This is a genomic window from Devosia sp. Z11_6 (genome assembly GCF_058133665.1).
Genome location: NZ_JBYUNQ010000006.1, coordinates 56,767 through 112,161, shown reverse-complemented (window position 1 = coordinate 112,161; position 55,395 = coordinate 56,767). Strand labels below are relative to the sequence as shown.

Genomic DNA, 55,395 nt, shown 5'->3' with positions numbered 1-55,395 from the left:
CGCGGTCACTGGATTCCGGCGCAACTCAAACGGCATCGAACAACGTCAAAAGCGCCCCACGCCAGTACTCACCTAAAGCAGCTCGTAGCTCGGCATCAAAATCGATTTGAGCCAGTGGGTGCCTCTCAAGGCCGGCGTTGCCTTTTATGCGCTCAGGCATATCCAAGGTTTGCCAAAGCCCACGTGTCAATGCGTAAGTCCGGATGAGCAGATGGAGTCCGTGCCCGGCTGAAACAGAAAGGGTGACATCGACCGCTTGTCCCGCACTTTCCAAAGCCTGAGCAAAGGAGTCTTTGAACCGCCAGAATTCATCTGCTGGCAGATTTGCTTCAAGCTGGCCGTAGCCAAGTGAATCAAGACGTAAAAAATATGGGTGTGTGTCTAGAAATTTAGCAAACCTGTCGATGAACCCGGCGATAACGACGGCATTGTCTGTAGAAGGCCGGGTAAAGCTCGCCTCGACGCTGGCAAAAAGCGCGTCCCACTCACGCGAAAGAAGGGCCGTGAATATCTGCTCTTTGGTTTCGAAGTACAGATACACGGTTCCTTTCGCTAAACCGGCTGTGGCTGCAATGGCGGCAACTGCTGGCAGACGGCGCGTGTCTTGGAGAAACAAGGTTAAGGCGGCACCGAGTATATCATCACGACGCGCTTCCTTATCTTCCCTGGCATGCGCGTGTTTGACCATCAATCTAGCCCCTAAGTGCCCGCGACATGATCCGCATCTGAGCCGGTTTCGTCAGAAAACGGGATCCAGCAGCCACAAGCTTGTTCAATGAACCGGCCACAACCGTTTGACGACCGGCGAAAAGCGCCTTCAACCCTACCGCCGCAGCCATCCTGGGTGAAGTCATCGTACGCTTCATGGACTGGCTCGTTTCCTGTCCCGATGCGGTTAGAAAGCCCGTATCCATAAGCCCCGGTGATAATACCGTGGCGACCACATTGTATGGTGACAATTCGGCATGGAGTGCTTCACCAAAATGGCGCACATATGCCTTGGTGGCAGCATAAGCGGCATAGGTGGGGCACGGCATAAAGGAAGTAAGGCTCGCCACTAAAAGGATATGACCGCTACCGCGATTGACCATCTCGACAGCGATGGCATGGGTGAGCGTTGTAAGGCTTGCGATGTTTAACTGGAGCATTCGATCAACAGCCTGAGCAGGTTGATCAATGAAGTTGCCATGCAAGCCTTGGCCTGCGTTGTTGATCAAGACATCAATGTCGATCCCGCTTGATCTGATTGTCTTGATCAGATCGGCGGCACCATTCTCTCGGCTCAGGTCTGAGTGTTCAATCCTAATCTGTACGCCATGTTTTTGTAAGTCGGATGCGACTGCTTGGAGCCGATCGATGCTACGAGCTACAAGGATCAAATTATATCCTCGCTCGGCCAGTAGAGAAGCAAATTCTGCGCCCATGCCTCCGGAGGCTCCAGTTACCAATGCCCACTTGCCAACCGATTCCATATTAGGTTTCCAACTTCTGACCGACAGTCATTTATTATGACCGATAGTCATATTCAAGCGGCTTCATCTCAAAAATGCGGTGGTGCACGATGCTTGCGATTGCTTTCTGAGGTTTCGCTGGCAGTATGAGCCCGCTCAGGGCGTTTCAGGTCTGAAGGTGATACTGGTGCCCTGCGCCTCGGGGTAGACTGCAGTCGGTCGATTTTCGGAGCCGTGCACAGGAAAGCGGACGTGAGGCGAGCGCAGTTGGGACGATCGACATGCCAAAGGCGTTGGGCGAAGCGGCTGCGATGCCAAAAAGCAGCTCTCGCTCACAGATGACGCTGTCGCGGCTTCACGTCACCATGCTGTTGCGGTGATCGCGATCTTTGGAGCGCGCGTTCGGAAGTGAGTGGCGCCCGCCTTCCCTTGAGGGTACCCAGGACGTGCTCGAGGGCGTAGCGTCTGGCCGACGCTGGGATGCGCGACCCACTTACCTGGAAAGAATATTGCCGCTGAACATCCCACCTTTGTACACGGGTTCAGCAGTGTCCGTCGTGAGCAGGACAAGTTCACTGCGCTCAACGGTGACAATGTTCTGTGTCGTGCTGGCAAGTACGACGGCGTCGCCGGCGCTCAATCGAGCTTCATCGACCCTGATGCTGCCGGCAAACACATAGAGCAGTCGAAAAAATGCTCTGGCTGGAACAGATGGAAAATCCAGCGCGCTGCCGGCGGGGAAAGCTCCATCGTCCACCCAGGTCGAACTGCGGATTACCAGCGGGTCGCTGTCGAGCGGTCCGGCGATGCGGCGCCAGGCTTGTTCCGAGACGGGGCTGGGAAACTCGTGAAATTGCACTTGGGGCTTCAGCGCTGCCGCACTGGGCCGCAAGAAGATCTGCAGCGCCCTTAGGGGGCGCCCGCAGGATCAACCAGTTCCTCGTGCTCATAGCGCTGACCGGCGCTCATCAGCATCAGCCGGCTTGGGGAAATTACCTCTTCTTTCCCGACAGTGTCCTTGTGCATAACCCGGCCGCTACGCAGATAGGTGAGGATTTCGTCGTCCTGGTGAGGGTGCATTCCCACCAGCGTCCCGGGAGAAATGGACGCATCGTCTATGCGGCCAATTGAGCCAATCCCGCTATCGGTTGCTCCAGCGGCCAGACCGGGAAACAGGATTTCGATGGAAAACCCGTCCACCTTGTGCCGGCGCTTGGATGCACGCTTGATGATACGAGTTGTGGGAGATTGGACAGGCCGATGGCCATCAATGCTGTTCATGACTTCCTCTGATGGCTCCACTGGCGCTGTGCGCTAGTGGAGCAATGGTGTTGGTGATGTCGGTTTAGTTGGCGAGCTCAAGACGAGGATAGTCGGTGTAACCGCGGGCGCCCTCGCCGTAGAAAGTCGTTGGGTCGGGAGTGTTGAAGGGCCCTCCGACGCGCAGGCGCTCCACCAGGTCGGGATTGGCGAGGAAAGGCACTCCGAAGGCAACAAGGTCCGCGTGTCCCGCGGACAGGACTGCATCGCCTTTGGCCCTGTTGAAGCCACCATTGATGATCACCGTGCGCCCGAACATGGGACGGAATGTTTCGGCAACATTCCCGATCTCAACAGGCCCCGCGTCATAGGCGGCCTTGTTTGGCTCGGTGAGATGAAGATATCCCACGCCGAGGCGATAAAGTTCGCGCACGGCATAGCCGAAGGTTTGGCGCTTGTTGCTGTCGTGCATGCCATAGAGCACGGAAGACGGAGAGAGCCGAACGCCCACTCGGTCGGCTGACCAGGCGGCAATCATGGCTTCGGCCGTTTCCAGCAGGAGCCGGGCACGATTGGCGACGGACCCGCCCCAGCTGTCGTTGCGGTGGTTAGAGCCGTCCTGCAGGAATTGATCCTGCAGATAGCCATTGGCGCCATGCAGTTCGACACCGTCAAAACCGGCCTCGCGAGCATTGCGCGTGGCCTGGGCAAAGTCCTCGATGATGGACGGCAACTCGGCGGCACCCAGTTCGCGTGGCTGGGGAAAATCGACCCTGCCACGTGGCAAGAAGAAATTGCCAGATGCAGCGACCGGGGAAGGCCCGACCGGGAGTTCGCCATTGCGAATCTCTGGGTGGGAGACGCGGCCTGCATGCCAGATCTGGTTGTAGATCCGGCCTCCCGCAGCGTGAACCGCATCGGTGACTTTACGCCAGCCGGCGATCTGGTCGTCGCGATGGATCCCAGGAGCCCGAATGATCCCATGTGCTTGATCGGAGACCTGCGTGCATTCGGTGATGTTCAGTCCGGCACTGGCGCGCTGAACATAATAGTCGATCATCACCTCAGTGGGGACGCCGTTTTCCATGGCGCGGGTCCGGGTCATGGGCGCCATGACGATGCGGTTAGGCAGGCGCAGTCCGTTGAAGTCATAGGGCGTGAAGAGTTCGGTCATCGTTGTGGTCCTTGGTTTCAGGTCAGAGCATGGTGTTGCCGCCGTCCACGACGATGGACTGGCCGGTCACGAAATCGCTGTCGGGCGACGCGAGGAAGAAGACGGTGCCGACGAGGTCTTCCGGGACCTCCTCGCGCTTGAGGGAGCGAAGATTGATCTGGGCTTCTTGGATGGAGACGGGCAGCGTTGCCCGCGCTTTGGCGGTCATGGTGAGGCCGGGAGCAACAACATTGGCGGTGATGCCCTCATGCCCGAACTCGCGAGCCAGCGACCTGGTCATGCCGATAATGCCGGCCTTGGCGGCGACATAGTGCACCTGGCCAGGGACACCGCCGTAGAACGAGCCTGAGCCGATATTGACCAGGCGGCCCCAGCCCCGACTGATCATGAAGGGAAGGAGCGCACGAGTGAGGAGAGCGGGAGCAACCAGGTTTACGTCGAGGACGCGGCGCCAATCCTCCCCGGTGATCTCTCCGAATGGTTGGACCGGGAACCAGCCCGCATTGTTGACGAGGACATCCACGCGACCGGTGGTCGCCCCGATGTGGCTCACGATCCTGGATATGCCGTCCTCGCTTGCGAGGTCGGCCGCAATCTTATGCAGGCGCCCGTCAGTGCCGAGCAGGTCTAGGCCTTCTTGCGTGAGGCCTGTCGCCACGGCCGTGTCGTCGTTGTCCAGAAAGCGGCGCACGAAGTGGGTGCCCATGCCGCCGGCGGCGCCGGTGATCACTACAGTTCTGTTGGTCTTCATGTTTCATCTCGCGATTGTGGAGACGGCCCACTGAAGCGCACCCTGGTTGATGTGCCGCCTCTGGCACACACGCCGCCAACATTGGCCACGACAGCTGGTCTATTCCGTCCCTTGTGAGAGGAAGATGGCTTTAAACGCGGCAGTGCAGTAGACAGTGCTTTCGACAAGCACTGTTGCGTTTACGGGACAATCCATGATCGACTTGAACCAGCTGCAAATCTTTGAGCGCGTCGCTGCCCGATCGAGCTTTTCGGCTGCGGCCCGGGAACTAAGCTTGCCGCGCTCAAATGTCAGCCGGGCTGTCGCGAGCTTGGAGGAGGCCCTTGGAACGCGGCTGATGCACCGCACTACGCGGGACGTGGCGCTAACGCCGGCGGGAGCGGCGCTGTTCAGGCGGGCGGAGGCCATCATGTCCGATCTTCGCCAAGCGCTGGGCTATATCGATGAGCTTCGAGGGGTGCCTTCTGGCCCATTACGCATCAGTGCGGGCATCAGCTTGGGGATCAATGTGTTGTCGGAGCACTTGCCGCGATTTGCTGAGCGCTATCCTGAGATAGAGATCGAGCTTCGTCTGGAAAGCAGCCGGGTGGACCTTCTCGCGGCAGGGATCGACGTCGCGCTGCGCTTTGGCGAGCTATCGGACTCCAGTTTCGTTTCGCGCAAGCTTGGCGCGATCCCTCGCGAGATCTGCGTTTCACCAGATTACCTGGCTGGCCGGATCGGTCCGGAGCGGCCCGAGGACCTTTCCGCCCACAGGATTGTCGACATGCCTTCCACGGACGGACGGCCCCGCCGCTGGCGGCTGCAGAACACTAGGGAAGAACGCGTCGTCGATCTGAAGCCAACCATTGCCGTGGATGACGCCTTGACCATCCATCGGCTGGTGCGTAACGGCGCCGGCATCGGCGTCATCTCGCGCTATCTTTGCGAAGAGGATTTGACCGCGGGGCGACTGATCAGGCTCTTGCCCGAGTGGACGGTGCCGCCCATCCCCTTGTCGCTGATCTATCCCAGCAAGCGGGAACTCGCCCCAACAGTGCGCGCCTTTGCAGATTTCCTCGGCGAAATAACCCCGCTGACACCTTGGGCCGTGAAGAGCATGGAAACCGATTGGCTGAGCTAGGTTAAGCGTTCACGCGTAGGGCCTTGATTGAAAGCAGGTTGACGGTGTGAAGAAATAGCACCGGCCCGGAGACAGGACAGCCGCTGTCAGCCCGCCTGCTGGCGCTGCGCCGGGCGGGAGTTGAGCTCGGCAAGATAGTCGCGGAGCATGGAAGCGCGCCTGGGCCGGAAACTCGTGCCGGCCAGGCGGACTTCTATCATGCGATCGGCGCGAAACATGCGAAAGGCTGTACGCAGGCAACACCAGGCCAGCACTGTCAGGCTCCTGTCCGTATACATGACTGCAAGGGGCAGAATGGTGCGCTCGGTTACCACATTGCCTTTGTCGGCATAGCCAATGGTGAGTGCATTCTCCTTCCAGCAGGCTTCCCTGATCAGGTGCAGTCCGGCCGGGGAGGAAAAGCGGGCATCGGGCCGATAGACCTGAGAAATAGCATGGAACAAATGCTGCTCGCCTTCGTCCGGTAGCGTCGCGGCAATCTTGGCAATTACTGAGATTGCGGCCTTTGCCAGCGCCGGGTCGCCCATATGCCTGACCTCGGCCAGTCCCAGGGCCAGCGCTTCGATTTCGGTGCGGTTGAAGGTCTGGGGTGACAGCGAATAGTCCTCGATGAGCCGATAGCCATAGCCACGCTCGCCCTCAATCCGAGCCCCAGCAGCCCGCAGGCTGTCGATGTCGCGGTAAAGGGAGCGCAGTGAGATGCCGGTCTCCTCCGCCAGCCGTGCTGCCGTGATCAGCGCGGGCATGACGCGCATCGCCTAGAGTAGCCGAAAAAGTCTGTCCGCAGGGGCCATGATCCAACTGCCGGAAATTGGCGGCTTGCTGCAGGCCGATGCCGATGCGATTGTGCGCCGAGCGATCGATGCGGGCATCAACTTCATCGGCACCGCCAATGTCTATGGTGGTGGCGGCGGCTCAGAACAGATAACCGACAGGCTCTCAAGAATCTGGGCATTGCCCGGAAAGACATTGTCATCGCCACCAAGGCGGAAGGTATGATGGGACCCGGCGTCAATGATGGCGGCGCGTCGCGCTACCACATCATGGACAAGGTCAAAGCAAGCCTGAAGCGCTTAGGCACGGACCATATCGACGTCTACCAGCTGCATGGTCTCGATCCGGCAACACCGGTCGAGGAAATGGTGCGGGCCCTTGATGATCTCGTGCGGCAGGGACATGTGCGCTACGTAGGTGTGTCGAACTGGGCAGCCAGACAGGCCGTGGAGGCGCTCGGGGTTGCCGATCGCCTCAATGCCTCACGCTTCCAGTCGGTTCAATCCTACTACTCGCTGGTTGGACGGGATCTGGAACGCGAAATCGCACCCATGCTTAAGGCCAAGCGATTGACCCAGAACTCAGCCCCCTGCCCATATAGCGCCTCGGCAAGAGGAAGAAAGCCGGACATAGGCCAGAGATCTTCAGCGCTGCGAGAGCAAGTTGACGATATCTGCGTAATAAGGCTTTGGCTGAAGGTGGCTCCCTAGACGTTCCGACCAAAAGTGACCTGACACTTCTCACCCCCGCCAGTCGAACTGCCGGAATAGGCACGGTGCTGAACAGCGGCTTGACCCCATTCGAAGGTCAGAGCACATGCGCCGGCATGCCGAGAGCTGCAACACCTTTCACGGCCCCCAGGTCTGATCTGGTATCTGATCAAGGCCGCTGAGATTCGCCGGTTCGGTGTCATGCCGGCATCGATACGGACATACTCGCCTGAGATTCCAGCTTGGAGTCGCCGAGCTGCTCGATAAACATTCGCACGACGGGAGACTGTTGCCGGTCCCAGCGCGTGACCAGCATATTGGGCTCTGAGCGTGTGCGCAGGGTCACCGGCAGCACCCGGACCGCCGCCGACTGCGAAAAGAAATTACCGACGTCGGTGGATAGCAGGGCTACCATCTGATGGCTGTGCCGCATCAGGGACATTGTAGCAAACGCCGAGGTGGTTTCCACCAGATTGGTCGGGAATTGCAGCCCGTACTCATTGAACTCGCGCTCCAGTAGCCGGCGCATCGGCATATTGGCCGAGCAGACGATCCACGGATAGTCTGCGACATCCTCGAGGGTCACGGCGCTCAGCTTGGCGCAGGGATGTTGCAAAAGCCTGCGGTGGCTGCGCATCTCGCCCTTTATGCACGTCTGGCAAAGAGAAGCGGATCCGAAGGTGGGAGAACGAAGCGGTGCTCGATGCCATGGAGCGCCGCTTTGAAGTGATGCCCGACGCGATGGCGGTCCGCCGCTGTACTGTCGAGCACGTCTTCGGCAACGTCAAGGGATGGACGGCGCCACTCACTTCCGAACTCGCGTGCTGAAGGCCTGGCTGCGCTATCTGGGGTTCCTTGCCTTCACCGGCGCCCCCTCCAGGATCGGGCTTTCAAGCGGTGCGAACTACGCAGTAACCATTCGCGAGGACGCCGGAGCGCACGTTTTTGAGAGCGGGTTCCATTCGGAGCGGGGAAGGCTAGGCTTGAGGGGTTAGGCAGCTGCCGGGCGCCTCCTGCGCCCGCTCAACGGGAGTGTCCCGGGGTGAAGCGACGACCGGTTTATATCGGATCGAACAAGGCGCGCACGGGCCAGCCGTCGGGGCGCGCTATGGCCACACGCCCCCTTCCCCAGGCAGCTGATCCTGCCGCCCAAGAACCTAGTTTCTCCCACCGCGCGCGCCAGCACCTGCACCGGACCTACAACCAGCATCAAGGCAAGGTGCTGGTGCTGTCCTCGGTGCTCCTCGCCCTCTTGCTGGTGGGGCTCTACGACGTGTTGCGTCCGCCCGGCCAGAACCTGAGCCAGGGCGACATCAACGACGCCGTGAACTTCGCCCTCGACGAGCGCGGACGCCCCCCGTCAATCGCATCCCAGGCTTATGCTACCATTATTCCTTCGGTGGTGCGGGTCACTGGCTATGACCCGGCTGCCGGTGAAGAACCCGCGGCTCGCGCCCAGGCCGGGGAGCCGCCGGCAGCCGAACTGCCCCAATCGGGGGAGATCGAAGAAGATTTCCATGAAGAGTTCACCGCCGTCGGCAGCGGCGTCGTCATCGACGACCAGGGCACTATCCTGACCAATCTGCATGTTGTGCGCGCCGCCAAGCGGCTGCGGGTGTCGTTCTTTGATGGCACCGAAGCCGACGCCACGATCGTCGGCGCCCGACCCGAACTCGACCTTGCCATCATCCGCCCCAGCGTGCTGCCCGATGACCTGCTCCCGGCAACGCTCGGCTCGAGCAGCAGTCTGCGCCCGGGGGACGATGTTGTGGCTGTCGGCTTTCCTTTCGGCATCGGCCCCTCCGCCTCGGCCGGCGTGGTGTCGGGCCTGTTGCGCGTGCTCGAGCGGGAAGGCGAAAGCACCATGCGCAACCTGATCCAGTTCGATGCAGCCGCTAATCCCGGCAATTCGGGCGGCCCGCTGGTCAATGCCGATGGCGAGGTCGTCGGCATCGTCACCGCCATCCTCAATCCCTCGGGGCTGCGCACTTTTGCCGGTATCGCCTTTGCCGCCACCATCGAGGAAGCCGGGGGCGCCGTCGAAGAGTCACCGCTTTAGCCAGGAACGGAAGCAGCCATGGACGATCCAATCGAGACCCCGACGCCCGCCGCCTCCTTGATGGAGCAGGTGCTCTATGAAGTCAAAAAGGTCGTGGTCGGGCAGGACCATTTCCTTGAGCGCGTGTTGATCGCCCTTCTGGCCAAGGGCCACCTCCTGGTCGAGGGGGTTCCGGGCCTCGCCAAGACACTGACCGTCAACACCCTGGCCCATGCGATCCAGGGGCAGTTCAAGCGCATACAGTTCACGCCCGACCTGGTGCCCGCCGATCTTGTCGGCACCCGCATCTACAACAACAAGGATGGCGAGTTCACCACGTCCCTCGGGCCGGTGTTCTGCAATCTGCTGCTCGCGGACGAAATCAACCGGGCCCCGGCCAAGGTACAAAGTGCCCTCCTCGAAGTGATGCAGGAACGGCAGGTCACCATTGCCGGCCAAAGCCACCGGGTGCCCGAGCCCTTCGTCGTGATGGCGACGCAAAACCCCATCGAAACGGAAGGAACCTACCCGCTGCCCGAAGCGCAGGTGGACCGCTTCATGATGAAGGTGCTGGTCGGCTATCCCTCCGAGGAAGAAGAATTCGTGATCGTCTCGCGCGTAACCGGGGTGATGCAGACCGTGGCTAAAGTGGCGACCACCGAGCAACTCATTGCCCTTCAGGCGCGGGCGCGGCAGCTTTACGTCGATCCGACGCTGATCCAGTTCGTGGTGCGGCTGGTTGCAGCCACCCGCAACCCCGAACTGGTCGGGCTCAAGGACCTGCAGCGCCTGATCACCTATGGCGCGAGCCCGCGGGCCAGCATCAACATGATCGAAGCCGGGCGAGCGCTCGCCTTCCTGAGGGGCCGCGAGTATGTCTTGCCCCAGGATGTGATCGACGTGGCGGCCGATGTCATGCGCCACCGCATTGTCCTGTCCTACGAGGCGCTCTCGGAATCCATCGGTCCCGACGGGATCATCAACCAGATCCTTCGGGCCGTCCCGGCTCCCGAACAACCCCTGCAAACCCATGCCCGCCTCGCCTCGGCAAGCTGAAGCGCTGCTCCAGCGCGTGGAATGGACCGTGGTGCGCCAGCTCGATGGCGCATTGCAGGGCAATTACCGCACGCTGTTCCGCGGCGCTGGCCTCGATTTCGCGGACTTACGCGAATACCAGGCTCACGACGATGTCCGCCACATCGATTGGAACGTCACCGCGCGCACCCAGGTGCCCCATGTGCGCATCTTTCACGAGGATCGCGAGGTGACCGCCTGGTTCCTGCTCGATCTCAGCCCCTCGGTCGATTTCGGCTCCGCCGACACCAACAAGCGGCAGGTGCTGACCGAATTCACCGCCGCGCTCGCACGAATATTCGTGCATCACGGCAACAAGGTGGGCGCCATTCTGTTTGATGGCGTCGACGAGCTCATCGTTCCCGCCCGCGGCGGCCGCCGCCATCTGCTGCATCTGATCGACAAGGTGCTCAGCCATCCCCGGCGCCTGCGCGCACCGCAGACCGATCTTGGTGGCTTTTTTCACCGCGCCGGCTCGGCGCTCAAGCGCCGGTCCATCGTCTTTGCCGTATCTGACTTTGTGTCCCTTCCCGGCTGGCAATCCTCTCTTGGCGCGCTCGCGCGCCGCCACGAAGCCGTTGCCGTGCGGCTGGTCGATCCCCTCGAGCAGGCACTCCCAGATCTGGGCCTGCTGGCCATCGAAGACGCCGAAACGGGCGAGCAGTTGCTTGTCGATACCGGTGACCGGGCCTTCAGGGATCGGTTCAGCGCGCTGGCCGGGCAATGGGAAGAAGAGATCGTCGCCGGCTTCACCCAGGCTGGCGTCGATGCGCTTGAACTCTCGACGGCCGACGATCTGGCCGACGCCATCCTCAGATTCGTCACCATGCGCAGGATCAGCGCGAGTGGCGCCATAGCAGGAGCAACGGCATGACCTTTCTCTGGCCCGATATGCTCTGGTTGTTGCTGCTCCTGCCGTTGCTGGTGGGCGCCTATGTCTGGATCCTGCGCCGCCGCAAGAAAACGGCGCTGCGCTATGCCAATCTGCCGCTCATCCGGCAGGCGCTCGGCAAGGGGCCCGGCTGGCGCCGCCATGTGCCGCCGGCGCTGTTGCTGCTTGCCGTTGGCGTGCTGGTGCTGGCCGTGGCGCGCCCGGCGGCGGTGGTCACCCTGCCCAGTTCCCGCTCCACGGTGATCCTGGCGATCGACACCTCCGGCTCCATGCGCGCCACTGATATGTCGCCCTCGCGCATTGCTGCCGCGCAGGAAGCGGCCAAGGCCTTCATCACCAGCCAGCCCATGGATGTGGAGATCGGCATCGTGGCCTTTGCCGCTTCTGCTGTCCTGATGCAGGCCCCCACGCTTGATCGGGAACTGCTCACGACCGCCGTTGATGGCTTTGACCTGCGGCGCGGCACCGCCGTGGGCGCGGGCGTGATCACGGCGCTTTCCACCATCTTTCCCGACCGCTCCTTTGAGATCGAAGGCTATGACCCACGTGATCAACTGGGGATGCGTAGCGGTGGCGGTGCGCCCCAGACCGGCCGTTCGCTGGACAACGCCGAGCCGGAGCCCGAGCAGGCAGAACATGTGCCGGTGGAACCGGGCTCCTACGAGAACGCGGTCATCATTCTGCTGACGGACGGGGCAACGACCACCGGCCCCGATCCCATGGCTGCGGGAAAACTGGCCGCCGATCACGGGGTACGGGTTTATACGGTGGGCTTCGGTTCGACCGGTGGCGAAGTCGTCGATTTCGGCGGCCGCTTCATGCGCGCCATGCTCGACGCACCAACCCTGCAGGCCATCGCCGCTACCACGGAAGGTGAGTATTTCGAGGCACAGTCCGCCGAGGCGTTGTCGGAGGTTTACGGAACGCTGGCGACCCGCCTGATCGAAGAAAAAAAGCTCACCGAAATCGCCTTCCTCTTCGCCGGCCTCGGCGCCCTCCTCACCCTCGCCGCCGCTGGCTTGTCCATGCTCTGGCTTGGGCGCGTAGCCTGATCTTTGGCGCGAGCTCTGCGGGCAAAGCTTGGGGTCCCGAGTGTGTGGTTACTTTCTGCTTCATGCATTCCCCGGTTCGATAGCTGTTTTGCTGGCAGATCTGCAGTAGCGACGCCCCGCCTGTTGAAATTAAGGAAGCCGGAGTGGCGTGTTGCGAATCCAGGTAGCGGAACGGCAGTTTGTCACGGGACGATCCTGAGTACTGCCACACCGCTGTCTGCCCCAAATGCGCCATCGGCACGACCGTGCACAGCGTGACTGCTTTCCAGCGTGCCGCAACCAACATCGGACGGACCGCTACGCGCCCCAGACCCGCCGTTGCGAATATCTGCGCCGCTTCTCAAAAGCGACATCGTGATGGTGACGGTCGCGCGTCGTGGTCAGCAGCAGCCAGACTGATCGTGAAACCAGTGCTCGATTTCAGCTCCGATGGTCGGCCAAGCCGATCGGAGGCCCTCAAATCGTTGCGTTTCGCTGCGGTAGCGGGCACTAGCGGGGGAGAGCTAGAAGATGCCGACGGCCAGTTGTGCCCAGACGGCAAGAAGAGCAATGAGCGCTAAGCTTGTGCCCATTAATCGTGCGCGGACAGTTTGAACCGCTCTGAAAAGAACTTCGATTGCAGCCCAAGCTGCCGCCAATAGGCCCGCTGCTGCAAAGAAATCCTCGGCGCCCCAGTTCACTTCGCCAGACACTTGCGTGGCTACGGCCGGGAGCAAGAGCACCGCGAAGGCAGTGCACGCAAATGCCACCCGCCACTTTCAGGTGACACCAGTCCGATGGGATAAGCGATCCATTGCGAGCCTCCACCAGCAGGCATCTGACATGGACTTCAGGCAAGCTATGGTAGCAAGCTAAGCGGACCGGTAGCAATCAGGAATCGAAGATGGCCTGGACGACCGAATGAGGGGCATTGAAGCCAGGGGCGGACTGCCCCTCGGTAGGTTCGGCGGGTAGAGGCCACAATGAAAAAGCGGGACATGCAAGCACGTCCCGCCAAGCGCTCTCTCAGAAGCGATCGTCGCGCATCTCGTACCACATGGCATTGAGGATGGCGAAAGAGCAGGCGAGCCCTACCCCGAGGATCCAGGCGAAGTACCACATTGAACTGAACTCCTAGTAAGCGTTGGGATTGCGGCCAAGGCTGGCGGTGGTGACAGGCCCGCGCATGACGCTGAAGACCCAGCTGGTGTAGCCAAGGACGATGGGCAGGAAGATGATCGTCATCACCAGCATCAGGAACAAGGTGAGCTGGCTCGACGAGCTGTCCCAAACCGTAAGGCTCATCGAGGGATCGAGCGAAGACGGGAGCAGGAACGGGAACAGCGACAATCCGGCCGTGCTGATGATGCCGAAAATGGCAAGGCTCGAGCCGATAAAGGCGGCAAGCTTGCGCCGGGCGCCAAGGGCAAGAAACGCCGTGGCCGAGCCAAGAATGGCCAGAACCGGAGCGATCATCATCCAGGGATAGGCGCTGTAATTGGCCGCCCAGGCGCCACGCTCGACCACAACGGTCTTGCCCAGCGGATTGGAGGGGCCGGCCAGGTTCTGGATGCTCGTGACCCGATAGCCATTCAGCAAGAACAGCGCCGCGATCCCGCCGACCACAAAGAGAATGATGGTGGCAAGGGCGGCCCAGCGGCCATAAAGGCGTGCCCGCTCGGCGGTGATGCCTTCGGTGCGCATGGCGATATAGCTCGCCCCCTGGGTGAGGAGCATGCAAAGGCTGACGATCCCCGCTAGGAGGGCAAAGGGCGTCAGCAGGCCAAAGAAGTTGCCGGCATAGCTGATGCGCATATTGGCATCAAAACCGAAGGGAGCGCCGAGAAAGACGTTGCCTACGGCCACGCCAAACACCACCGCCGGCACGAAGCCACCGAGGAAGAGGCCCCAATCCCAGGCCTTTTGCCAGCGCGGATCCTTGACCTTGCCGCGAAACTTGAAGCCCACCGGACGCAGGATCAGCGCCAGCAGAATGGCAATCATCGCGATGTAGAAGCCGGAAAAGCTCACCGCATAAAGGGTGGGCCAGGCGGCAAAGATCGCGCCGCCCCCCAGCACGAGCCAGACCTGGTTGCCTTCCCAGGTCGGGCCGATGAGATTGATGAGGACGCGCCGCTCCTCATCGGTGCGCCCCACCGCGGGCAGCAGGGCACCCACGCCCAGATCCATGCCACCCATGATAGCGAAACCGATCAGCAGGGTGCCAAGCAAACCCCACCAGATGAGGCGCAGCACTTCGTAGTCGAGAGGAATAGCACTCATTTAAGCTGCGATCTCCGCATTGGGGCTGGGTGCAGGCGGCGTGCGCCGGCCCGTGAAATCCTCTACGGGAAGGCCAAGCCCGAGCTTGTCGGAAGGGCCCGCCTTGATCACCCGCACCATAAGCCAGGTCATGATGACGAAAAGGACGGTGTAGACGATCATGAAGAAGGTCAGCGAGATGGCCAGGTCCCACCAGTTGAGGCCCGAGGCCGCGTAGAAGGTGGGCAGCACGCCCTCCACCACCCAAGGCTGGCGGCCATATTCGGCAATGATCCAGCCGGCTTCGATGGCGATCCAGGGCAGCGGGATGGTCAGGACGGCCGCCCACAGCAGGACACGGTTGGTGTGGAGCCGGTGCTGGCTGGCCTTGAGGAACCATAGCGCGAAAAAGACGATGTAGAACATGCCCACAAAGACCATGACGCGGAAGCTCCAGAAGAGCGGCCAGACATCGGGCACGGTATCGAGCGCTGCCTGAGCGATTTCCTCGCCGGTGGCGTTTTGGACGTCGTCGCGATACCGCTTGAGCAGCAGTGCATAGCCGAGGTCGCGCTGGTGTTCTTCGAAAAGGGCACGGGCAGCACTGTCTGCGGGATTGGCCCGGATGCCCTCGAGCCCCTTATAGGCTTCAACGCCACTGGCGATGCGCACCGCCGCATGCTCAACCAGCTCGGTGATGCCAGGCAGGTCGCGATCGAGCGAGCGCGTCGCGATCAGGCCCAGCACCCAGGGCAGCTGGACAGTAAAGGCCGGGCGGTTGTCGGCTCCAGGAATGGCAAAGAGATTGAGCCCAGCAGGGGCCGGCTCGGTCTCATACATGAGCTCCATGGCAGCAATCTTCATCTGCTGGTGCTCGGTGGCGACGTAGCCCGACTCATCGCCCAGCACCACGACCGAGAGGGCCGAGGCCAGACCGAACGAGGCGGCAACCGTCATCGAACGCTTGGCGAGCTCCACATGGCGGCCCTGGAGGAGGAACAAGGCGCTTACGCCCAGAACGAACACCGAGCCGGTGACATAGCCGGCGGAAACCGTATGCACGAACTTGGCCTGCGCCACCGGATTGAAGATCACCTCGACGAAGTTGACCACTTCCATGCGCATGGTGTCGGGATTGAAGAGCGCCCCGACAGGGTTCTGCATCCAGCCATTGGCGATCAGGATCCAGAGCGCGGAGAAGTTCGCGCCCAGGGCCACGAGCCAGGTGACCACCAGATGGGTGACCGGCTTGAGACGATCCCAGCCGAAAAAGAACAGGCCGATAAAGGTTGCTTCGAGGAAGAAGGCCATCAGGCCCTCGATGGCGAGCGGGGCGCCGAACACGTCCCCCACATAATGGCTGTAGTAGCTCCAGTTCATGCCGAACTGGAATTCCATCACGATGCCGGTCGCGACACCCATGGCGAAGTTGATGCCGAACAAGACGCCCCAGAACAATGTCATCTGCCGCCAGATCGGCCGGCGGGTCATGACATAGACGCTCTCCATGATCGCCATGAGGAACGAAAGTCCCAGGGTCAGCGGCACGAAGATGAAGTGGTACATCGCTGTCGCCGCGAACTGCAGGCGCGACAGATCGACGACTGTCATATCAATCATGCGAAAAGCCCCTAATCAAACCGGCACCTGCCGGCATGAGCGCCTCGATAGGACCGGCGGGGCCAAATTACCTTGACCTAGATCAAGGCGGCCGGGGGCACGGAGCACCTAGATGGGGCCAACTCATCCAAGGCCCCGTAATGACCGACACTCCCTTATCCGAACGCGATCGCAGCCGGTGGATCACCCGGCTTTACCGCCAGGCCGGTGGCGCCGCCGTTCTGGCGCTGGCACTGCCGCTGCTGGGCGGCGCGCTGCTGCTGGGGCAAGCCTGGGTGCTGGCCGATGTGATCCATCGCGCGGTGATCGAGGGTGCGGGCCTGACGGAGCTGGTGCCTTCCATCCTCGTTGTCGGCGGGCTGATCGGCGCGCGGGCAGCGCTGGCCGCCGCGAGCGAGATCGTCTCGGTGCGCGCCAGCGAGGGGCTCAAGGCGAGGCTGCGCCGCGACCTGTTGCACACCGTGCTCGCGCGGGGACCCGTCTGGACCGCGCGGCAGTCTTCAGGCGCGCTCAGCACCGCCCTGGTCGAGCAGGTCGAGGCGCTGGACGGCTTTTTTGCGCGCTACATGCCGGCCATGGTGCAGGCTGCGGTGCTGCCGCTGGCCTTTGCCATTGTGGCCTTTCCCATCGACTGGGTGGTGGCGTTGCTGTTCCTGTTCACCGCCCCGCTAATCCCGGTCTTCATGGCCCTAGCCGGCTGGGGCGCCGAAAGCGCCAGCAAGGCCCAGGCGCAGGCGTTGAGCCGCCTCACGGGGCGCTTCGCCGACCGGCTGCGCGGCATCGTGACCCTCAAATTGTTCGGGCGCGAAGCGGCTGAGACCGACGATATCTTCAACGCCAGCGAGGAATTGCGGCTGCGCAGCATGCGGGTCATGCGCATCGCCTTTTTGTCCTCGGCGGTGCTCGAATTCTTCGCCGCACTCGGAGTTGCCGGTGTCGCCCTTTATGTCGGGCTGACCTTTCTCGACCTCGTTTCCCTGCGCGGCAGCGAGCTGACATTGCAGGCGGGGCTGTTCTGCCTCCTCATGGCACCCGAAGTTTACCAGCCGCTGCGCCTGATGGCCGCCCATTACCATGACCGGGCATCGGCCAAGGCAGCGGCCGGCGAGATCGCCCGGCAATTGGGCGACCTGCCAGAGCTGACCACGGCGCCGGAAGCCCAGGCCGTGCCTGTGAATGCACCAGCGCAACATCGCAGCATCTCGCTGCACGCGGAAAGCATCACCATCGCTTCGCCCGATGAGCAAAGGGTCATCAGCGAGGCGGCCCTCAAGGTTCCGGCCGGCGCGCATTACGCGATCCTGGGGATGAGCGGCATCGGCAAGTCGACACTGCTGGAAGCCTTTGCCCGCCTGCGCCCATTCGAGGGCACGGTGATGCTCGATGGCATCCCGCTCGCTGCGGTGCCGGAGGGTGAACTGCGCCAGCGCGTGGCGATGTTGGGCCAGCGCCCGCGCATCTTTGCCGGCACAATTGCCGACAATATCCGGCTGGGGTGCGCGGACGCCGACAATGCAGCCGTGCGGCGGGCGGCCGAACGCGCCAAGGTCACCGCCTTTACCGATGCGCTGCCGTTTGGGCTCGACACCCTCGTGGGCGAAAATGGCCTCGGGCTCTCGGGCGGTGAAGTGCAGCGGCTCGCGCTGGCGCGCATTTATCTGCGCGATCCTGCCCTGATCCTGCTCGATGAGCCTACAGCCCATCTCGATGCGCAAACCGAAAGCCAGGTGCTCGACGGACTGCTCGACTTTGCCGCGGGGCGCACGCTCCTTGTCGCCACCCACTCCCATGCGGTCGCCGAGCGGATGGACAAGGTCTTCCGCATGGCCGGCGGCAGCATTCTGGCCGCGCCCCACCCTGCCCGCACAGCTCTTGTTTCCCGGAAAGGCGCCGCATGAACGCGCTCCTGCACTTCGCGCCGCTCTTTGCGCGGCAACGCCGGCGCCTCCTTGTCGCCCTGCTCCTCTCGCTCGTTACCCTTGCCGCTGGCATTGCGCTGCTGGGCCTGTCCGGCTGGTTCCTGACCGCCGCGGCCATCAGCACCGCCGGAGCGACCTTCAACCTCTTTGCGCCATCAGCTGGGGTGCGCGGGCTGTCCTTTATCCGCATCCTGTCGCGCTATGGCGAAAAGCTTGCGGGGCATGACGCGACGCTGCGCCTCCTCAGCGACATCCGTCACTGGCTTTTTGGTAAGCTCTTTCCCATCCTGCCACTGGGTCGCCGCCATGGCCGCGCTGACCTCGTCAGCCGCCTCACCGCCGATGTGGAAGCACTCGATACTGCCTTCCTCGTGGCCTTGGGACCGATCACCACGGCCGTGCTGACGGGTCTCGCCATGAGCCTGGGCTTGAGCGCCGTGTCCGGTGCCGCTGGGCTAGTTTATGCCGGCGCGTTTTTCACCGCGGCCGTGCTCGTACCGGTGATGCTGATCCTGGCTTGCCGCCGCAGCGGGGAGGAAGCCGTGCGCGCTTCGGCAGCCCTGCGCCAGGCCGTGCTGGATGGCCTCGACCGCCACCAGGACCTGGTGCTGTTCGGGCAAACCGATCGGGCCAGCAAAGCGGCGTCTGCTGCGGGCGAACGGCTGGCCCGGGCGCGCCGGCGCCTGGGGCTTTATGGCGCACTGGCTTCGGCTACGGTGCAGGTGGCAACAGGCGCCGCCATTATCGGCATGCTCCTGGCGGGCATTCCGGCCATGCAGGCCGGGGTGCTGAACGGTCCCCTGCTTGCCGGTCTCGTGCTGGCGGTGGTCGCCAGCTTTGAAGCCTGTGCGGTGCTGGTGCGCAGCGCCACTCGGCTCGCCTCGGCTGCCGCTGCTGCCGAACGGCTGCGCGATCTAGCCCAGGAAGCGCCCGGCATACGCGAAGCCGCCAAGGCCATGGCCGTGCCCGCTTGTGGCACGGTGCGCTTCGAGAACGTCACCTTCGGCTATGATGCCGACCGGCCGGTGCTCAAGGATGTCAGCTTCACCATCCCAACCGGCAGTGTGGCAGCGATTGTCGGGCCCAGCGGCGCCGGCAAGTCGACCATTGCCCAGCTGCTGGCGCGTCTTTGCGATCCGCGGGCAGGTGCGGTGCAGCTCAACGGGATTGACCTGCGCGCCATCCGCGCTGCGGAGTTGCACCGGCGCTTGGCTCTGATGAGCCAGGATGCCCCTGTTTTCCTCGACACCGTGCGCGAGAACCTGTGCATCGGTGCGCCCGAGGCGAGCGACGCCGCTTTGTGGGAGGTGCTGCGCGCCGTCAAGCTCGACGGCCTCGTCGCGGGCCTGCCGGAGGGGCTCGACAGCTATCTGGGCGAAGCGGGCCTGAGCCTATCTGCCGGACAGGCGCGCCGGCTTTGCCTCGCGCGCACCCTCCTCTCAAGCGCCGATGTGATCGTGCTCGACGAACCCACCAGCGGCCTCGATCGCGAAACCGAAGCTGCCTTCCTCGCCGACCTACCCGAGCTTGCCTGCGGACGCACCGTCATCGTCATCACCCATGCGAGCCTGCCACCCAGCGGCTTTGACACAGTGCTCAGCCTCAAGGCCGGCCGCCTCGTGCCGCTGCGCCGTACCCCATCAATCGCGGAGAACGCCCATGCCTGACCACAGCAGCGCCGCCGGATTTTCCGTCCACCACCGCCGGCTCCTCGCCATGTGCGACGAGCTCGAGGCCGTGGCCGACAGCTTGCCCAACAATGTGGACCCGCACAAATGCCAGGCACTGGCGCGCGCGCTCAGCCCCTTGCTGATGGAAGCGCAAATGCTGGAGGAAGGCGAGATTTTTCCGGCGCTCCTCACCCTTAAGCCGTTGGAGGCAGAACTGGGTGGGACGCTGAACCAATTGCGCTTCGACCACCAGCTCGACCTCTTCTACGCCGAGGAAGTCCAGGACATGCTGCACGCCTATGGTGAAGGACGGCGCAATGTGTCGCCTGACGCGGCCGGCTTCATGCTGCGCGGGTTCTTTGAGGGATTGCGCCGCCACATCGCCTTCGAGGAACACCTGCTCGTGCCGCTCATGCAACTGGTGGAAAACCAGACGCGGGCGGCGCCCATCTAGACCTTGCCCTGGCGCGGTTTGGCGCCAGACGGCGATGCTCAATCCAGCAGCAGGCGGTAGCCGACACCGGGTTCGGTGATCAGATGCGAGGGCTTGCTCGGGTCCCGTTCCAATTTTTGCCTGAGTTGGCCGATCGCCACGCGCAGATATTGCGTGTCCTCGACATGGGCAGCGCCCCAAACTGCACTCAGCAGTTCCTTGTGGGTCAACACCTTGCGCTGCCCCGCGATAAGGCGGGTCAGCAAGGCATATTCCTTGGGTGGCAGACGGATCGGCTCGCCGGCGCGGGTCACATAGCGCAGATCGAGGTCCACCACGATGTCGCCAAAGGACACCTTGGCCTGCGAAGGCTGCACCGCTCCTCGCTGCCGGAGTGCGACGCCAATACGCGCCAGGAGTTCACCAATGCCGAAAGGCTTTTCCACATAGTCATTGGCACCCTTTTCAAGGGCCTCGATCTTTTCGCCTTCCTTGTCGCGCGCGGAAAGGATGATCACCGGGCCATCGTAGAAGGTGCGGGCTTTCACCAGCACATCCTTGCCGTCCATGTCGGGCAGGCCAAGGTCGAGGATCACTACATCGGGGCTGCGCAGCACGATTTCGCGCAAGCCCTGCGCGCCGTTATCTGCCCGCAGATGCGCATAGCCTGCCGCCTCAAGTGCCGGACCCAAAAAGCGATGCATCTGCGGCTCGTCATCGATCACGAGGACGCGTTTGCGGATTTCGGTCATGGCTTGATCCAGTGATCCTGCGGCGATTTGTTGAGGCCGATCAGCATGCGGGTGCCCTTATCGCCATGGATGGGGCTGGCGGCCTGAATGGTGCCGCCCATGGCTTCGATAAAGCCCTTGGTGATGGAAAGGCCAAGGCCAACGCCCTTGCCGCGGTCGGTAGGCTCTTCAAGGCGCCGGAACTTGTCAAACACCCGCTCCAGCTCGGCGGTGGGAATGCCGCGGCCCTCATCCTCGATGCTGATCAGGATCTTGGAGCGGTCCTCATAGGCGGCGATGCTGATTTCGGTGTTGTCGGGCGAATAGGCAATGGCGTTTTCGAGGATATTGACCACGGCTTGTTCCAGCAAACCGGGATCGACGATGACCATGGGCAGTGCCGTGGGGAAATCATAGGAAATGGAATGCTCGCCCAAGCGCCGGCTGAGGCGGGCGGCGGCGGCCCGCAGAATGGCTTCAACATCGCAGGCTTCGAGGCGGAGCGTCACGCCATTGCCCTCGAGCCGGGTCATGTCGAGGAGGTTGCGGATATAATGATTGAGGCGCTCGGCCTCCTCGCGGATGGAGTGGAGCAGGTCGAGCTTGACCGGGGCTTCGAGCTTGTCGCCCAGCTCGATCAGCGTCGAGGACGCGCCCAGGACTGTCGACAGCGGCGTGCGCAAATCGTGGCTGACGGAGTTGAGGAGCGCGGTGCGGAAGCGGTCGGAACGGCGAAGGGTTTCGGCTTCCACCGATTGAAGCACCAGATCGGCGCGTTCCAGCGCCACGCCGCCGCCATCGGCCAGCGCGGTCAGCAGTTTTTCGCGATCCGAGCCCGGCAGCGGCGCCTCGGCTTCAACCCCCAACACGCCGGTGCGGCTGGCGACGCCCTGGAGGGGCCGGAAGGTCCAGCTTGTTTGCGGCAGCGTGCCGGTGCCCTGCCCTGCCAACTCGCCCCGTTCCCAGGACCAGCGGGCTGCCGCCATGGCACCGGCGCCGAGCTGGGCCAGATCGGGCGCGCCGGCTACCAGTTCCAGATCATCGCCCCGTGGCAGGAGCACCACGGATTTGGCGCCGGTAACCGCCGTGGTTTGCTCGACCAGCGCCTTGGCCGCGTCGAGGCGGGTTGGCGCGCGCGAAAAGGCGCGGCTGGCTACAAGGAGCGAAGCGACATCGCCGGCCCGGCGCTGGGCATCGCGGGTGCGGTCGCGCGAGCGGCCGGCGAGAATGCCGGTCGCCAATGCGACGGCCAGGAACACCAGCAGGGTCAGAAGGTCCGTGGGCGAGCCGATGGCAAAGCTGTAGCGGGGGCTGAGGAAAAGGAGGTTTAAAGCAAAAAGGCGAATACCGCGGCTACGAGGCCGGGCCACAAGCCATGGAGGATCGCGGCGGCGAGAATGGCGGCCAGATAGATCATGCCCAGATCGGCGCGTTCGAAACGCTGATCCAGCAGATGGGCAATGCCTGTGGCCGCGGCCACATAAACCATACCCACAAGATGCGACGGCCAGCTGTGGCGCAGGCCGCGCAGCCACCACCAGCGCCGCCGTGCCGGAGCGCTTTCCCCGGGCTCGGTGACCACATGGATGGAAACGCCGCGGGCGGCGCGCAGCAATTCGGCGGCCAAGGAGAGGCCCAGCAGTTCGCGCAGGCGGCTATCGGGGCCTTTGCCGATCACGATCTGGGTGACGTTGTTCTGGCCGGCATATTGCAGGGCGGTGGCAACCAGATTGTCGCCATTGAGCACGACGGTGGTGGCGCCCAGCTGCTCGGCGAGCTTTAGTGCATCGGTCAGGCGCGAAGTGGTGCTGGCATCGCCGTCTTCGTGGCGGCCGCGGGAAATATGGGCGACGATCCAGGGGGCGTCCTTCATGGTGTCGGAGAGGCGCCGGCCCTTCCGGACCAGGCCGCCCGCCATGGCATCATCGGCCACCAGCACCAGGATGCGATCGCCCGCGGCCCAGGGCCCTTCGAGCCCCTTGACTCGCATGGCGGCATTGAGTTGGTCGTCCACGGTTTGCGCGGCGCGGCGCAGGGCCAGTTCACGCAGAGCCGTGAGGTTTTCGGGCTTGAAGAAATTGTCGGCAGCGAGGCGCGCGGTTACGGGCACATAAACCTTGCCGGCGGCCATGCGCTCGCGCAGCTCGGCCGGGGTGATATCAACCTCTTCGATGTCGTCGGCACGCGACAGGGCGCTGTCGGGCACGGTTTCGCGCTGGCGCACGCCCGTGATCTTGAGCACCACATCCACCAGGCTTTCGAGGTGCTGGACATTGAGCGTCGTCCACACATCGATGCCGGCGCAGAGCAGTTCTTCCACATCCTGCCAGCGCTTGGGATGGCGGGAGCCCGAGGCATTGGTGTGGGCATATTCATCAACGATCAGCAGTTCGGGCCGGCGAGCCAGCGAAGCGTCGATGTCAAATTCGAGGAGCGTGCGGCCGCGATGGTCGATGGGTTGGCGCGGCAGAACTTCGAGCCCGCGCAAGAGGCTCTCGGTTTCCTTGCGGCCATGGGTTTCCACGAGGCCCACCACCACGTCGAGGCCCTCCGCCTTGCGGCGGCGGGCCTGGCGCAGCATTTCATAGGTCTTGCCGACGCCCGGGGCCATGCCCAGGAACACTTTGAGCTTGCCGCGATGCGCGTTTTGCGCGGCGATGAGCAAAGCTTCGGGATCCGGGCGTCGGTAGTCTTGCAAGGCGAGTTTACTCCGTGGGCGCCGGCGCCGGATGGGCGTTGTCTAGGGCCAGATTGGCGAGCAGCACATTGACCCTGGGCTGGCCGATAAAGCCAAGCAAGGGGGTTTCGGTGTTTTGCGCGATCACCGCCCGCACCGCCGCCGCATCAATACCACGCGCGGCCGCAATGCGATCGACCTGCAGAGCAGCAAACTCGGGCGAGATTTCGGGATCAAGGCCCGAGCCCGAGGTGGTGACGGCATCGGGCGGCAAGGCGGCGCCGGCCGGCGCATATTCGCGCACCGCCGCCGCATCGCTGGCCACCCGCTCCGTCAGCGCGGGATTGAGCGGCCCAAGATTGGAGCCCGAAGAGGCGGCGGCATTATAGCCGTCGCCGGCCGCCGATGGACGGGGCCACAGATAATGGGGCGCCGTGGTGATCTGCCCGATCAGGCGCGAGCCCACCACCGTGCCCTCGCTGTTGCGCAGCAGCGAGCCTTCGGCCTGGGCCGGGAACAGCGCCCCACCAGCGGCGGTAACAACCGCCGGATAAACCCCGCCCAGCAGCAGCGAAAACAGCAGCATGGACACAATGGCAGGTCTGGATTGGTTCAGCATTTTCCTGGTTCCTTTTCTATACCAAGCCGACGGCGGTGAGCACCATGTCGATCAGCTTGATGCCGATGAACGGAGCCACAAGACCGCCAAGGCCATAGATCAAGAGATTGCGCGACAGGAGCGCTCCGGCGCCGACGGCCCGGTATTTGACGCCGCGCAGCGCCAGCGGGATCAGCGCTACGATCACAAGGGCATTGAAGATCACCGCGGAGAGAATGGCGCTTTCGGGGCTCGAGAGCGCCATGACGTTGAGCGCCTGCATCTGGGGCAGCACGCCCACGAACAAGGCAGGGATGATGGCGAAGTATTTGGCGACGTCATTGGCAATGGAAAAGGTGGTCAGCGCACCGCGGGTGATCAGCATCTGCTTGCCCACTTCCACGATCTCGATGACCTTGGTCGGGTCGCTGTCGAGATCCACCATGTTGCCCGCTTCACGGGCCGCCTGGGCGCCGGTCTGCATGGCCACGCCCACATCGGCCTGCGCCAGGGCAGGAGCGTCATTGGCGCCGTCGCCGCACATGGCAACGAGCCGGCCCTTGCCCTGTTCTTCCCGGATCAAGCGCAGCTTGTCCTCGGGAGTGGCTTCGGCCAGGAAGTCATCGACGCCCGCTTCGGCGGCAATGGCGGCGGCGGTGACGGGATTGTCGCCGGTGATCATCACGGTGCGCAGGCCCATCTTGCGCAGATCGGCAAAGCGGGCGGCAACGCCAGGTTTCACCACGTCCTTGAGGTGAATGACACCCAGGAGATTGCTGCCTTCGGCCACAGCCAGCGGCGTGCCGCCGGAGCGGGCGATGCGTTCCACGGCCTGGCGGAAGGCGGCCGGGGTTTCGGCTTCGCTCTTGCCGGTGAAGCGCAGGATGGCGTCCACCGAGCCCTTGCGCCAGTTCTTGCCGCCGGCATCGAGGCCCGAAAGGCGGGTGGTAGCCGAGAACGGGATCACATTGGCGCCGGCCGGAACATCTGTGGCGACGCCCTTGTTGCGCCCGAGCTCGACAATGGAGCGGCCCTCGGGCGTTTCGTCGCCAAGCGAGGCCATCACGGCGGCCTGGAAAGCCAGGTCGTCGCGAATGCCAGGCGAGGCGATCACTTCGGTAGCCATCCGGTTGCCAAAGGTGATGGTGCCGGTCTTGTCGAGCAGGAGCGTATCGACATCGCCTGCCGCTTCCACCGCGCGGCCGGACGTGGCTAGCACGTTGACCTTGAGCAGCCGGTCCATGCCGGCAATGCCCACGGCCGAGAGGAGTCCACCAATGGTGGTGGGGATCAGACAGACAAAGAGCGCACCCAGCACCACGGGATCGAGCGGCCGGCCAGCAGCACCGCGAGGGCGATCTCGTTGGGGGTCTTGCGACGGTCGGCCCCTTCCACCATCGCGATCATGCGATCAAGGAAAGTGGAGCCCGGCTGGGCGGTGACGCGCACCTTGATCCAGTCCGACACAACCGTTGTGCCCCCAGTGACGGCCGAGCGGTCGCCGCCTGACTCGCGGATTACCGGAGCCGATTCACCGGTGATAGCCGCTTCGTTGACCGAAGCGATGCCCTCGATGATTTCGCCGTCCACGGGGATAACGTCACCGGCCTCAACGAGGATGATCTGCCCCAGGCCCAGTTCATGGGCCGGCGTGGGGACGACCAGCCCCTGCTTTTCGTCAACGATCAGCTTGGCCTTGGTGGTGGTGCGAGTGGCGCGCAGGCTGTCTGCTGCCGCCTTGCCGCGCCCTTCGGCAATGCTTTCGGCGAAGTTGGCGAACAGCACCGTGGCCCAGAGCCAGAGGGCAATGGCGGTGGCAAAGCCGGCCTCGGCGCCCGAGCTGAAGGCGACAATGGCCGAAATGCTGGCCAGCACGGCCACGAGTTCGGTAGCCAGGATTACCGGATTGCCGAACAGCTTGCGTGGATCGAGCTTGCTGAAGGCTTCCCCCACGGCCCGGCCCAGCATGGCCGGCGAAAAGCTGCCGGCCAGCCGCCGCGGCGGGGAAGAGTTGGAGTTGAAGTCCATGGTGGTCATGTTGGAAAACCTCAATTGGCGCCGAGCGTCTCAAGCACCTGGAGGTGCTCGACGATCGGGCCGAGGGCGAGTGCAGGGAAATATTGCAGGGCACCCAGGATGATGATGATGCCGATCAGAAGGCCGATAAACAGCGTGCCGCTGGTGGGCAGCGTGCCGGCGCTGGGGGCGAGCTTGGGCTTGGCGGCAATGCTGCCGGCAATGGCGAGCACCGCGACAATGGGGATAAAGCGCCCCATCAGCATGGCCATGGCCAGGGTGGTGTTCCACCAGGGCACATTGGCCGAGATGCCGCCAAAAGCCGAGCCGTTATTGGCCGTGGCCGAGGTATAGGCATAAAGCAATTCGCTCAGGCCATGGGCACCGGGGTTAAAAAGGCTCGCCAGCCCTTCGGGCCAGACAATGGTGAGCGCCGCCCAACCCAGGGTCGAGAGTGGCACAATCAGCAGCGCGACCATGGCGAACTGGATTTCGCGCGCCTCGATCTTTTTGCCCAGATATTCGGGCGTGCGCCCGACCATCAAGCCAGCCACGAACACCGAGAGCACGGCCATGACGACCATGATGGCGATGCCAGAGCCGATGCCGCCCGGCAGGATTTCACCTAGCATCATCAAGAGCATGGCCATGCCGCCGCCCAGGGGCGAGAAGCTGTCATGCATGCCATTGACCGAACCGTTGGAAGCACCGGTGGTCTGGGCCGCCCAAGCTGCCGTGCCGGCGATGCCGAAGCGGGTTTCCTTGCCCTCCATGTTGAGGGGGTTCTCGATCCCGGCGGCAACAAGCGCCGGGGCGGGCTGGGCTTCGCTGTGGTAGATCACCGCAGCGCCGGCCGCCAGAATGATGATGGCGGCGGTGGCGAGTGCCCGGATATCCTTGCGGGCAATGGCCGTGCGGCCAAACGCGAAGAACGCCGCCCAGCCGAGCACGTTGATGGCGATCGCGGTCAGCAGATTGCTGAGCGGGTTGGGATTTTCGAAAGGATGGGCGGAATTGACGTTGAAAATGCCGCCGCCATTGATGCCCAGTTGCTTGATCGCCAACTGGCTGGCAGTGGGCGCAACCGAAATGGTCTGGCTGGCGCCTTCCAAGGTGGTGGCGGAAACGCTGGCAGCCAGGTTCTGCACCACGCCGACGCCGATCAGCGCCACGGCAAAGACCAGCGACAGCGGCAGCAGCACATAAAGCGTGGTGCGCACCAGATCGGCCCAGAAATTGCCGATGCCCGCTTCCTTGTTGCCGGCAAAGGCCCGGGCAAGCGCTGCAGCAATGGCGGCGCCGGTGCCCGCAGAAACGAAGTTCTGCGTGGTCAGGCCCACCATCTGGCTGAAGTGGCTCATCGTGGTTTCGCCGCCATAGCTTTGCCAATTGGTGTTGGTGACAAAGCTCACCGCCGTGTTGAAGGCGAGGTCGGGCGTCACCCCTGCAAAGCCCTGCGGGTTGAACGGCAGCACGCCCTGCAGGCGCAGCATGGCGTAAAGCAGCAAAAAGCCAACGAGATTGAAGGCGAGCAGCGAAGCGCCATAGCCCAGCCAGCCCTGCGGGCGGTTGGGGTCGATGCCGCAAGCGGCATAAAAGCCGCGCTCAACGGGCTTGAGCACCGGGTCGAGCCAGGTGCCTTCGCGATTCCAGACGCGCGACATGAAAATACCCAATGGCCAGCCCAATGCGAGGGCGAGGCCAAGGGTCAGGGCGATTTCCGCCCATCCTTGCCAGTTCATTTTGGTGAGTATCCGCTAGAGTTTGTCAGGCCGGAACAGGGCGATAACCATGTAAACGGCAATGGCGAGGGCGCCGGCGCCCCAGAGCAAGAACAGCATGGCTACACGCGGGCCAGCAGCCGGGCCAGGGCGTAGCTCAGGGCGAAAAAGCCCAGCCCCAGTGCCAGAAAGAAGATGTCGAACAATTCGATGCCTCCGAAAGAGAGGCCCAGACATTCCTCCCGCGGGGCGTAAAGTTTCCATACGGAACGCGGGTGCCGCATATAAGGCGGCATAAAGAAAAAAGGCGCCCCGGAGGGCGCCTAAAACGGCACGGTGGCCAGAACAACCAGGCCGCTGCAGAGCGGCAAGCCCACTGCGCTCAGCAGGATCAGCACGTCCCTTTGCGCCTCCCGATCACGCGCTCGCGCTTCGGACCGGTGTGGCGCACAGCTGCCGACAACGCGCGCCCGCCCGTGGCGAAACAACATCCAGGTCATCACAGCACCTTGGAGAGGATCAGGGCGCTACCGGCGTCGCAGGCGCCGAGGGCCAGCCGCATTTCGGCTGCCGTCACCACATTACGCCGGTTGGCCGCGCCATCCTCCGTCACATCATGGAGGCGGAACAAAAAGCCATCAAAGCCGGTCACCAGATACCAGCGCGGCTCGCCGCCTGGCGTCAAGCGCGGCAACTGGAGGCGCATGATGCAGATCTGGCGCCGCGCGAGATAGCCCAGGATCATTTCGGGCGTGCCGGGCATGGCTTCCGGGGCGATGTGATCGCCGAGATCGGCAAGCCTGGCATTGCGCAAGGCGGCGGCCGCTTCAGGCGCGATCCGTACCACATAGCGGCGACGCGCCGCGGCCAGTGCCATGGTTTCCGCCACGCTCAAATCCGGGCGCTCCGAGTTCAGCTCGTGGGCCACCACCTGCCGGGCGCGCGGCGTCAGGAGCATGGCCGACTCCAATGCGCCCATGGCTACCAGCAGGCACAGGGCGGCAGAATCTTCGGGGGCAACGGGATCGTGCGAGGGCACGGCAATGTCACTATAAGAGCGGGACTGATGACCGTTCCAGAGCCCGAAGGCCCATTCGCCCGAGCCCAGATCGAAAAAGCCGTGCTCGGCATAAAGGCGCGCCAAGCCATCGGCGCGCTCGGGCACAGCGGCATAAAGCACGGCGCCGCCTTCGGAGCGGGCACGGCCCACCAGGGTTTCGAGCAGGAGGTGCCCAATGCCGCGGCAGCGCACATCGGGGCTCACCAGCAGAAATGGGAGCGAGGCCTTGGCAGCGCTATAGCCATGCGCCAAGATGCCGACGCCAACGACGAGGTGGCATTCAGTGGCCACCAGCACATAGGCGCCCTCCCGTTGCAGCAGTTCGGGCCAATCGGGGGCGGTGTGCTTGCCTTCGCCACAGGCTCGCTCGCTCAGGGCCTGCAATTGTGGCAGGTCCGCTTCCCCTGCCCGGCGCAAGCGGGCAAAGGTGGAAAAGTGAGCGAAAGACGCGTGAGCCGACATGGTGTCGTTCTCCTTGAAACAAAATGGGGCTGGTGGTGGGGTGCGCGGCCGATCAGATCAGCAGGACGAGGGCCCCGACCACGGCAATCGCGTAAAGCAGGGCCACCACGATCAGGGTGATGCGCATGCGCCGCCCAAGCGCCGCACCCTCGCATTGCGCGGCAGCGCCGAAATGGCGATGCAGATACCAGTTGTACCGGTACATCTCGAAACTCCACGAACGAACCGGCGCGAAGATGCTCCCGGGGCGCGTAAAGTTTCGATGTGAATTGGCGGCTGGGTGCGTAAAGCCGAGCTAAAGGTGCGGTGCCCACACGATCCACAGCACAGCGCTACGGTCCGCTGAAGGTGCACTCTCTGCCCTTTGCGGCCGGACCGTGCTTGTGTCCGGCCCCGCTCGTCATCGCAGATTCTGCAGCAAGTTTCCTTGTTTGCTTGATGCGACTATCTCGATCAAGCGATCGCCGGGGATGGGCCGCGACAGCAAATAGCCCTGGAAGCTGGCGCAGCCTAAGTTCCTGAGCCTTTGAAGCTGCAAGTCGTCTTCCACGCCTTCAGCAGTCACGCTCACGCCCAAGGCATGCGCCATTTCTATGATGGATCGGACAATCGTGCTCGTGGCCGTATCCCGCAGGAGGTCACGGGTAATCGATTGATCGATCTTGAGCTTGTCGACGCTGTGGTGCCGCAAATGGCTGATGGAGGAATATCCGGTGCCGAAATCATCCAGTGCAATTCTGATCCCGGCCGTTCTCAGCTTTGCCAGCGTATCGCGCACCATTGGCGAATTTTTCAGCAGGATACCTTCGGTAATCTCCAGTTCAAGCCTGTCAGGCGGCAGATGCTGGTTGGAAAGAACGTCGAGGATGCGATCGGCGAGGTTGGGATCATCGAACTGGAGGGGGGACACGTTAACCGCGATCCAGGGCAGCCCGGCACTGGCTGCAAAGCCGCAGGCTTGTGCCAAAACCCAGAGACCAAGCTCGTGAATGACACCCCGCTCTTCGGCATCGCCTATGAAGCTGTCGGGCGAGAGCGGGCCGCGCACCGGATGGTTCCAGCGCACCAGGGCCTCGGCCCCGACGATCTCCCCGCCCAGTGCGCCGTAAATGGGCTGATAAAGCAAATGGAGCTCGGTTCCTCCAAGGATGGCATTGCGTAAGTCGACTTCCAGGATCCGCTTCTCCCGCCGCAACTGGTCCATCGAGAGATCGTAGATCCTGAAGCAGTTCCGGCCGGCAGCCTTGGCGGCATAAAGCGCCACATCGGCACACCGCATCATTTCAGCGGTGGATACCGCGTCCCCAGCTTCAAGGGCGACACCCAGGCTTGCCGTGACATTGACCGCCTCGCCGCCAAGCACAAAGGGATCGTGGAAGCTGTCCAGCATCGATTGACACAAGAAACGCGCATGTCCGTCGCTGACAACGCCAGGCTGCACGAGCGCGAACTCGTCGCCCCCCAGACGGGTCAGCGTCGCTCCTTCAGGGAGGGTGGCAGACAAGCGGCGCGCAACCTGCTTGATAAGCTGGTCGCCGGCTGCATGGCCGAGCGTGTCGTTGATCTCCTTGAAACTGTCGAGGTCAATGCAAACCAGCGCGACTTTGGCCTTGGCCAGATACTCATACTGCAGTGCCTCCTGCAGCCGAACTTCAAAGAGGGCCCGGTTGGCAATGCCGGTCAAAGGATCATGGAAGGCCAGGAACTCGATCTGGGCTTGGCTTTGCTCCAGTTGTAGCGTGGTTCGCCGGAGCCACACCAGCAAGCCGCCCATCCCGGCGGAGCCCAACAGCAACAAGCCCAGCGCGGCAGGGGCGCTATCCTTCAACAATGCCAGTGCCGGTTTTATTGGTGTCCAAACAACAAAGCCAACTATGCGGCCAGCATTGCTGAGCAGCGGTAGTGTACCGCTACCCTTCCCAGGTCCCCCGATCCGAAGGTCAGTCAAGCCCGCTTGCCGGCCGAGCTGGTCGAGAAATCCCGAGCCTAGCAAGACAACTGAAACATGCAGGAACTCACTGCCTGGAGTCTGGGTTACGGCGCGGCTTGTTGGAACAACGGGCCTGATGCTCACAAACGCCAGTTGCCCGTCGGTTAGGCGGGCGGTTTCAGACAGTCCCAAGCCAGTAATGGCGGCAGTTGAGTCGCTCATGGCTGCTGAAACGGCGGCCATCTCCTGACGAAGCAACTGCGTTAGTGCTTCGACGGTGGGCAAGTCACGGGGGTCGACCTCGGGTTCCGCCGTCACGCCCTCGTTGGCGGCCCGCACCACGCGGTTATCCGGCGCAATGACGTAGACGCGATCGTGCTTGAAGAAGGTCCCCATCCACTCGACCAGATTCTGGGCGATCCAGGTCTGGTTCGCCGCCCGTAGGTTGACGACGGCATCGTCTCCGGCAGCGGAGCTGTCCTGCTCCATAGCGATGCGCTCTTTGCGAGCAGCAATTCCGGCGGCAATATAATGCTGTTCTTCCACCAGTTCCCTGGTGTCTATTCTATGAACTGCCCACCACGCGGCCACGGCAAAGGCAAGCACAAGCGCCAAAGCTAAACAGAGCGAAACCGTCGCCACTGGCCTTATGCTGTGCTCTTTGCCGTGTTGAAGTCTATTCATGACGCGGATGCCGATTTACGCACACGTTAGTCGGCCAACCTGGCAGCCGCTTTCGTAAGGATCTCTTCCGCACATCAAACTATCAAAGTAGTTACAGTCACATTACTTTCGCCCTCTTAAACGCTCTGCTCGACAAATCTGAATTCTCCATGGATCATTTCAGGTCTCTAAGCGCTCAGTAGCGAGCCCCAATGCCCCACCGCAGACTTGTAAGGTTAGTTGACTGGCAGAAGAATTAAGAAGAGCCTGCCCTGAAACGGGGCTACTTACCTTCCAGTACTTGGGGCCGGACCATCGAAGGATCGTGAACTGCTCGGCCGCAGGAGCAATACCATGCTTGCCAACTGCCATCGATGAGAACAAGCTGCCTCGGCCGGACCGGTGGATGCAGCTGGACAGACCCCCGCGGCCGGCATGGGGAGGTTGGAACATCATGGACGATGGATTTGCCGGTGCCGGTGAAATGACCACCGCAGCGGGGGTATGTTCCCTCAGCCGCCGCCGGTTCCTGGTGGGCGCTGCGGCCGGTCTTGGCGCCTTGGGGCTTGCCGGCTGCGCCAGCTCGGGCACCGATATGAGCCTGGCTGAAGCCAAGCTCGCCTATGGCCCCCTTCCCCAGGAACGCTTCCCCGTTCCGGCGGTCAATGTCAGCAAGATCAACCCGAAATATCTGCGCCGCATCGTGCGCTACGACACGGCGGAAGCCCCTGGCACGATCATCATCGATCCGCGCAATTACTACGTCTACCGCATCGAGGGCGAGGGCAATGCCACGCGTTATGGCGCCAATGTCGGCCGCCAAGGCTTTTTGTGGAACGGCGACGCCTATATCGGCCGCAAAGCCGAATGGCCGGTCTGGACGCCGCCCCCGGAGATGATCGCGCGCCAGCCCGAGGTCGCCAAATATGCCGGCGGCATGCCCCCGGGCCTCGGCAATCCGCTAGGCGCGCGCACGCTTTATCTTTATCAGAACGGCACCTACACGCTTTACACCATCTACAGCACGATCATGCCTGAAACCATCGGCAAGGGCATTTCCAGCGGCTGTATCGGCCTGCTGACGCAGGACATGGTCCATCTTTACGAGCGGACCCCGGTCAAGACCAAGGTCGTGGTCCTCAAGGCCTGAAGCTGACGCGGCAGGCGGCTGGAGCGATCAGCGCCGCCTTTGCGTCAGCGCCATGCCCGCCAGGATCATCACCACGCCAAGGCTTGCCGCCCACAGCGTCACCGGTGCGCCGCGCAGCATGTCGAAAATGACGCCGCACACCATCTGCCCGGCGATCACGAGGAGCGTCGAATTAACGGCACCGATACGTGGCAAGAGCCAGGAGCCGGAGGCGACAAACACCACCCCGAGCGCGCCACCCGTGAAAACCCACCATGGAATAGCGGCCAGGTTACTGGGAATGAGCCCGCCGATCCCCAGGGCGATGGCACTGAGGAAAACAAAGCCCACGCAGTGATTCCAGAAGGAGGATATCAGCGGCGTGCTGGACAGGGACAATCGTCCATTGACCTGGCGGCTTAGGATCACGAGCAGACCCGCGACGAAAGCGAAGACGCTGGATGTAATCATGCGCCACCCAGTCCGAACAGGATGATGACCATGCTGCCGCCCCCGATCAGGAGCACGGCAGCGGCATCGCGCCACTCAAGGCGTCGCCGCGGCAGGCCGAGCAAGCCCCAGAAGTCCGCGGCTAGGCTAAGCACCACCTGACCGACTAAGCCTAGCGCCAGCGTTCCCGCCAGGGCCAGCGGCGAATTAACGGCCGTGGAGGTCAGCATCACTGTCGCGGCGCCCAGGATGCCCCCGAGATAGGCCCAAAGGGGTGCCTTGCCCGCTTTTTCCCGCGCAGCTTGGCTTGAAGCGCGTTGTTGGCGCCAAACGATCGCCAACACCGCTACGGAAACAACCATGCCGACACCATGGGCAAGCCAAGACGAAAACATAGGTCCGCCGTAACGCCCCGCTTCGCCATTGATAAACACGGCGAGCGACAGCAAACCCCCGGTCGCGAAGGCTGCGATCAGGTGCAGCGGGTTGAGGCGCTGCGCGCCAGATGACGACATGACAAGGCACCGACTCGGGTTGGGATCAAACAGCTCTAATAGTTGTGAGGCGCCGGTAGAAGTGCAATCCACCGGGTGCCCTATCCGTGCTGACAAGAAGCAAGAGAACGCCCACGTCATGATGTTGCGTTGCGTCGCAGAGCACAAGATCTGCGGCAAGACCGAAGCATTGGGGTTGGACGCGCAGCAAGGCAGCTGCGCGCTCAAAATTATTGTGCCGGGCACATATTGGTGGGCTCGACCTTGAGAACGGGGAAGCAATCCTTCCACTGCTCGGTGCGAGTCGGCCATGGGGTCAGGAACTCCGGCGATACTTCGTATTCAAGCACGCCCTGCGCCTGCAGGTTTTTGACCCGCCCATCGAGATATTCCTTGAGCACGGCGACCTTCCCGTCGACAACCGTGGCGATCCAGACATCGTTGACCACCTGGCGGCTACCGCGCTGGATGGTGCGGAACTGAATTTCCATGGCGACCCGATTGGCTTCGGCATCAATGTAAAAAGCGTCGGCCGGCAGGAAGAAGCTCGTATCCTCGGCCTGGCCGCAAAACAGTTCGAGATCGGCGACCGCCGCATCAATGCCAAGGACGCGGCTTGTAGGATAGGAAAAGTCCACGTCCTCCGCCAAGGTCGCCCGCATCAGATCTGTATTGCAGGTGGCCCACGAACTGGCGAGATCAAGCATCAGCGCTTGCATCTGAGCGCGGGCCGATCCTTCGGACTCGATCGTACCGGCGAACTCCACGCCCGGACGAACTTCGGCGGCCACAAGACTGGCAGCAGGCAAGCTTGCGAGAACGGCAAGACAAGAAACGGCGAGGCACTTCAAATTACGCATTTTAGTGTTGTCCCATTAAGCGAACATCTGTTCGCCCGGTTACTATGGCTGCGGCGTATTCCTCCGGCAAGCTGGCCCCGGGGCCGCAAGGTCTTCCTTCCCAGTTCAGCGATACGTCACCTACGGGATAGGCTGGGCGAGCCGCTACACAACTGCCTGGCCGTTAGCCCCAAAGCCGGCATCAAGAATGGCAGCCCGAGGCCGAGAGCCGGACGGGCTGTGTGGAGCTCAATTTCCCCCAACTAAAGCCTGACCATGCATGAGCTCAACACAGCTGAGTGCAATCGAGGCACGGGCTGTTTTGTGCGGAAAAAAGATGCAACTTTGTTGACACGATGTAGATAAGATGTTGCAGTTGCGGCAAGCAGACATGCAAGGACCGCGAGTTTGACGGGTTCACCGAAGTCCACGCGGACGACACCGCATCCGCCCCGGACAGCACAGGGCGACAGAGCCTTTGGCCCCATCGTTTCCTCGCAGCATCTGGCTGAGGGCTCATCGCCGGGCCTGTCGGAACTGGAGTTCGGGGTTACGCAGGTCTTTCATGCCTTTTCCCGATGGATGGTGCGCTGCATGACCGCAGCAGGTCAGCCGGGCTTGTCGGCTATGGAGATCCTGATCCTTCATTCCATTCGCCATCGCGACCGTCCCAAGACATTGGCCGATATTTGCCTGGTGCTCGATATCAACGACACGCATGTAGCCAGCTATGCCATCCGCAAGCTGGAAGCCGCAGGCCTGGTTCATGGCGGGCGGGCCGGCAAGGAAAAGACAGTGCGCATATCCGAAGACGGGATCGAGCTGTGCGGGCGTTATGCGCGTATCCGGGAGGAGCTTTTGGTGCGCGCCACCTCTGCTGGTCCTTCCCAGGAAGAGCTGTCGCATATGGCCAGCGTGCTGCGGCATTTGTCCGGGTGCTATGATCAGGCAGCGCGGGCGGCCGCAACAATATGATTACCGATTCCTTCTCGCCGACGACGACCAGTTCCCCAATCCTGAAAGTCAGTGGGCTTTCGGTCGACTTTGGAGCCGGCAGGGTCGTCGATGATCTATCCTTCAGCGTACGCCCCGGCGAAACGCTCGCCATTGTCGGTGAGTCCGGCTCGGGCAAGTCGGTCACTTCGCTCTCGGTGATGCGGCTGGTCGAATATGGCAATGGCCGGATCGTAAACGGCGAGATCCGCTTCGATGCCGGCAACGGAGCCCGCGACCTCGCCCAGGCCAGCGACGCCGATATGCGGCGCATCCGCGGCAATGACATTGCCATGATTTTTCAGGAGCCTATGACTTCGCTGAACCCCGTCTTTACCGTGGGCAATCAGATCAGCGAAGTCCTGACCCTCCATCGTGGCCTCAGTCGTAGCGCAGCACGAGCCGAGGCCGTGCGCCTGCTGTCACTGGTTCGTTTGGCGGATGCCGAAAGCATGCTGGATCGGTTTCCTCACCAGCTTTCAGGGGGCATGCGGCAGCGCGTGATGATCGCCATTGCCTTGGCTTGCCAGCCCAAGGTGTTGATTGCCGACGAGCCGACCACGGCGCTGGATGTGACCATCCAAGCGCAGATCCTGGCCATTCTTGCCGATCTGCAGCGCGAACTTGGCATGGCGGTTATTTTCATCACGCACGACATGGGCGTCGTCGCTGAGATTGCCGACCGTGTTGTGGTCATGTGGCGCGGGCGGAAGGTCGAAGAAGGTTCTGTCACCGAAATCTTCGCAAACCCGCAGCACGCCTATACCAAGACGCTTCTAGCAGCGGTTCCCCGCTTGGGGGCAATGAAGGGCCGCGAACTGCCGAGGCGGCTGGCCGTGACGGTGATGGACGGGGAGGCTCCCCGAACGATTGGTGAGGATCGCGACCACGACACAGCAGACTTTTCAGCCGCTCCTATCGCTGAAATCCGTGATCTCACCGTACGCTTCAACGTGGGCAAGACCCTTTTGGGCCGCGTCACGCATCGGGTCCACGCCGTGGAACATGTCAGCCTCGACCTACGGCCGGGCGAGACGCTTGCGCTGGTGGGAGAATCCGGCTCGGGCAAATCCACCATTGGTCGCACCCTGCAGGGCCTGCAGCCCGCCACATCGGGACAGATCTTTTATCAGGGCCGTTCCGTGGCCGACCTGACCGGCGCCGATGCCATGCGCCTCAAGCGGGAAATCCAGTATATCTTTCAGGATCCCTTCGCTTCGCTCGATCCGCGCAAGAGCGTTGGCTTCTCCATCGCCGAGCCGATCCGGACCCATGGCCTGATCAAGGACGAGAAAGCGTTGCAGGCGCGTGTCGCCGAGCTTCTGGTCAAGGTCGACCTCGACCCGAGCGTCGCCAGCCGCTATCCGCACCAATTCTCGGGCGGCCAGCGTCAGCGTATTTCTATCGCTCGGGCACTCAGCTGCGATCCCAAGCTGATTATTGCCGATGAGGCGCTTTCAGCTCTCGACGTCTCCGTACAGGCGCAAGTCATCGAACTGATGATGGCGCTGCAGCAAGAACGCTCGCTGGCCTACCTGTTTATCAGCCATGACATGGCCGTGGTCGAGCGCATGGCCCATCGCGTGGCCGTTCTTTACCTCGGCCAGGTGGTGGAAATCGGCACGCGCCGGCAAGTGTTCGAGAACGCTACGCACTCTTACACACGCCGCCTTCTTGCTGCTGTGCCGCGTGCCGAGCCGGGCAAGGGCGGGGGACGGACCCTGATGGAAGGGGAGATTCCCAGCCCCGTGCGACCCGTCGGACAGGAACCAACAGCGCTGAGCTACCGCGAAGTCGCGCCCGGGCACCTGGTTGCGATTGAAGACTGATCGGCCCCAGATTCAGGAGAGAGAACATGAAACTTTGGCACAAAGCCCTTAAGGGAGCGCTCTTGTCGAGCGTCCTGGCGCTCAGCGTGACCGGCGCTGCCTTGGGGCAAGGAGCGGGCACCCTCAACATCGCCACCCCTCAGGATCCCGGCAGCTGGGACCCGATCGACACTTTCCTTGTTAACTGGTCCGCCGTCGCGAACAATGTTTTCGATGGCCTAGTGGCACGCACGCCTGAGCTTGAGATCGTGCCGGCGCTCGCGACCGAATGGGAGATCAGCGAGGACGGGCTCACCTACACGTTCAAGCTGCGCGAAGGCGTGAAATTCCACAATGGCGAGGCTTTCGACGCCGATGCTGTCAAGTTCACCTTTGATCGCCTCCTTGGCGAAGAAGGCGCCGTGGGCCCGCAGCAGTCCAACTACAACTCCATCGAAAGCGTCGAAGTGGTCGACCCAATGACGGTGGTTTTGCATCTGTCGCAGCCCGACCCGGTCCTGCTCACCAAGCTGACCGGTTATGGCGCGATGATCGTGCCGCCCGACTATATCGCCGAAAAAGGCGACGAGGTCTTCAACACCCAGCCGGTCGGCACCGGGCCGTTCCGCATGGCCTCCTACGAGGCACGCAACCAGGTGACTCTGGAAGCTTTCCCCGAATTCTGGGGCGAAGCACCCAAGCTGCAAAGCGTAGTGTTCCGCTTCATCACCGAGCCCTCCACCGCTGTAGCCGAACTGCAGTCAGGCCGCATCGACATGGTGATCCCGCCTTCCGTTCCGGTCGGCTCCATCCCCACCATTGAACAGGCCCCCAATCTCAAGGTCGTTTCGGTCCCCGGCCCTACGGTATATTCCCTGCGCTTCAAGACCGATGAAGGCATTACGGCCGACGAGCGCGTGCGCCGCGCTCTCGTGATGGCTGTCGATCGCGACACCATTATCGAAGCAATCCTTGCGGGCCAGGCGACCCCGATCTCGTCGTTCCAGTCGGCTCAGACCTTTGGTAACGACCCCGATCTGGAGCCTATCCCGTTTGATCCCGAGGGCGCTAAGGCGCTGCTAGCCGAGGCGGGTGTCGAACCCGGCGCCACCGTCCAGATCGACGTGCGCGGCAACGACGCCACCTTCAACGAAGTCGCTCAGGCCGTGGCTGCCTACCTGTCCGCTGTTGGCATCACGGCAACCATCCAGCCCTATGAAACCAATGTCTTGCTCAACGACATCATTCCCGCCGGTCGCACTGGCGCTATGTGGCAGCAGTCCTGGGGTGCATGGACGTTCGACTACGACAACACCGCCTATCTGATGTACCACGAAGGCGAAAAGTGGAACCCGTATGGCAACGACCCCGAGTTGGACGCACTGCTGGAATCGCAGCGCAGCATGACCAATGTCGCCGAACGCGAGACCGTGCTGAAGCAGATCGCGAAATATGTTGCCGACCAAGCGCTGGAAATGCCGCTCTACAACGTCAACCAGATCTACGCAGTCAGTGACCGGGTCGGCAATTTTGTCGCCCCGCCTGATAGCCGCTTGCGCCTGACCGACGTCACCGTCGAATAGTTCGAGACTTTTTAAACTCGCCGCTCCGCTATCGAGGCGGGGCGGCTCATGCACTTCCGGGGTGAAGCGATGGCAGGTTTCCTTATCAAGCGGTTGTTGCAGGCAGCCTTCGTCGTCTTCGCCGTCACCCTGATCGTCGCCTTTGCCATTCGGCTCACCGGCGATCCTGCCCTGATGCTGAGCCAAGGGGCCGGCAGTATCACTGAAGCCGATCTGCAGCGCATTCGGGTGGGCCTGGGCATCGATCGGCCCTTTCTGGTGCAGTATTTCGATTTTTTGGGCGGCATTTTCACCGGCGATCTCGGCCGCTCTTTCATGGGCGGCACACCCGTCAGTCAACTCATTGGCCGGGCGTTGCCCGCAACCTTGTCCCTGGCACTTACCTCGCTCGTCGTTTCCATCCTGGTCTCGATCCCGCTGGGGGTGGCTTCAGCAACCCATCGTGGCAAATGGCCCGACCAGCTCATTCGCGTGTTGTCGTTAGTTGGGCTGTCCTTTCCCAATTTCTGGCTTGCCATTATGCTGGTGTTGCTGTTGTCGATCACCTTCCAATGGCTGCCGCCAAGCGGCCTTGAAGGTTGGCAGAGCTTCATCATGCCAGCGCTCACCATGGCCATCATCCTGACGGCAACCAATGTGCGCCTGGTGCGCACCTCCATGCTGGAGATCTTGCAGCAGCAATATGTGCTGGTCGCGCGGGCAAAAGGGCTGTCCGAGCGAGCCGTGCTCTACAAGCATGCACTGCGGAACTGCGCTATTCCCCTGATCACCTATCTGGGCCTGCAATTCGGCGGCCTTCTGGGCGGCATCGTCGTGGTGGAGCGCGTGTTCAACTGGCCGGGCATGGGCACGCTTGCCTTTGATGCGGTGTCTGCGCGCGACTACCCGGTACTGCAAGGCGTCATAGTGGTGCTTTCGCTGATGATCGTACTGGTCAACCTTCTGGTCGACATCGCTTATGGCCTGGTCGATCCGCGCATTCGGACGGAGTAGAACCGTGAGCGAAATTGCACTCAAGCCGCATCCGCTTTCCGCCTTTCGCTCGGTCGAACTGCTGGTGGGTCTCGTAATTGTCGGCAGCATTGCGCTAGTGGTCATCTTCGCTCCCCTGCTGTTTCCCGATGGTGGGACGGGCGTGAACCTGATGGCGCGTCTCACGCCGCCCTTCACGAACGCGGCCCATCTCTTTGGCACCGACCCTCTTGGTCGTGACGTTATGGCCCGCGTGGTATGGGGGGGCCGCATATCCCTCCTTGTGGGCGTGGTTTCGGTTGCCGGCGCGGTTGTCATCGGCGTCGTCATGGGCCTGGTTGCCGGCTATTACCGCGGCATCTGGGATATTCTGGTCATGCGCTTTGCCGATATCCAGCTGGCGCTGCCCTTTATTCTGCTCGCCATCACCTTCATGGCCATCATTGGGGGTGGGCTGACCAACATCATCATCCTCATGATCGTCTCCCAATGGGTGCAATATGCACGCATCGTGCGCGGCCAGGTGCTGACGCTGCGCGAGCGGGAATTCGTGCTGTCGGCTCGCTCCTTTGGCGTGTCGGGGTTCAACCTGATCCGCCATCACCTGCTGCCCAACCTGCTGGGGCCGGTGATCGTGCTGATGACGCTCAACATCGCCAACAACATCCTGTTGGAATCGAGCCTGACCTTCCTGGGCCTTGGTGTTGATCCCTCAACGCCGTCCTGGGGCGGCATGCTGGCCGACGGCCGCACTTACCTGCAGACCGCATGGTGGGTGAGCGTCTTTCCCGGCCTTGCCATCTTTCTGACCGTGCTCGGCCTGAACCTCCTGGGTGACTGGCTGCGCGACCGTCTCGATCCTACTGGAAGAACCAGCCGATGAGCTTCCCACTTCGCCAGACCTTTCCCTCCACCATCGAGGAGATCACCGTCCGCTTCGCCGATGCCACTGACGTCGAGGCATGGCTCTTCGCCGACGAAGCCTCGCGCCGCGCGGCGGAACTCAAGCTCGCCGCGAACGGTATTCGGGCCCGGTTTCGCTCTGCCTACAAGCCACTGGTCCACGCCTTTCTGGAAGAGATCGACCTGGCTGGCGTTACCGCGGTGGAAATAACCTATCCTGTTCACGCTCAAGGGGAGCCTGGGCGATTCCTGCTCGAAGCTTACCCGCTCGCCGGTCTTTTGCCCGTGCCGGTCCGCTTCACCCCCCGAGATGACGCCGACCTTCACTATGACGTCGTTCTCCTGCAAGAGGGTGGCAGCTCGGAAAGCCTGGCGGTGCAAGCGCCCAACCGCGTTCACGTCGATCACACGGGAGCGCAGGTGCTTTCTCCCACAGGTTGGGTGCGGGTGGAGCGCGCGGGTGTAACGGTAGCTGACGAGCGGATTGAAACCGACTTTGAGGCGCTGTTTGCAACAGCGATCAAAGCAATTGTTGAGCATGCCTGGGGCCCTACCGAGCCATTCTTTGACGAGCTACGCATTGCCGTGACATTGCCGATTGCCGACCGGCCCCTGCCCCTCGGCGAGGAGGTAATCAGCCTGACCGAAGCACTGCATGAGGATCTTTACTTCTCAGGTCTCGAGATTTTTCATAGCAAGTCTGGTCGGCCGTCTGGGGACCGGGGCCTGCAGCCCGGCCGCATTGTCCCGGTGGTCAGCTATGGGCTTGGGCCAGCGCGCCTCGATATCTCCTTGCGCCATCATAGCCACGCCCTACCCTCGGCTCCCCGCCAGGCCCTCGAGACCGCGCAGGCCCCCATTGCCTTTGATGATGTCGATGAGGGACTTGAAGCGGTCGGCGGCGAGGTTTTTACCGGCACCTCCTACTGCGGGCGCACTGTATCGGGGCGCTATCACCTCGGGTCAGATGCCCCTGTTCTTGTTTCCGGCGGCCAACATCCTAATGAGCCAACTGGCGTGGTCGGCGCCTTGCGGGCGGCTCAACGCCTTGCCGGCCGCAAGAATGCCCACTTCAGCGTCGTGCCGCTCGAGAACCCCGATGGTTATGCCCTCGCCCGTGAACTTTACGAGGTCGAGCCGCGCCACATGCATCACGCCGCCCGCTACACGGCGCTCGGCGACGACCTAGAATACCGGCAGGCCGGCCCACTCTATGAACGCGACGTCCGCGAGCAGATGCTGGCGCTTTGCAGCCCTGCCCTGCATGTCAACCTTCATGGCTACCCCGCTCACGAGTGGACGCGGCCGCTGACCGGATATGTGCCACGCAATTTTGCCCTGTGGACCGTGCCAAAAGGCTTCTTTCTGGTCCTGCGGCACCAGCCCGGCTATCGCGCCCAAGCCGAACGTCTAGCGCGCGAGGTAGCCCAAAGACTCACTGGGGTTCCTGGCCTCGCCGAACTTAACGCGAGACAGATCGAGCTTTATCGGGCCCATGCCGGGGCACTAACCTTCGACATTTACTCCGGCTTTCCGGTGAACATCACTGAATTCCCTGACCTGAAAGTGCCGGTGACGCTCATCACGGAATACCCCGATGAAACCATCTACGGAGACGCTTTCCAGCTGGGCCATGAAGCCCAGACCCAGACCGTTCTAGCCGCCTATGATGTTTGGCAGGAGATCGCAAACGACCGGCGGCAATAACGGCCGCCTCCAATCGCAGCCGAAGTAAACCTTCGCCTCGCTGAGGGGCAGAGGCTTACATAAACATGCTGGAGTGCTGATTTTCCAGATCGGGTAGATCGTCCAGTATGCTCCCCAAGTGCTCGGCCATGGCCGTCTGGGCCTGCTGCACATCATGGGCGTCGATGGCCTCCATGATCGCCTGATGCTCGCGCACCCGGCGTTGCATGTCGGCTTCCCGCTGCAAGGTTAAATTGCAGACCCGATCCATATGCGTTTTCATGTCCGCGATGGCTCTCCAAGCCATGCCGACGCCAGCCCCAGTGGCCACGGCAATATGGAACGCCTCATCATGCTCGCGAAAGGCGGCGTGATCGAGCCGGCTGGATGCCTCCTCCTGCTTCGCCAGCAGATTGGCGATGCGCTTGCGTTGCCAAGGGTCGAAGGACTGCGCCGCCCGCGCCACGACAGCAACTTCCAAGGACTGCCGCACGAACAGCGCTTCGGTCATTTCCTGAGCTGAGATGCGAGCAACCACGGTGCCTCGATGGGGCCTTATCTCGATCAGCCGCGAATTAGCCAACCGGATCAGCGCCTCGCGGACAGGCTGTCGTGACACGCCCAAGCGGGTGGCGATCTCCTGCTCGGAGAGGCGGGAGCCAGGCAGCAGCTCCAACTCGATGATGGCGCGGCGAAGGTCTTTCTCGATGGTCACGGCAGCGCTCTCGCCGCTCTCGGCCATCTGGATATCCAAGGTCATCGTACAACTCTCATCCCGATTGACAGCTCACATGCAGCCGCCATACGGTACCATACAATTCCATACAGGGCGCAATGAACGTCCGGCCCATCTGAGGAGAGGCGGGTTCCACCCGCAATGGCGATGAACATCCAGTCCCGCTTTCAGCCCAATTTTGTATCGCCAAACCTTAGTGATCCGCGACTGGCGAGTAAACGTAGCTATCGCATGATGATCGATGGCGTGCCTTGCGATGCTCAGTCGGGCAGGGTTTTTGAGCGGGACAGCCCGGGCCACCGGGGCAAAGTTGTAGGGGTGTGGCCGGCCGGTGGCCCCACAGACGCGGCTTTGGCTATCAGCGCTGCCCGTCGGGCTTTCGACGATGGTCCCTGGCCGCGCATGAGCGGAGCGGAGCGCTCAACCATCTTGCACCGCGTGGCCGCAGGGATCTTGGCTGATCTAGACGAGTTGGCGCTGATCGAATGCCTCGAAACGGGCAAGCCGCTGAGCCAGGCGCGTGGCGAGATCGGATACTGCGCTGACTTGTGGACCTATGCGGCTGGTCAATGCCGCGGCCTTGAGGGGGACACCCACAATTCAATCGGCGAAAACCGACTGGGACTCGTGCTGCGCGAACCTGCTGGGGTGGTTGGCATTATTACCCCTTGGAATTTTCCATTCATTATCGTGTCCGAGCGCGTTCCCTGGGCGCTCGGTGCCGGCTGCACCGTTGTCGTGAAGCCCAGCGAATTCACCTCTGGCACCACAATTCGTTTGGCCGAAATTGCCCTCCAAGCTGGCCTGCCCCCCGGTGTGTTCAACGTCATAACCGGATACGGCCCCGAAGTCGGACAGGTCCTGGCGGAAGATCCGCGAGTGGACGTTCTGGCCTTTACCGGATCGGTTCGGGTCGGCACCGAGTTGGCGAGCATTGCCGCTGGTGGTGTCAAGCGAGTGGGCCTGGAACTGGGTGGCAAGGGACCCCAGATCGTCTTTGCCGACGCGGACCTTGAGGCTGCGGCCGACGGGATCGCCTATGGCGTCTACCACAATGCCGGGCAATGCTGCATTTCGGGCAGCCGCCTTATCGTTGCCAATGCCATCCGCCCGGCGCTGCTGGAGCGCCTACTCGACATTTCGCGGCGCCTGCCCTTTGGCGATCCCCTTGGCGCAACCACACGATTTGGCGCCATGGTTTCCCAGCAGCATACCGAGAAGGTCTCAAGCTATGTGGCGGCAGGGGTGGCGGAAGGAGCCGAATTGCTGCTCGGCGGCGACATGGTCGATGCCAAGTCGGGCAATTTCTTTGCCCCGACCGTGTTCGACCGGGTGCGCCCGGACATGCGCATTGCCCAAGAGGAGATCTTTGGACCCGTTCTGGCAACCATAGGTTTTGACACGCCCGAGGAAGCCGTTGCCCTTGCTAATGGGACCCCTTTTGGGCTGTCGGCCAGCGTCTGGTCGCGCGACCTTGAGACCGCGATTCAGACCACGCGCAAGCTGCGGGCTGGCCGCTGCTGGATCAACTCCGTTATCGACGGAACACCCGAACTGCCGATCGGTGGCTACAAAAAGAGCGGCACTGGCCGGGAACTCGGCCGCTATGGCTTTGACGAATATTCCCAGTTCAAGGGTCTGCATATGACCCTTGGACGCGGGCAACCATGGTTCGAGCACTGAGGAGCGCTGCACGACCGAAACTGGCGGCGGGCTCCGGATCGGAACACGCCCCTCGACCCGGACCTGAGGAGGACCCGGGGCAATTCAAAGGGAGGACTAATCCATGAAACTGACCAAGTTTAAGTGCGCCTTGCTGGGAGGCTGCGCCCTGTTCGCCAGCCTAGGAGGAGCGATGGCGCAGGATCAGGAGCCGGTTAAGGCGACCATGATCATCTATCTCGATCCGAGCGTGCAGTTCTTCAATCCCGTGGTCAAAGGCGCGCAAGACGCCGCCGCGGCGTTCAATGTTGATCTGGACGTGCAATATGCCAACAACGACCCAGTGCGCCAGAATGATCTGATCGAAACGGCCGCGGCCACGGGCGTGGATGGGATCGCCGTGTCCATCTCCAGTTCGGATGCATTCGACGACAGCATTTGCGCAGCAGTCGAAGCCGGCATCGTGGTGATTGGTTTTAATAATGACGACCTGGAAGGCCGCGATGGCAATTGCCGGCAGGCCTATGTTGGCATGGATGAGTTCGCCTCCGGCTACGAACTGGGCAACCGGATGATCGAGGAATTTGGACTCAAGGAAGGGGACACGGTCTTCAACCCACGCGAAATTCCCGAGGCAAGCTTCGCCGTCGCGCGGGGCGGCGGCATCGAAAAGGCTATGGGGGAACACGGTATCACTGTTGAAACAGTGCGGGCCGGCCTGGACCCTGCAGAAGCTCAGAATATCATGGCACAGGCGCTGATCGCCAATCCAAACATCAAGGCCGTGTTCGGCACTGGTTCGGTCACCTCCACTGTTGGGGCTGGCGCCATTCGCGACGCTGGGGTGGACGTGCCGTTTGGCGGCTTTGATCTGGCGATCGAAATTGCCGACGCGGTGGCAACGGGCGCGATGTTCGCCACCATGGACCAGCAACCTTATCTCCAGGGCTACTACCCCATCGCCCAGATCGCCATGGCCAAGCGCTACGGTTTGACCCCGACAGATGTCGACACCGGACAGGGCGCGTTCCTGGACCAAGGCCGCATTGGCGCCGTCAAGCCACTGATCGGTACCTATCGCTAACGGGATCTGCCCCGGCCCACATGGCCGGGGCTTCCCTTCAGAACTGGATATCACCGTGACCGAACTTTCCCCTGCTCGCGCCCTTGTGCCGAGGCGGACGGCAGCGACGTGGCTGCACGATTTGCTGTCGATGCCTGCAGGTGCGATCCTGCTGGTGTTTGTTGTCGTGCAACTCGCCTGCATCATCGCCGGGCTTTTGTTCCCTGACACCTTCCGCTACCTGTCGCCGCAGAACATGGGCATCATGATGCGCTCAGTCCCTGTACTGGGTTGCCTGGCGCTTGGCGCCGGTGTGCTGATGATCGCCGGGGAGTTCGATCTATCCATCGGTTCGGTCTACACGTTAACTGCCGTGGTCATGGCGGTGCTGGTGGGCCATGGCGTGGACGCCTTTCTTGCCGCCCCTGTCGGCCTGCTGGTCGGTGCTGCGATCGGGTTGGGCAATGGAGCGCTGACGCTGCGCTTCAATCTGCCATCCTTTATTGTTACCCTTGGTGGCTTGTTGTTCTGGCGGGGCGCGGTGCTGCTGATCAACGGCGCCGTGCAGGTGCGCTTTGATCCCAATCCGGTGTTCCAGGCCATGTTTGGCGGCACAGCACTCGGCATCAACGCCGCATTTATCTGGTTTGTCGGGCTCTGCCTGGTGTTCTGGGCCATGCTGCACCGGCACCGTTTCGGCAATCATGTGTTCGCGACAGGCGGCAATCGCTCGGCAGCAACAGCGATCGGCGTCAACACCGCCCGGGTCAAGCTGATGGCCTTCGCCCTTGCCGGCTTCATGGCCGCTTTTGCCGGTATCCTCGCGACCACCCGCGTTGGTAGCGTGCAACCGGGACAGGGAGCCGGGCTGGAGCTGCAGGCGATCGCCGCTTGCGTCATCGGTGGGCTATCCCTACGCGGTGGACGCGGCTCAATCCTGGGCATGTTCCTCGGGGTGATGCTGATCTTCACCATTACCGACGTGCTGCTGCTGATGCGCGCGCCTGGCTTTTATCTCGACATGTTCATCGCCACGCTGATCGTGGTGGCCTCGATCTTCAACCATGGGCTCGATCGCCGGGGAGCTTCCATATGAGCCTGTTGGCCCTGCACAATATCAACAAGTCCTTTGGACCCCTCAAGGCGCTGACCGATCTCAGCTTTGAAGTCGGGCATAGTGAGGTTGTGGGCCTGCTTGGCGATAATGGCGCGGGCAAGTCGACCACGGTCAACATGATCTCGGGCATCCACCAGCCGAGTTCGGGTTATATCTCGGTGGAGGGGCAGCGGCACGACTTTACCTGCCGGCGCGATTCCGCTGAGGCGGGCATCGAAACCATTTACCAGAACACCGCTCTGGTGGATTGCCTGTCCATCTCACGCAACATCTTTCTGGGACGTGAACTCACTGACCGCTTTGGGTTTCTTGACCTCAAACGCATGCGCGAGATTGCCATGCAAGTGCTTGAAAGCGCCGTGCATATTTCGGGTATCGACAGTCCCGACAAGCTGGTGGGCGATCTCTCGGGCGGCCAGAAACAAGCGGTCGCAATTGCTCGCGCCGTGTTCTTCAAACGGCGGGTTCTTCTCCTCGATGAGCCCACCTCGGCGCTTTCCGTGCGTGAAACCGAAGCCCTCCTGCATCAGGTGCTCAAGCTCAAGACAGAAGGGGTCTCGAGCGTGCTCGTGACCCACAACCTCTACCACGCCTATCAGGTCTGTGATCGCTTCGTGATCATGAGCCACGGCACCAAGGTTTGTGACGTGGCGAAGGCCGACACCACCATCGAGGAACTGACGCAGCACGTGGTGCTGACATGAGTATTCCGCTGCCTGCCGTTTCATCGAAAAAGACCGGGACCACCCCCTGCCCCCTCGGTGCCGAGCCACTTTGCCGCAATTCTGCCTGCAAGATGAACGGGTTCTGAACGACAGCTGACTGCGGTCCTGTTACACGCGGTAACGAGGCGCGGGGGAGCCGGTTTGACTGGCGGCGAACAGTGCTTGGGAGGTTGCGGCGTATCGATGCCAGAGCTCGATGTCCGCCACTGACGGCAAGGTGACATCTTCGCCGCTATCCAGACCGGCCAGAGCCGCGTCGACCATCGTATCTGCGCTCATGATCAGTTCTGCCGGGATTTGGTCGAGCGGCATGATCGAGCCATCGTAAATCTCGGTGGCGACACCGGCGGGCAGCACTGCCTGCACCTGGATGGCTGTGTCCCTGAGCTCCTGCTGCAGTCCGCTCGTGAACAGCAAGACGAAAGCCTTGGTTCCGGCATAGATGGAGGAGAGGGGCAAAGCCCGGAATGCCAGGACCGAGCTGATATTGATGATGGTGCCGCGGTTGCGGGCAATGAAGCCAGGCAGGGCGGCGTGAGTGAGACGCGTCAGCGCGGACACGTTCAGCGACAACATGGTGCTGATCCCCTCGGCCGACAGCTCGGCCGTGCCCCCGATGTGGGTCAGGCCTGCATTGTTGACCAGCATGTCTATAGACGTATCGGACGCCAGAACTTCGGCCACCCGTGTGATGCCGTCATCGGTGGCGAGGTCGGCAACCAGTGGTCGTGCGCTGATGCCGTAGCTGCTGATGAGTTCGGCGGCCAACTGCTCGAGCCGTTCGGCGCGGCGCGCGACAAGGATGAGGTCGTGCCCACGGGCTGCTAATCGGCGCGCATAGGCAGCTCCGATGCCGGAGGACGCTCCGGTAACAAGAGCAGTGCTGGAAAGGGACATGATTGATCTCCAAGGTTGATGCCGAGGAGATAGACCCGAATTGGCTTCTGCATTAGGCTGATAAATCTGATAGGGTTCGTTGGCTGGGCCGATAGATGAGACGCCAGGACTTGAGCGACCTCCTTGCCTTCCAGGCTGTCGCCGAAGAGCAGAGCTTTACGCGGGGCGCCAAGCGCCTTGGCTTGTCGCAAGCGACGCTCAGTCAAACGATCAGCAAGCTTGAGCAACGCCTTGGCTTCAGGCTTTTGGCGCGCACAACGCGCAGCGTTCGGGCCACCGAGGCGGGGCAGCGCTTGCTCGACACCCTTAGACCGGCACTCGCCGGGCTTGAAGCAGAGATCGAGGCGCTCGCGGGGTTAAGCGATACGCCATCCGGCACCATCCGCCTGACGACCATCCGCTATCCCGCCAAGTCCCTGGTCCTGCCAGCCCTCGAGGCGTTCCGGATGGCTTATCCCAGAGTGAAGGTTGAGATATTCGCCGACGACGCCTTTGCCGATATCGTCGCCGGCGGTTTTGATGCCGGGATCCGGTTTGGCCGCCAGGTTGAACAGGACATGGTGGCGGTGCCGATCGGGCCGGACGCCCGCGCTGCGGTCGTGGCGACACCGGACTATTTCGCCCGCTATCGGGTTCCCAAGGACCCCTGGGATCTCGCCCGCCACGACTGCATCAACTTCCGCATGGCGAGCGCTGGAAACATCGCCAGGTGGCACTTTTCGCAAGGCGGGCGCCCCCTCGACGTCACGGTGGACGGCACCCTCGTGGTCAACGACGGGGACACTCTGGAGGCAGCCGCTTTGGCCGGATACGGGCTGGCTTATGTTTTCGAGGATCAAGTGGCCGATCATCTCAGCAGCGGGCGGCTCGTGCGGTGTCTCGAGGATTGGTGCCCGCCTTCGCCGGGCTATCATCTTTACTATCCATCGCGGCGGCAACGGACCCCCGCACTGGTCGCCCTGATCGACATGCTGCGTTACCGCCCCTGAGTGGATGGAAAAGAGGCCAATACCCCTGCCAGCACGGGCAAGCTTGAGGGCGTTTTGATCGACCTCCAGCACAGTAGGCTTTCGCATCTGGCGGGCCGCACGGTTAATGATTGGCGGGTCAGCAGGCCCGCCAATCCTTGGGGTGTAACAGCCCGATCACACAGCCACGGCAGCTTCGGCAGCCCTGGGGTGATCGACATATCCAGCGGCTCCGCCGCCATAATAGGTTTCGCGATCACTCGGGCTCAGGCTTGCCCCTGTAGCGAAGCGTTCTACCAGGTCCGGGTTGGAGATAAACGCAGCGCCAAAGGCAATGGCATCGGCAAAGCCATTGTTGATCAAAGCATTGCCGGTCTCGAAGCTATAGCCGCCATTGGCGATCAGCGGGCCGGAGTAAAGGGGCCGGAAATGCTTGGCAATATCGGCTCCAAGAGCTTCCACCGGCGTGCCTGCCAGATTGCTGATCGGGTTCATGAGGTGCAAGTAGGCCAGATTGCGCTCTGACAGCTGGCTAACCAGATGCTCAAAGGTCTTCAGGGTTTCCGCTCCCGCAACGAACTTGCCGACGCCAGTCAAGCCTGGGCTGAGCTTGATGCCAACGCGACCAGGAGCCCAGGCATCGGCCAGGGCGTCGATAATTTCCAGCGGGAGCCGCGCCCGGTTTTCGACCGAGCCGCCATAGCCATCCGTTCTGAAATTGAGGGTTTCGTAGAGGAAGGCCGGGATTAGAAAGGTGCTGATGCCATGCAGTTCAACTCCATCGAAACCGGCAATCTGCGCCAAACGAGTGGAGTTGGCAAAGTCGTCCACCGTGCGGGCGATATCGCTGAGGTCCATGGCTCTGGGCGTTACGGTTTCCTGAAAGCCGGCATTGGTAAACGTCTGCACACCAGGGTTCACCGCCGATGGAGCGAGCGGCAGTGCGCCGTCCAGCATATCAGGGTGCGAGGAAGGGCCGGTATGACCGAGCTGGACGAAAATCCGCCCGCCTGCTTCATGAACGGCATCGGTGACGCGACGCCAGCCTTCGGCCTGCTGGTGCGTGTAAAGTCCGGGTACATTTATGAAGCCCACCCCATCGCGGCTGGGCCAGGTCCCCTCGGTCAGAATGAGGCCCGCCGAAGCGCGCTGGGCGTAGTACTGGGCTTGAAGCGCATTGGGGACCAGTTCAGGATTGTTGGTCCGCGCACGGGTCATTGGCGCCATCACAATGCGGTTGGGGAGTTCGAGATCGCCCAAACGGATTGGGCGCAAAAGGACAGGGTTTAACTCGGTCATGTTCGCTCATGGGGCAAGGCGAAGCGCCAACCGCGGATCGGGCTTCTGGAGGAGGACGATGCCCGTCGACATCATTGCTCAACCTAGCTATAACCGTGCGCACCTAGAGACAAGTACCGACCTTTTAGTAAGTATGGGTAGGCGGGGGAAGAGATGACCCAAACCAAGTTCAGATGCGGCCTGGAAGCGGTGCTGGAAATTCTGGGCGGCAAGTGGAAGCCGCTTATCCTGTTCCATCTTGCCAGTGGCCCGAAGCGTACAGGACAGTTGCGCGGCCTTGTCACCAATGTGAGCGAGAAGATGCTGATCCAGCATCTCAAGGAACTGACCAATGACGGCATTATTCGCCGCATTGATTTCCGGACGGTCCCCCCGCATGTCGAATACGAACTGACCGAGTTTGGCCAGAGCTTGGCTCGTGTTCTGGCTCCGCTGTGTGAATGGGGAACACAGCATGACGGTGAAATCTCGGTTATCGTACAGAAGCGGACACTTGCGGCAGACGCGGCATAATCGGTGGGTGTTCTGGCGATGACCGCCCTACCCCCTATCCAGCGCAAGACCGATGGCCGACTGGAGGTCGGCTGCCGACCGGCCACTTCGGGGTGGGAAGGGGCCGGAGCTGCCGGTATTCAAGTGTTTCCCTTCGCACGAGTTTGGTTGCGTTCTGGCTTGTGATGGAACGCGATCGCGACACAAGCCTTAGCTGCATAGTTGCATCAAATGCCGTGGGCTCATGCTTTTCGACTCTGAACGTGCCTTGGAAGAGTTTATCCGGGATCCATCCTTTCCCTGCGTTGGCGCCAAGTCCGCCTTGGGAAAAGACCAGTTGACCACTTATGTGGCTCGCAGCCTCGACAGCGCCTGGAACGATGTCGAAATCCAGGACCAGCTCATGCGGTTCGCCTGGCGCTATCAAGAACATCCCACGCTGTTTACGAGCTTTGCGGTGATCTTCGAGGGCCCTGATGACCTTGATGAAGCGCGGTTCGAGCGGCACATGTGGGAGCGGATCCAGTCTCTGACCGCAAAGGACAGCTGGCGCGGACAAACATCGGACCCACGCGTCAGTGCAGATCCCGATGATCCGCATTTTTCGCTGAGTTTCGGCGGCCAGGGGTTCTTTGTGGTGGGCCTGCATCCCGGGGCGAGCCGCCCGGCCCGCCGCTTTGCTTATCCGACCATGATCTTCAACCTGCATGATCAGTTCGAAGCCTTGCGCGCGCAGAACCGCTACGAGAAGCTGCGCGGCTCGATCCTGGAGCGTGATCTGGAACTTGCGGGCAGCATCAACCCAATGCTGGCTCGCCACGGCACCGTTTCCGAAGCCAGGCAATATAGCGGCCGCAAAGTGCCCGATGGCTGGAGCTGTCCTTATCATCGCGAGGAAATTCCAGCCGCGGCCGACCCTTTGGGCGAAACGGAGCATTCCTGATGGACCTTGGCATCAACGAAATTGCGCCACGCTCAGGTACGGCCTTCGAGCTCAGCGCGGGGCAGATCCTGACCGTTATCGATCCGCTGGGGGGCCAGGTCGCGGACCTGTTGGCGATTTCCCGGGCCGATACTGCCGAGATGATCTCCTCGGGCCGCACCCTGGATTATGCCGAGAGCATCTATCTCACCACCGGCAATATGCTGTATTCGAACCGTTCCAACGTGATGCTCGACATCATCGAGGACACGGTCGGCCGGCACGATTTCCTGCTGACCCCGTGCAGCGAAGCAACCTTTCGCCTGTGTTACGACAATGAGCCACCCCACCAGGGCTGCCATGGCAATCTGCACCACGCGTTGATGCCCTATGGCATCGCCGAAGACGCTATTCCCGTGGCCTTTAATTGCTTCATGAACGTGCCGGTGGATGGGGTAACGGGCAAATTCAAAGTGCTGCCCCCACTGAGCAAAGCGGGAGACTTCATCCGCTTCCAGGCCCGGATGGACCTCATCATCGGGCTCACAGCATGCTCGGCGCCGGCCAGCAATGGCGGCAGCTTCAAGCCAATTCATTATTCCATCGGCTGATCGTTGGATTTTTTGCCGGTGCCAGGGCCGGCTCAAGCAATGCCGGCAGCCCGGAGATAGTCGAGGAGGTCCTCGGGAAACACCTGCTCGCTTGTTGTGGCAAGCTCCTTGTGGCTCCACCAGCGATGCTCCGCCATCACCTCGCGCTCGAGATCGGTCCAACCTTGCCGCGAGATGTCCTGGCTCGGCGCCCGAACCAGGAAGTATCGCTCATCGGCTTGCACCATCTGGCCTGAGGCCAGGGGGAATGTGGTTCTGCGCTGGCCCACCTCTAGCCCTACCTCCAGGATCAGGCCAGTTTCTTCCTCGAGTTCGCGCCGGGCGGCCTGTTCGAAGCTCTCGCCCCCGTCCACTGCGCCGCCCGGCGTCGCCCAAAAAGTTCGCCCGGCCAGCGCGCCCAAACCGTGCACGAAGCGAAACAACAGCACGCAACCGCTGGGATCGACAACCAGGAGCCGCGCTGAAGGGCGCTGAACGAGATCAGGTTTCATGCAAGCCGCCCCCATGTCGTCAATGCTGTGCTAAAACGAGCTCAGTCCCATCGGAAGCGATTTCCGAACGGGACCAGTGTCGGTAGGGTTGCCTTGCGAGATACACGTCCCCTTTTTTGCCCGCCCTAGTCGTGCAGTTTCGAAGTGATGGCTAAAGCACAACCTGCCGACAACAAACCTTATTACCAGATCGTTCGGGAGGCACTTCACGCCAATATCCGGACGGGCAAGTTACCCGCTGGGACCCGGCTGCTGGTTTCGGCAGTGGCCGACCGGCTGGGCGTGAGCCGCCCGCCCGTAAAGCGGGCCTTGGACCTGTTGGCGGCTGAAGGGGTGATCACCCCGCTGAGTTCGCAAGGCTATGTGGTCGGCGCCGGGGGTGCTGGAGAAAGCACGACGCGCACCAATCTGCACGGCCTGGCGCTGGACCTGCCAGCCGAACTTGGGAGCAATCTGGGGCAAGCCAGTTGGGAGCGCATCTTTGCGGCCGTCGAGACCGACATCATGAACTGCATTCCCTTCGGCACTTTCCAGATTTCGGAGGCCGGGATCGGGGACTATTTCGATGTCAGTCGCACCGTGGTACGTGACGTGCTTTCGCGCCTCGATGCGCGAGGGCTGATAGACAAGGATCGCAGTTCCCACTGGATTGCCGGCCCGTTCAGCGCCCGCATGCTCGATGATGCCCATGAAGTGCGCCGGCTGCTGGAGCCCGGAGCAATTGCCGCCGCGCAGCCGCATCTGGATAGCGGCATGCTGAGCAAAGCGCGTGCCGATATCGCAGCGGTGCTGGAGGGATCGGTGCCCCTCACCCAGGCCGTGCTCGACAAGCTCGAAGCGGACCTGCATGTGGAAGCGCTGCGGGCCGGCCGGAACAAGCAGCTGGCGCGGGCGGTGCAGCTGTCGCAGCTGTCGCTCGTTATCAATCGCCTGTTCGAGACCTATATCGGGCTGCACGAGGAAACCAATCTTTTGCGCGAGCACGCGCTGGTGTTTGATCATCTGCTGCTTGGCGATGGCGCTGGCGCAGCCATGGCGCTGCGCCACCATCTCGATGCGGACCATGCGCGAGCCCGGGCCCGGCTTAAAGTGCTTTCGGTGTTTGATGCCGCCGCGATCGCGCCCTATCTCACCCGCATTCACTAAAGAGTTCCTGCGTGCCCCAACGACCCAAGCTCCGCATCATCGCCCGCAGCGAAGTTCTCCCCCGCGCGGTGCTGGAACAAGCGGCGAGCGATCTGCCCTTCGACCTGGAATTCGAGCTGATCGACAGCGTCAAGGGTTTGCAGCGGGTGGTGACTACCCCCGAGAGCTTCGATGTGTACCACCAGTGGCATACGGTGGATCTGATCTGGACCGCCCGCGCCATTCAGGCCATCGACCTCAAGCGCATACGTAATGGTCAGCTGATCAAGAGCCAGGCGGTGGCGCGCCGCAGCGACGCCCGCGCCCTGGGGTCGGTGTTCAACCAGCTCTTTGTGCAGCCATCGGGCGCTATCGGCCCTGCCCCCACCG

Annotated in this window: 51 protein-coding genes and 3 pseudogenes (1 of these 54 only partly in view); 27 read left to right on the top strand and 27 right to left on the bottom strand. The window is 62.2% G+C overall.

The genetic code is table 11. The features are described 5' to 3' along the window. Positions 1-25 precede the first annotated feature (25 nt). The 6 genes from AC3YMN_RS16280 to AC3YMN_RS16255 all read right to left on the bottom strand — a co-directional run bounded on the left by AC3YMN_RS16280 (position 26) and on the right by AC3YMN_RS16255 (position 4,636). The gene (locus tag AC3YMN_RS16280) at positions 26-688 is read right to left on the bottom strand and encodes a TetR/AcrR family transcriptional regulator (protein ID WP_489890814.1); all 663 of its coding nucleotides are present in this window, start codon (positions 686-688) and stop codon (positions 26-28) included. A gap of 4 nt (positions 689-692) precedes the next feature. Beyond that, positions 693-1,472 (bottom strand): SDR family NAD(P)-dependent oxidoreductase, encoded by a 780-nt coding sequence (locus AC3YMN_RS16275; RefSeq protein ID WP_489890813.1) that lies wholly within the window; start codon positions 1,470-1,472, stop codon positions 693-695. Between the two features lie 472 nt (positions 1,473-1,944). After that, the gene (locus tag AC3YMN_RS16270; RefSeq protein ID WP_489890812.1) at positions 1,945-2,310 is read right to left on the bottom strand and encodes a pirin family protein; all 366 of its coding nucleotides are present in this window, start codon (positions 2,308-2,310) and stop codon (positions 1,945-1,947) included. A gap of 50 nt (positions 2,311-2,360) precedes the next feature. Further along, positions 2,361-2,732, bottom strand: a complete 372-nt coding sequence (locus AC3YMN_RS16265; protein ID WP_489890811.1) for a pirin family protein — start codon at positions 2,730-2,732, stop codon at positions 2,361-2,363. A 64-nt stretch (positions 2,733-2,796) separates the two neighbouring features. Then, positions 2,797-3,885 carry an alkene reductase gene (locus AC3YMN_RS16260; protein ID WP_489890810.1) on the bottom strand — a complete coding sequence of 363 codons (1,089 nt, stop codon included), beginning with the start codon at positions 3,883-3,885 and terminating at the stop codon, positions 2,797-2,799. Positions 3,886-3,907: 22 nt separating this feature from the next. After that, entirely contained in the window at positions 3,908-4,636 is a 729-nt protein-coding gene (locus tag AC3YMN_RS16255; protein WP_489890809.1) for an SDR family NAD(P)-dependent oxidoreductase, read from the bottom strand. Between the two features lie 193 nt (positions 4,637-4,829). On the opposite strand from AC3YMN_RS16255, the gene AC3YMN_RS16250 reads away from it, so the two are divergent. Then, the gene (locus tag AC3YMN_RS16250; RefSeq protein WP_489890808.1) at positions 4,830-5,759 is read left to right on the top strand and encodes a LysR family transcriptional regulator; all 930 of its coding nucleotides are present in this window, start codon (positions 4,830-4,832) and stop codon (positions 5,757-5,759) included. 86 nt (positions 5,760-5,845) lie between these two features. On the opposite strand, the gene AC3YMN_RS16245 is transcribed toward AC3YMN_RS16250, so the two are convergent. Beyond that, a complete protein-coding gene (locus tag AC3YMN_RS16245; protein ID WP_489890807.1) occupies positions 5,846-6,514 on the bottom strand; it encodes a helix-turn-helix transcriptional regulator in 669 nt (222 codons plus the stop codon). A gap of 52 nt (positions 6,515-6,566) precedes the next feature. Between AC3YMN_RS16245 and AC3YMN_RS16240 the strand changes: the two are divergent. Then, positions 6,567-7,099 (top strand): annotated as a pseudogene (locus AC3YMN_RS16240) (aldo/keto reductase); the annotation flags it as partial. Positions 7,100-7,442: 343 nt separating this feature from the next. Here the strand turns inward: AC3YMN_RS16240 and AC3YMN_RS16235 are convergent. Beyond that, a complete protein-coding gene (locus AC3YMN_RS16235; protein WP_489890806.1) occupies positions 7,443-7,880 on the bottom strand; it encodes a LysR substrate-binding domain-containing protein in 438 nt (145 codons plus the stop codon). A 59-nt stretch (positions 7,881-7,939) separates the two neighbouring features. Between AC3YMN_RS16235 and AC3YMN_RS16230 the strand changes: the two genes are divergently transcribed. The 5 genes from AC3YMN_RS16230 to AC3YMN_RS16210 all read left to right on the top strand — a co-directional run bounded on the left by AC3YMN_RS16230 (position 7,940) and on the right by AC3YMN_RS16210 (position 12,299). Beyond that, positions 7,940-8,071: a hypothetical protein gene (locus tag AC3YMN_RS16230; RefSeq protein WP_489890805.1), complete on the top strand. Its 132-nt coding sequence runs from the start codon at positions 7,940-7,942 to the stop codon at positions 8,069-8,071. Between the two features lie 280 nt (positions 8,072-8,351). Then, a complete protein-coding gene (locus AC3YMN_RS16225) occupies positions 8,352-9,302 on the top strand; it encodes a S1C family serine protease (RefSeq protein WP_489890804.1) in 951 nt (316 codons plus the stop codon). An 18-nt stretch (positions 9,303-9,320) separates the two neighbouring features. Beyond that, positions 9,321-10,337: an AAA family ATPase gene (locus AC3YMN_RS16220; protein ID WP_248305142.1), complete on the top strand. Its 1,017-nt coding sequence runs from the start codon at positions 9,321-9,323 to the stop codon at positions 10,335-10,337. Then, positions 10,312-11,229, top strand: a complete 918-nt coding sequence (locus tag AC3YMN_RS16215) for a DUF58 domain-containing protein (RefSeq protein WP_489890803.1) — start codon at positions 10,312-10,314, stop codon at positions 11,227-11,229. Before AC3YMN_RS16220 ends, AC3YMN_RS16215 begins: the two co-directional genes overlap by 26 nt. Then, positions 11,226-12,299 carry a VWA domain-containing protein gene (locus AC3YMN_RS16210; protein WP_489890802.1) on the top strand — a complete coding sequence of 358 codons (1,074 nt, stop codon included), beginning with the start codon at positions 11,226-11,228 and terminating at the stop codon, positions 12,297-12,299. The genes AC3YMN_RS16215 and AC3YMN_RS16210 overlap by 4 nt, the downstream gene beginning before the upstream one ends. Positions 12,300-13,304: 1,005 nt before the next feature. Here AC3YMN_RS16210 and cydX read toward each other — a convergent pair. Genes cydX through AC3YMN_RS16195 form a run of 3 tightly spaced genes read right to left on the bottom strand, consistent with a single transcriptional unit; the run spans position 13,305 to position 16,160 of the window. After that, a complete protein-coding gene (gene cydX / locus AC3YMN_RS16205; RefSeq protein ID WP_127754398.1) occupies positions 13,305-13,400 on the bottom strand; it encodes a cytochrome bd-I oxidase subunit CydX in 96 nt (31 codons plus the stop codon). A gap of 12 nt (positions 13,401-13,412) precedes the next feature. Beyond that, complete coding sequence (gene cydB / locus AC3YMN_RS16200) at positions 13,413-14,561, bottom strand: cytochrome d ubiquinol oxidase subunit II (protein ID WP_489890801.1); 1,149 nt, start codon at positions 14,559-14,561, stop codon at positions 13,413-13,415. Then, entirely contained in the window at positions 14,562-16,160 is a 1,599-nt protein-coding gene (locus AC3YMN_RS16195; protein WP_489890800.1) for a cytochrome ubiquinol oxidase subunit I, read from the bottom strand. A gap of 140 nt (positions 16,161-16,300) precedes the next feature. Between AC3YMN_RS16195 and cydD the strand changes: the two genes are divergently transcribed. The 3 genes from cydD to AC3YMN_RS16180 are packed head-to-tail and all read left to right on the top strand — an operon-like array spanning position 16,301 to position 20,203. Further along, positions 16,301-18,058, top strand: coding sequence for a thiol reductant ABC exporter subunit CydD (gene cydD / locus AC3YMN_RS16190; protein WP_489890799.1), 1,758 nt, complete (start codon positions 16,301-16,303; stop codon positions 18,056-18,058). Further along, positions 18,055-19,746 (top strand): thiol reductant ABC exporter subunit CydC, encoded by a 1,692-nt coding sequence (gene cydC, locus AC3YMN_RS16185; RefSeq protein WP_489890798.1) that lies wholly within the window; start codon positions 18,055-18,057, stop codon positions 19,744-19,746. The genes cydD and cydC overlap by 4 nt, the downstream gene beginning before the upstream one ends. Continuing rightward, entirely contained in the window at positions 19,739-20,203 is a 465-nt protein-coding gene (locus AC3YMN_RS16180; protein ID WP_489890797.1) for a hemerythrin domain-containing protein, read from the top strand. The genes cydC and AC3YMN_RS16180 overlap by 8 nt, the downstream gene beginning before the upstream one ends. 38 nt (positions 20,204-20,241) lie before the next feature. Here AC3YMN_RS16180 and AC3YMN_RS16175 read toward each other — a convergent pair whose 3' ends face one another. The 9 genes and pseudogenes from AC3YMN_RS16175 to AC3YMN_RS16135 all read right to left on the bottom strand — a co-directional run bounded on the left by AC3YMN_RS16175 (position 20,242) and on the right by AC3YMN_RS16135 (position 32,061). Continuing rightward, positions 20,242-20,934 (bottom strand): response regulator, encoded by a 693-nt coding sequence (locus tag AC3YMN_RS16175; protein WP_489890796.1) that lies wholly within the window; start codon positions 20,932-20,934, stop codon positions 20,242-20,244. Beyond that, positions 20,931-21,446 carry a sensor histidine kinase gene (locus AC3YMN_RS16170; RefSeq protein WP_489890883.1) on the bottom strand — a complete coding sequence of 172 codons (516 nt, stop codon included), beginning with the start codon at positions 21,444-21,446 and terminating at the stop codon, positions 20,931-20,933. Before AC3YMN_RS16170 ends, AC3YMN_RS16175 begins: the two co-directional genes overlap by 4 nt. Before the next feature lie 42 nt (positions 21,447-21,488). Next, positions 21,489-23,494, bottom strand: a pseudogene (locus AC3YMN_RS16165) (DUF4118 domain-containing protein); the annotation flags it as partial. Between the two features lie 124 nt (positions 23,495-23,618). Next, positions 23,619-24,209: a potassium-transporting ATPase subunit KdpC gene (kdpC, locus tag AC3YMN_RS16160; protein ID WP_489890795.1), complete on the bottom strand. Its 591-nt coding sequence runs from the start codon at positions 24,207-24,209 to the stop codon at positions 23,619-23,621. 16 nt (positions 24,210-24,225) lie between these two features. Further along, positions 24,226-26,216 (bottom strand): annotated as a pseudogene (gene kdpB, locus AC3YMN_RS16155) (potassium-transporting ATPase subunit KdpB). Positions 26,217-26,236: 20 nt separating this feature from the next. Continuing rightward, a complete protein-coding gene (gene kdpA, locus AC3YMN_RS16150) occupies positions 26,237-27,946 on the bottom strand; it encodes a potassium-transporting ATPase subunit KdpA (protein ID WP_489890794.1) in 1,710 nt (569 codons plus the stop codon). Between the two features lie 478 nt (positions 27,947-28,424). After that, entirely contained in the window at positions 28,425-29,447 is a 1,023-nt protein-coding gene (locus tag AC3YMN_RS16145) for a GNAT family N-acetyltransferase (protein WP_489890793.1), read from the bottom strand. Positions 29,448-29,499: 52 nt separating this feature from the next. Further along, the gene (locus tag AC3YMN_RS16140; protein WP_489890792.1) at positions 29,500-29,652 is read right to left on the bottom strand and encodes a hypothetical protein; all 153 of its coding nucleotides are present in this window, start codon (positions 29,650-29,652) and stop codon (positions 29,500-29,502) included. Positions 29,653-29,847: 195 nt separating this feature from the next. Beyond that, entirely contained in the window at positions 29,848-32,061 is a 2,214-nt protein-coding gene (locus AC3YMN_RS16135; protein ID WP_489890791.1) for a putative bifunctional diguanylate cyclase/phosphodiesterase, read from the bottom strand. A gap of 433 nt (positions 32,062-32,494) precedes the next feature. Here AC3YMN_RS16135 and AC3YMN_RS16130 point away from each other — a divergent pair, with 433 nt between their 5' ends. Beyond that, positions 32,495-33,190, top strand: a complete 696-nt coding sequence (locus AC3YMN_RS16130) for a L,D-transpeptidase (RefSeq protein ID WP_489890790.1) — start codon at positions 32,495-32,497, stop codon at positions 33,188-33,190. Between the two features lie 27 nt (positions 33,191-33,217). Here the strand turns inward: AC3YMN_RS16130 and AC3YMN_RS16125 are convergent, their stop codons facing one another. The 3 genes from AC3YMN_RS16125 to AC3YMN_RS16115 all read right to left on the bottom strand — a co-directional run bounded on the left by AC3YMN_RS16125 (position 33,218) and on the right by AC3YMN_RS16115 (position 34,973). Further along, positions 33,218-33,640 carry a DMT family transporter gene (locus AC3YMN_RS16125; protein WP_489890789.1) on the bottom strand — a complete coding sequence of 141 codons (423 nt, stop codon included), beginning with the start codon at positions 33,638-33,640 and terminating at the stop codon, positions 33,218-33,220. Beyond that, on the bottom strand, positions 33,637-34,134 hold the full coding sequence (locus AC3YMN_RS16120; RefSeq protein WP_489890788.1) for a DMT family transporter: 498 nt from the start codon (positions 34,132-34,134) through the stop codon (positions 33,637-33,639). The genes AC3YMN_RS16125 and AC3YMN_RS16120 overlap by 4 nt, the downstream gene beginning before the upstream one ends. 209 nt (positions 34,135-34,343) lie before the next feature. Beyond that, on the bottom strand, positions 34,344-34,973 hold the full coding sequence (locus AC3YMN_RS16115) for a nuclear transport factor 2 family protein (RefSeq protein WP_489890787.1): 630 nt from the start codon (positions 34,971-34,973) through the stop codon (positions 34,344-34,346). 465 nt (positions 34,974-35,438) lie between these two features. Between AC3YMN_RS16115 and AC3YMN_RS16110 the strand changes: the two genes are divergently transcribed. The 6 genes from AC3YMN_RS16110 to AC3YMN_RS16085 all read left to right on the top strand — a co-directional run bounded on the left by AC3YMN_RS16110 (position 35,439) and on the right by AC3YMN_RS16085 (position 42,918). Then, on the top strand, positions 35,439-35,927 hold the full coding sequence (locus AC3YMN_RS16110; protein ID WP_489890882.1) for a winged helix DNA-binding protein: 489 nt from the start codon (positions 35,439-35,441) through the stop codon (positions 35,925-35,927). Next, the gene (locus AC3YMN_RS16105; RefSeq protein WP_489890786.1) at positions 35,924-37,774 is read left to right on the top strand and encodes an ABC transporter ATP-binding protein; all 1,851 of its coding nucleotides are present in this window, start codon (positions 35,924-35,926) and stop codon (positions 37,772-37,774) included. The genes AC3YMN_RS16110 and AC3YMN_RS16105 overlap by 4 nt, the downstream gene beginning before the upstream one ends. A 26-nt stretch (positions 37,775-37,800) precedes the next feature. Beyond that, positions 37,801-39,336 carry an ABC transporter substrate-binding protein gene (locus AC3YMN_RS16100; protein WP_489890785.1) on the top strand — a complete coding sequence of 512 codons (1,536 nt, stop codon included), beginning with the start codon at positions 37,801-37,803 and terminating at the stop codon, positions 39,334-39,336. A 69-nt stretch (positions 39,337-39,405) separates the two neighbouring features. After that, the gene (locus AC3YMN_RS16095; protein ID WP_489890784.1) at positions 39,406-40,329 is read left to right on the top strand and encodes an ABC transporter permease; all 924 of its coding nucleotides are present in this window, start codon (positions 39,406-39,408) and stop codon (positions 40,327-40,329) included. Positions 40,330-40,342: 13 nt separating this feature from the next. Beyond that, positions 40,343-41,191 (top strand): ABC transporter permease, encoded by an 849-nt coding sequence (locus AC3YMN_RS16090; RefSeq protein ID WP_489890881.1) that lies wholly within the window; start codon positions 40,343-40,345, stop codon positions 41,189-41,191. After that, on the top strand, positions 41,188-42,918 hold the full coding sequence (locus AC3YMN_RS16085; protein ID WP_489890783.1) for a M14 family metallopeptidase: 1,731 nt from the start codon (positions 41,188-41,190) through the stop codon (positions 42,916-42,918). Before AC3YMN_RS16090 ends, AC3YMN_RS16085 begins: the two co-directional genes overlap by 4 nt. Positions 42,919-42,973: 55 nt before the next feature. Here the strand turns inward: AC3YMN_RS16085 and AC3YMN_RS16080 are convergent, their stop codons facing one another. Continuing rightward, on the bottom strand, positions 42,974-43,657 hold the full coding sequence (locus AC3YMN_RS16080) for a GntR family transcriptional regulator (protein ID WP_489890782.1): 684 nt from the start codon (positions 43,655-43,657) through the stop codon (positions 42,974-42,976). Between the two features lie 207 nt (positions 43,658-43,864). On the opposite strand from AC3YMN_RS16080, the gene AC3YMN_RS16075 reads away from it, so the two are divergent. The 4 genes from AC3YMN_RS16075 to AC3YMN_RS16060 all read left to right on the top strand — a co-directional run bounded on the left by AC3YMN_RS16075 (position 43,865) and on the right by AC3YMN_RS16060 (position 48,179). Further along, entirely contained in the window at positions 43,865-45,316 is a 1,452-nt protein-coding gene (locus AC3YMN_RS16075) for an aldehyde dehydrogenase family protein (RefSeq protein WP_489890880.1), read from the top strand. 103 nt (positions 45,317-45,419) lie between these two features. Next, positions 45,420-46,379 carry a sugar ABC transporter substrate-binding protein gene (locus AC3YMN_RS16070; protein ID WP_489890781.1) on the top strand — a complete coding sequence of 320 codons (960 nt, stop codon included), beginning with the start codon at positions 45,420-45,422 and terminating at the stop codon, positions 46,377-46,379. A gap of 130 nt (positions 46,380-46,509) precedes the next feature. Then, entirely contained in the window at positions 46,510-47,454 is a 945-nt protein-coding gene (locus AC3YMN_RS16065) for an ABC transporter permease (protein ID WP_489890879.1), read from the top strand. Then, a complete protein-coding gene (locus tag AC3YMN_RS16060; RefSeq protein WP_489890780.1) occupies positions 47,451-48,179 on the top strand; it encodes an ATP-binding cassette domain-containing protein in 729 nt (242 codons plus the stop codon). The genes AC3YMN_RS16065 and AC3YMN_RS16060 overlap by 4 nt, the downstream gene beginning before the upstream one ends. A 129-nt stretch (positions 48,180-48,308) precedes the next feature. Here the strand turns inward: AC3YMN_RS16060 and AC3YMN_RS16055 are convergent, their stop codons facing one another. Further along, the gene (locus AC3YMN_RS16055; RefSeq protein WP_489890779.1) at positions 48,309-49,097 is read right to left on the bottom strand and encodes an SDR family NAD(P)-dependent oxidoreductase; all 789 of its coding nucleotides are present in this window, start codon (positions 49,095-49,097) and stop codon (positions 48,309-48,311) included. 95 nt (positions 49,098-49,192) lie between these two features. Here AC3YMN_RS16055 and AC3YMN_RS16050 point away from each other — a divergent pair, with 95 nt between their 5' ends. Continuing rightward, complete coding sequence (locus AC3YMN_RS16050; protein ID WP_489890778.1) at positions 49,193-50,086, top strand: LysR family transcriptional regulator; 894 nt, start codon at positions 49,193-49,195, stop codon at positions 50,084-50,086. 156 nt (positions 50,087-50,242) lie between these two features. Here the strand turns inward: AC3YMN_RS16050 and AC3YMN_RS16045 are convergent, their stop codons facing one another. Further along, on the bottom strand, positions 50,243-51,364 hold the full coding sequence (locus AC3YMN_RS16045) for an alkene reductase (RefSeq protein WP_489890777.1): 1,122 nt from the start codon (positions 51,362-51,364) through the stop codon (positions 50,243-50,245). Between the two features lie 153 nt (positions 51,365-51,517). On the opposite strand from AC3YMN_RS16045, the gene AC3YMN_RS16040 reads away from it, so the two are divergent. The 3 genes from AC3YMN_RS16040 (at position 51,518) to AC3YMN_RS16030 (ending at position 53,389) form a co-directional block, all read left to right on the top strand. Then, positions 51,518-51,877 (top strand): winged helix-turn-helix transcriptional regulator, encoded by a 360-nt coding sequence (locus AC3YMN_RS16040; RefSeq protein WP_489890776.1) that lies wholly within the window; start codon positions 51,518-51,520, stop codon positions 51,875-51,877. A gap of 223 nt (positions 51,878-52,100) precedes the next feature. Then, entirely contained in the window at positions 52,101-52,799 is a 699-nt protein-coding gene (gene gntA, locus AC3YMN_RS16035; RefSeq protein WP_489890775.1) for a guanitoxin biosynthesis heme-dependent pre-guanitoxin N-hydroxylase GntA, read from the top strand. Continuing rightward, positions 52,799-53,389: a DUF1989 domain-containing protein gene (locus AC3YMN_RS16030; protein WP_489890774.1), complete on the top strand. Its 591-nt coding sequence runs from the start codon at positions 52,799-52,801 to the stop codon at positions 53,387-53,389. Before gntA ends, AC3YMN_RS16030 begins: the two co-directional genes overlap by 1 nt. A 32-nt stretch (positions 53,390-53,421) precedes the next feature. Here the strand turns inward: AC3YMN_RS16030 and AC3YMN_RS16025 are convergent, their stop codons facing one another. Further along, a complete protein-coding gene (locus AC3YMN_RS16025; RefSeq protein ID WP_489890773.1) occupies positions 53,422-53,880 on the bottom strand; it encodes an NUDIX hydrolase in 459 nt (152 codons plus the stop codon). Positions 53,881-54,027: 147 nt separating this feature from the next. Between AC3YMN_RS16025 and AC3YMN_RS16020 the strand changes: the two genes are divergently transcribed. Together AC3YMN_RS16020 and AC3YMN_RS16015 are read left to right on the top strand one after the other, a co-directional pair. Further along, positions 54,028-55,026 (top strand): GntR family transcriptional regulator, encoded by a 999-nt coding sequence (locus AC3YMN_RS16020; protein ID WP_172125775.1) that lies wholly within the window; start codon positions 54,028-54,030, stop codon positions 55,024-55,026. Positions 55,027-55,037: 11 nt separating this feature from the next. After that, positions 55,038-55,395, top strand: partial view of an ABC transporter substrate-binding protein gene (locus AC3YMN_RS16015; RefSeq protein ID WP_127754432.1) — the start only. 800 nt of this gene lie beyond the right edge of the window; the window shows 358 of its 1,158 coding nt (coding positions 1-358); the start codon lies at positions 55,038-55,040; its stop codon lies off the right edge, out of view.

Excerpts from the sequence above, each read along its gene's own strand:
- AC3YMN_RS16280 (WP_489890814.1), bottom strand. The coding sequence starts at position 688 with ATGGTCAAACACGCGCATGCCAGGGAAGATAAGGAAGCGCGTCGTGAT.
- AC3YMN_RS16060 (WP_489890780.1), top strand. The coding sequence starts at position 47,451 with ATGAGCCTGTTGGCCCTGCACAATATCAACAAGTCCTTTGGACCCCTC.
- AC3YMN_RS16235 (WP_489890806.1), bottom strand. The coding sequence starts at position 7,880 with ATGCGCAGCCACCGCAGGCTTTTGCAACATCCCTGCGCCAAGCTGAGC.
- AC3YMN_RS16105 (WP_489890786.1), top strand. The coding sequence starts at position 35,924 with ATGATTACCGATTCCTTCTCGCCGACGACGACCAGTTCCCCAATCCTG.
- AC3YMN_RS16175 (WP_489890796.1), bottom strand. The coding sequence starts at position 20,934 with ATGACCGAAATCCGCAAACGCGTCCTCGTGATCGATGACGAGCCGCAG.
- AC3YMN_RS16055 (WP_489890779.1), bottom strand. The coding sequence starts at position 49,097 with ATGTCCCTTTCCAGCACTGCTCTTGTTACCGGAGCGTCCTCCGGCATC.
- AC3YMN_RS16250 (WP_489890808.1), top strand. The coding sequence starts at position 4,830 with ATGATCGACTTGAACCAGCTGCAAATCTTTGAGCGCGTCGCTGCCCGA.
- AC3YMN_RS16070 (WP_489890781.1), top strand. The coding sequence starts at position 45,420 with ATGAAACTGACCAAGTTTAAGTGCGCCTTGCTGGGAGGCTGCGCCCTG.
- AC3YMN_RS16140 (WP_489890792.1), bottom strand. The coding sequence starts at position 29,652 with ATGTACCGGTACAACTGGTATCTGCATCGCCATTTCGGCGCTGCCGCG.
- AC3YMN_RS16260 (WP_489890810.1), bottom strand. The coding sequence starts at position 3,885 with ATGACCGAACTCTTCACGCCCTATGACTTCAACGGACTGCGCCTGCCT.
- kdpC (WP_489890795.1), bottom strand. The coding sequence starts at position 24,209 with ATGCTGAACCAATCCAGACCTGCCATTGTGTCCATGCTGCTGTTTTCG.
- AC3YMN_RS16025 (WP_489890773.1), bottom strand. The coding sequence starts at position 53,880 with ATGAAACCTGATCTCGTTCAGCGCCCTTCAGCGCGGCTCCTGGTTGTC.
- AC3YMN_RS16135 (WP_489890791.1), bottom strand. The coding sequence starts at position 32,061 with ATGAATAGACTTCAACACGGCAAAGAGCACAGCATAAGGCCAGTGGCG.
- AC3YMN_RS16265 (WP_489890811.1), bottom strand. The coding sequence starts at position 2,732 with ATGAACAGCATTGATGGCCATCGGCCTGTCCAATCTCCCACAACTCGT.
- AC3YMN_RS16130 (WP_489890790.1), top strand. The coding sequence starts at position 32,495 with ATGGACGATGGATTTGCCGGTGCCGGTGAAATGACCACCGCAGCGGGG.
- AC3YMN_RS16085 (WP_489890783.1), top strand. The coding sequence starts at position 41,188 with ATGAGCTTCCCACTTCGCCAGACCTTTCCCTCCACCATCGAGGAGATC.
- AC3YMN_RS16210 (WP_489890802.1), top strand. The coding sequence starts at position 11,226 with ATGACCTTTCTCTGGCCCGATATGCTCTGGTTGTTGCTGCTCCTGCCG.
- kdpA (WP_489890794.1), bottom strand. The coding sequence starts at position 27,946 with ATGAACTGGCAAGGATGGGCGGAAATCGCCCTGACCCTTGGCCTCGCC.
- AC3YMN_RS16020 (WP_172125775.1), top strand. The coding sequence starts at position 54,028 with ATGGCTAAAGCACAACCTGCCGACAACAAACCTTATTACCAGATCGTT.
- cydB (WP_489890801.1), bottom strand. The coding sequence starts at position 14,561 with ATGAGTGCTATTCCTCTCGACTACGAAGTGCTGCGCCTCATCTGGTGG.
- AC3YMN_RS16120 (WP_489890788.1), bottom strand. The coding sequence starts at position 34,134 with ATGTCGTCATCTGGCGCGCAGCGCCTCAACCCGCTGCACCTGATCGCA.
- gntA (WP_489890775.1), top strand. The coding sequence starts at position 52,101 with ATGCTTTTCGACTCTGAACGTGCCTTGGAAGAGTTTATCCGGGATCCA.
- AC3YMN_RS16225 (WP_489890804.1), top strand. The coding sequence starts at position 8,352 with ATGGCCACACGCCCCCTTCCCCAGGCAGCTGATCCTGCCGCCCAAGAA.
- AC3YMN_RS16100 (WP_489890785.1), top strand. The coding sequence starts at position 37,801 with ATGAAACTTTGGCACAAAGCCCTTAAGGGAGCGCTCTTGTCGAGCGTC.
- AC3YMN_RS16065 (WP_489890879.1), top strand. The coding sequence starts at position 46,510 with ATGCCTGCAGGTGCGATCCTGCTGGTGTTTGTTGTCGTGCAACTCGCC.
- AC3YMN_RS16080 (WP_489890782.1), bottom strand. The coding sequence starts at position 43,657 with ATGACCTTGGATATCCAGATGGCCGAGAGCGGCGAGAGCGCTGCCGTG.
- cydD (WP_489890799.1), top strand. The coding sequence starts at position 16,301 with ATGACCGACACTCCCTTATCCGAACGCGATCGCAGCCGGTGGATCACC.
- AC3YMN_RS16115 (WP_489890787.1), bottom strand. The coding sequence starts at position 34,973 with ATGCGTAATTTGAAGTGCCTCGCCGTTTCTTGTCTTGCCGTTCTCGCA.
- AC3YMN_RS16095 (WP_489890784.1), top strand. The coding sequence starts at position 39,406 with ATGGCAGGTTTCCTTATCAAGCGGTTGTTGCAGGCAGCCTTCGTCGTC.
- cydX (WP_127754398.1), bottom strand. The coding sequence starts at position 13,400 with ATGTGGTACTTCGCCTGGATCCTCGGGGTAGGGCTCGCCTGCTCTTTC.
- AC3YMN_RS16170 (WP_489890883.1), bottom strand. The coding sequence starts at position 21,446 with ATGACCCGGCTCGAGGGCAATGGCGTGACGCTCCGCCTCGAAGCCTGC.
- AC3YMN_RS16220 (WP_248305142.1), top strand. The coding sequence starts at position 9,321 with ATGGACGATCCAATCGAGACCCCGACGCCCGCCGCCTCCTTGATGGAG.
- AC3YMN_RS16075 (WP_489890880.1), top strand. The coding sequence starts at position 43,865 with ATGATGATCGATGGCGTGCCTTGCGATGCTCAGTCGGGCAGGGTTTTT.
- AC3YMN_RS16125 (WP_489890789.1), bottom strand. The coding sequence starts at position 33,640 with ATGATTACATCCAGCGTCTTCGCTTTCGTCGCGGGTCTGCTCGTGATC.
- AC3YMN_RS16045 (WP_489890777.1), bottom strand. The coding sequence starts at position 51,364 with ATGACCGAGTTAAACCCTGTCCTTTTGCGCCCAATCCGTTTGGGCGAT.
- AC3YMN_RS16030 (WP_489890774.1), top strand. The coding sequence starts at position 52,799 with ATGGACCTTGGCATCAACGAAATTGCGCCACGCTCAGGTACGGCCTTC.
- AC3YMN_RS16215 (WP_489890803.1), top strand. The coding sequence starts at position 10,312 with ATGCCCGCCTCGCCTCGGCAAGCTGAAGCGCTGCTCCAGCGCGTGGAA.
- AC3YMN_RS16195 (WP_489890800.1), bottom strand. The coding sequence starts at position 16,160 with ATGATTGATATGACAGTCGTCGATCTGTCGCGCCTGCAGTTCGCGGCG.
- AC3YMN_RS16040 (WP_489890776.1), top strand. The coding sequence starts at position 51,518 with ATGACCCAAACCAAGTTCAGATGCGGCCTGGAAGCGGTGCTGGAAATT.
- AC3YMN_RS16050 (WP_489890778.1), top strand. The coding sequence starts at position 49,193 with ATGAGACGCCAGGACTTGAGCGACCTCCTTGCCTTCCAGGCTGTCGCC.
- AC3YMN_RS16145 (WP_489890793.1), bottom strand. The coding sequence starts at position 29,447 with ATGTCGGCTCACGCGTCTTTCGCTCACTTTTCCACCTTTGCCCGCTTG.
- AC3YMN_RS16180 (WP_489890797.1), top strand. The coding sequence starts at position 19,739 with ATGCCTGACCACAGCAGCGCCGCCGGATTTTCCGTCCACCACCGCCGG.
- AC3YMN_RS16245 (WP_489890807.1), bottom strand. The coding sequence starts at position 6,514 with ATGCGCGTCATGCCCGCGCTGATCACGGCAGCACGGCTGGCGGAGGAG.
- AC3YMN_RS16275 (WP_489890813.1), bottom strand. The coding sequence starts at position 1,472 with ATGGAATCGGTTGGCAAGTGGGCATTGGTAACTGGAGCCTCCGGAGGC.
- AC3YMN_RS16255 (WP_489890809.1), bottom strand. The coding sequence starts at position 4,636 with ATGAAGACCAACAGAACTGTAGTGATCACCGGCGCCGCCGGCGGCATG.
- cydC (WP_489890798.1), top strand. The coding sequence starts at position 18,055 with ATGAACGCGCTCCTGCACTTCGCGCCGCTCTTTGCGCGGCAACGCCGG.